The sequence below is a fragment of the Acinetobacter sp. DMC2 genome, assembly GCF_056314305.1.
Map to the genome: position 1 here is coordinate 1 of NZ_JBQUYP010000010.1, position 56750 is coordinate 56750.

The 56750-nt window shown below is 38.2% G+C and carries 60 protein-coding genes, 1 tRNA gene and 2 pseudogenes (1 of these 63 running past the window's edge); 31 read left to right on the forward strand and 32 right to left on the reverse strand.

Annotated features, from left to right (window positions below; genetic code table 11):
* Window positions 1-653, reverse strand: a 653-nt coding sequence (locus tag ACT53H_RS17865; RefSeq protein WP_476009801.1) for a thioredoxin family protein, incomplete at its 3' end; no start/stop codon positions are given.
* A 256-nt stretch (window positions 654-909) separates the two neighbouring features.
* Here ACT53H_RS17865 and ACT53H_RS17870 point away from each other — a divergent pair.
* Together ACT53H_RS17870 and ACT53H_RS17875 are read left to right on the forward strand one after the other, a co-directional pair.
* Window positions 910-1128 (forward strand): DUF1653 domain-containing protein, encoded by a 219-nt coding sequence (locus ACT53H_RS17870; RefSeq protein ID WP_004793632.1) that lies wholly within the window; start codon window positions 910-912, stop codon window positions 1126-1128.
* 45 nt (window positions 1129-1173) lie between these two features.
* Entirely contained in the window at window positions 1174-1761 is a 588-nt protein-coding gene (locus ACT53H_RS17875; RefSeq protein ID WP_174759401.1) for an O-methyltransferase, read from the forward strand.
* Here the strand turns inward: ACT53H_RS17875 and ACT53H_RS17880 are convergent.
* Window positions 1738-2787, reverse strand: a complete 1050-nt coding sequence (locus tag ACT53H_RS17880; RefSeq protein WP_174759400.1) for a helix-turn-helix domain-containing protein — start codon at window positions 2785-2787, stop codon at window positions 1738-1740. The two genes, ACT53H_RS17875 and ACT53H_RS17880, sit on opposite strands and share 24 nt — an antisense overlap.
* A gap of 120 nt (window positions 2788-2907) precedes the next feature.
* Here ACT53H_RS17880 and ACT53H_RS17885 point away from each other — a divergent pair, with 120 nt between their 5' ends.
* Window positions 2908-4101, forward strand: coding sequence for an alkane 1-monooxygenase (locus ACT53H_RS17885; protein ID WP_174732371.1), 1194 nt, complete (start codon window positions 2908-2910; stop codon window positions 4099-4101).
* Window positions 4102-4151: 50 nt separating this feature from the next.
* Here ACT53H_RS17885 and ACT53H_RS17890 read toward each other — a convergent pair whose 3' ends face one another.
* Window positions 4152-4361, reverse strand: coding sequence for a KTSC domain-containing protein (locus tag ACT53H_RS17890; RefSeq protein ID WP_004793625.1), 210 nt, complete (start codon window positions 4359-4361; stop codon window positions 4152-4154).
* Between the two features lie 253 nt (window positions 4362-4614).
* Entirely contained in the window at window positions 4615-5178 is a 564-nt protein-coding gene (gene ahpC, locus ACT53H_RS17895) for an alkyl hydroperoxide reductase subunit C (RefSeq protein ID WP_003652649.1), read from the reverse strand.
* A 352-nt stretch (window positions 5179-5530) separates the two neighbouring features.
* Between ahpC and hrpA the strand changes: the two genes are divergently transcribed.
* Window positions 5531-9388, forward strand: a complete 3858-nt coding sequence (hrpA, locus tag ACT53H_RS17900; RefSeq protein WP_476009802.1) for an ATP-dependent RNA helicase HrpA — start codon at window positions 5531-5533, stop codon at window positions 9386-9388.
* 95 nt (window positions 9389-9483) lie between these two features.
* A complete protein-coding gene (locus tag ACT53H_RS17905) occupies window positions 9484-10590 on the forward strand; it encodes a beta-ketoacyl-ACP synthase III (protein ID WP_353156915.1) in 1107 nt (368 codons plus the stop codon).
* A 101-nt stretch (window positions 10591-10691) separates the two neighbouring features.
* Here the strand turns inward: ACT53H_RS17905 and ACT53H_RS17910 are convergent, their stop codons facing one another.
* The 7 genes and pseudogenes from ACT53H_RS17910 to benA form a co-directional block, all read right to left on the reverse strand.
* The gene (locus tag ACT53H_RS17910; protein ID WP_353156912.1) at window positions 10692-11948 is read right to left on the reverse strand and encodes an OprD family outer membrane porin; all 1257 of its coding nucleotides are present in this window, start codon (window positions 11946-11948) and stop codon (window positions 10692-10694) included.
* Window positions 11949-11992: 44 nt separating this feature from the next.
* The gene (locus ACT53H_RS17915) at window positions 11993-13351 is read right to left on the reverse strand and encodes an aromatic acid/H+ symport family MFS transporter (protein WP_019457436.1); all 1359 of its coding nucleotides are present in this window, start codon (window positions 13349-13351) and stop codon (window positions 11993-11995) included.
* A gap of 476 nt (window positions 13352-13827) precedes the next feature.
* Window positions 13828-15021: a benzoate/H(+) symporter BenE gene (gene benE, locus ACT53H_RS17920; RefSeq protein ID WP_262456054.1), complete on the reverse strand. Its 1194-nt coding sequence runs from the start codon at window positions 15019-15021 to the stop codon at window positions 13828-13830.
* Window positions 15022-15079: 58 nt separating this feature from the next.
* A complete protein-coding gene (locus tag ACT53H_RS17925; RefSeq protein ID WP_174728973.1) occupies window positions 15080-15865 on the reverse strand; it encodes a 1,6-dihydroxycyclohexa-2,4-diene-1-carboxylate dehydrogenase in 786 nt (261 codons plus the stop codon).
* Between the two features lie 21 nt (window positions 15866-15886).
* Window positions 15887-16903: a benzoate 1,2-dioxygenase electron transfer component BenC gene (benC, locus tag ACT53H_RS17930; RefSeq protein WP_151963575.1), complete on the reverse strand. Its 1017-nt coding sequence runs from the start codon at window positions 16901-16903 to the stop codon at window positions 15887-15889.
* Between the two features lie 52 nt (window positions 16904-16955).
* Window positions 16956-17475, reverse strand: a pseudogene (gene benB, locus ACT53H_RS17935) (benzoate 1,2-dioxygenase small subunit).
* Window positions 17472-18854 (reverse strand): benzoate 1,2-dioxygenase large subunit, encoded by a 1383-nt coding sequence (benA, locus tag ACT53H_RS17940; RefSeq protein WP_476009803.1) that lies wholly within the window; start codon window positions 18852-18854, stop codon window positions 17472-17474. Before benA ends, benB begins: the two are co-directional and overlap by 4 nt.
* Window positions 18855-18960: 106 nt before the next feature.
* On the opposite strand from benA, the pseudogene ACT53H_RS17945 reads away from it, so the two are divergent.
* A pseudogene (locus ACT53H_RS17945) lies at window positions 18961-19091 on the forward strand (hypothetical protein).
* 44 nt (window positions 19092-19135) lie between these two features.
* Window positions 19136-20095 carry a LysR family transcriptional regulator gene (locus tag ACT53H_RS17950; RefSeq protein ID WP_004702719.1) on the forward strand — a complete coding sequence of 320 codons (960 nt, stop codon included), beginning with the start codon at window positions 19136-19138 and terminating at the stop codon, window positions 20093-20095.
* Window positions 20096-20143: 48 nt separating this feature from the next.
* Here the strand turns inward: ACT53H_RS17950 and ACT53H_RS17955 are convergent, their stop codons facing one another.
* The 7 genes from ACT53H_RS17955 to ACT53H_RS17985 all read right to left on the reverse strand — a co-directional run bounded on the left by ACT53H_RS17955 (window position 20144) and on the right by ACT53H_RS17985 (window position 25867).
* Entirely contained in the window at window positions 20144-21025 is an 882-nt protein-coding gene (locus tag ACT53H_RS17955; protein WP_476009804.1) for a SphA family protein, read from the reverse strand.
* Window positions 21026-21209: 184 nt separating this feature from the next.
* Window positions 21210-22271, reverse strand: coding sequence for a 2Fe-2S iron-sulfur cluster-binding protein (locus ACT53H_RS17960; RefSeq protein WP_476009805.1), 1062 nt, complete (start codon window positions 22269-22271; stop codon window positions 21210-21212).
* 14 nt (window positions 22272-22285) lie between these two features.
* Window positions 22286-22648: a phenol hydroxylase subunit P4 gene (locus ACT53H_RS17965; protein ID WP_004793601.1), complete on the reverse strand. Its 363-nt coding sequence runs from the start codon at window positions 22646-22648 to the stop codon at window positions 22286-22288.
* Window positions 22649-22707: 59 nt separating this feature from the next.
* Entirely contained in the window at window positions 22708-24234 is a 1527-nt protein-coding gene (locus tag ACT53H_RS17970) for an aromatic/alkene/methane monooxygenase hydroxylase/oxygenase subunit alpha (protein WP_151744609.1), read from the reverse strand.
* 45 nt (window positions 24235-24279) lie between these two features.
* Window positions 24280-24546, reverse strand: a complete 267-nt coding sequence (locus tag ACT53H_RS17975; RefSeq protein WP_000049448.1) for an MmoB/DmpM family protein — start codon at window positions 24544-24546, stop codon at window positions 24280-24282.
* A gap of 11 nt (window positions 24547-24557) precedes the next feature.
* A complete protein-coding gene (locus tag ACT53H_RS17980; RefSeq protein WP_353156897.1) occupies window positions 24558-25559 on the reverse strand; it encodes an aromatic/alkene monooxygenase hydroxylase subunit beta in 1002 nt (333 codons plus the stop codon).
* A gap of 20 nt (window positions 25560-25579) precedes the next feature.
* A complete protein-coding gene (locus ACT53H_RS17985) occupies window positions 25580-25867 on the reverse strand; it encodes a phenol hydroxylase subunit (RefSeq protein ID WP_000193471.1) in 288 nt (95 codons plus the stop codon).
* Window positions 25868-26236: 369 nt separating this feature from the next.
* Here ACT53H_RS17985 and mobR point away from each other — a divergent pair, with 369 nt between their 5' ends.
* Window positions 26237-27907 (forward strand): phenol degradation transcriptional regulator MobR, encoded by a 1671-nt coding sequence (gene mobR / locus ACT53H_RS17990; protein WP_353156894.1) that lies wholly within the window; start codon window positions 26237-26239, stop codon window positions 27905-27907.
* Window positions 27908-27964: 57 nt separating this feature from the next.
* Here mobR and ACT53H_RS17995 read toward each other — a convergent pair whose 3' ends face one another.
* Window positions 27965-28165: a heavy-metal-associated domain-containing protein gene (locus ACT53H_RS17995; protein WP_174728942.1), complete on the reverse strand. Its 201-nt coding sequence runs from the start codon at window positions 28163-28165 to the stop codon at window positions 27965-27967.
* A 166-nt stretch (window positions 28166-28331) separates the two neighbouring features.
* Here ACT53H_RS17995 and ACT53H_RS18000 point away from each other — a divergent pair, with 166 nt between their 5' ends.
* From ACT53H_RS18000 to ACT53H_RS18010, 3 genes are all read left to right on the forward strand, one after another.
* Complete coding sequence (locus tag ACT53H_RS18000; RefSeq protein WP_353156891.1) at window positions 28332-30803, forward strand: heavy metal translocating P-type ATPase; 2472 nt, start codon at window positions 28332-28334, stop codon at window positions 30801-30803.
* Between the two features lie 75 nt (window positions 30804-30878).
* Complete coding sequence (gene cueR / locus ACT53H_RS18005) at window positions 30879-31280, forward strand: Cu(I)-responsive transcriptional regulator (RefSeq protein WP_004642046.1); 402 nt, start codon at window positions 30879-30881, stop codon at window positions 31278-31280.
* A gap of 28 nt (window positions 31281-31308) precedes the next feature.
* Window positions 31309-31716, forward strand: a complete 408-nt coding sequence (locus ACT53H_RS18010) for a GFA family protein (RefSeq protein ID WP_353156887.1) — start codon at window positions 31309-31311, stop codon at window positions 31714-31716.
* 633 nt (window positions 31717-32349) lie between these two features.
* On the opposite strand, the gene ACT53H_RS18015 is transcribed toward ACT53H_RS18010, so the two are convergent.
* Together ACT53H_RS18015 and ACT53H_RS18020 are read right to left on the reverse strand one after the other, a co-directional pair.
* Window positions 32350-32706 carry a four-helix bundle copper-binding protein gene (locus ACT53H_RS18015; RefSeq protein ID WP_004793587.1) on the reverse strand — a complete coding sequence of 119 codons (357 nt, stop codon included), beginning with the start codon at window positions 32704-32706 and terminating at the stop codon, window positions 32350-32352.
* A 471-nt stretch (window positions 32707-33177) separates the two neighbouring features.
* Window positions 33178-33507, reverse strand: coding sequence for a hypothetical protein (locus tag ACT53H_RS18020; protein WP_004793585.1), 330 nt, complete (start codon window positions 33505-33507; stop codon window positions 33178-33180).
* A gap of 442 nt (window positions 33508-33949) precedes the next feature.
* Between ACT53H_RS18020 and ACT53H_RS18025 the strand changes: the two genes are divergently transcribed.
* Window positions 33950-34543 carry a LysE family translocator gene (locus ACT53H_RS18025; RefSeq protein ID WP_174766481.1) on the forward strand — a complete coding sequence of 198 codons (594 nt, stop codon included), beginning with the start codon at window positions 33950-33952 and terminating at the stop codon, window positions 34541-34543.
* Between the two features lie 48 nt (window positions 34544-34591).
* Window positions 34592-34810: a hypothetical protein gene (locus tag ACT53H_RS18030; RefSeq protein WP_353156882.1), complete on the forward strand. Its 219-nt coding sequence runs from the start codon at window positions 34592-34594 to the stop codon at window positions 34808-34810.
* A gap of 198 nt (window positions 34811-35008) precedes the next feature.
* Here the strand turns inward: ACT53H_RS18030 and xseB are convergent, their stop codons facing one another.
* Together xseB and xseA are read right to left on the reverse strand one after the other, a co-directional pair.
* Window positions 35009-35203, reverse strand: coding sequence for an exodeoxyribonuclease VII small subunit (gene xseB, locus ACT53H_RS18035; protein ID WP_004793582.1), 195 nt, complete (start codon window positions 35201-35203; stop codon window positions 35009-35011).
* A complete protein-coding gene (gene xseA, locus ACT53H_RS18040) occupies window positions 35193-36458 on the reverse strand; it encodes an exodeoxyribonuclease VII large subunit (protein WP_476009806.1) in 1266 nt (421 codons plus the stop codon). The genes xseB and xseA overlap by 11 nt, the downstream gene beginning before the upstream one ends.
* Before the next feature lie 257 nt (window positions 36459-36715).
* Between xseA and ACT53H_RS18045 the strand changes: the two genes are divergently transcribed.
* Together ACT53H_RS18045 and ACT53H_RS18050 are read left to right on the forward strand one after the other, a co-directional pair.
* Window positions 36716-36792: transfer RNA gene (locus tag ACT53H_RS18045), tRNA-Met, on the forward strand.
* A 174-nt stretch (window positions 36793-36966) separates the two neighbouring features.
* A complete protein-coding gene (locus ACT53H_RS18050) occupies window positions 36967-37200 on the forward strand; it encodes a hypothetical protein (RefSeq protein ID WP_004793577.1) in 234 nt (77 codons plus the stop codon).
* A 150-nt stretch (window positions 37201-37350) separates the two neighbouring features.
* On the opposite strand, the gene ACT53H_RS18055 is transcribed toward ACT53H_RS18050, so the two are convergent.
* Window positions 37351-38022, reverse strand: a complete 672-nt coding sequence (locus ACT53H_RS18055; protein ID WP_004793576.1) for an XRE family transcriptional regulator — start codon at window positions 38020-38022, stop codon at window positions 37351-37353.
* A 669-nt stretch (window positions 38023-38691) separates the two neighbouring features.
* Here ACT53H_RS18055 and ACT53H_RS18060 point away from each other — a divergent pair.
* The 3 genes from ACT53H_RS18060 to ACT53H_RS18070 all read left to right on the forward strand — a co-directional run bounded on the left by ACT53H_RS18060 (window position 38692) and on the right by ACT53H_RS18070 (window position 40126).
* Window positions 38692-38946: a hypothetical protein gene (locus ACT53H_RS18060; RefSeq protein ID WP_004793575.1), complete on the forward strand. Its 255-nt coding sequence runs from the start codon at window positions 38692-38694 to the stop codon at window positions 38944-38946.
* A 214-nt stretch (window positions 38947-39160) separates the two neighbouring features.
* Window positions 39161-39550 carry a hypothetical protein gene (locus ACT53H_RS18065; RefSeq protein ID WP_004793571.1) on the forward strand — a complete coding sequence of 130 codons (390 nt, stop codon included), beginning with the start codon at window positions 39161-39163 and terminating at the stop codon, window positions 39548-39550.
* 30 nt (window positions 39551-39580) lie between these two features.
* Window positions 39581-40126 (forward strand): glycoside hydrolase family 108 protein, encoded by a 546-nt coding sequence (locus tag ACT53H_RS18070; protein ID WP_476009807.1) that lies wholly within the window; start codon window positions 39581-39583, stop codon window positions 40124-40126.
* Window positions 40127-40223: 97 nt separating this feature from the next.
* On the opposite strand, the gene ACT53H_RS18075 is transcribed toward ACT53H_RS18070, so the two are convergent.
* Window positions 40224-40841 carry a LysE family translocator gene (locus tag ACT53H_RS18075; RefSeq protein WP_476009808.1) on the reverse strand — a complete coding sequence of 206 codons (618 nt, stop codon included), beginning with the start codon at window positions 40839-40841 and terminating at the stop codon, window positions 40224-40226.
* Between the two features lie 238 nt (window positions 40842-41079).
* Between ACT53H_RS18075 and ACT53H_RS18080 the strand changes: the two genes are divergently transcribed.
* The 4 genes from ACT53H_RS18080 (at window position 41080) to ACT53H_RS18095 (ending at window position 44209) form a co-directional block, all read left to right on the forward strand.
* Window positions 41080-42012, forward strand: coding sequence for an LpxL/LpxP family acyltransferase (locus ACT53H_RS18080; protein ID WP_476009809.1), 933 nt, complete (start codon window positions 41080-41082; stop codon window positions 42010-42012).
* A gap of 346 nt (window positions 42013-42358) precedes the next feature.
* A complete protein-coding gene (locus ACT53H_RS18085) occupies window positions 42359-42574 on the forward strand; it encodes a cold-shock protein (protein ID WP_004793563.1) in 216 nt (71 codons plus the stop codon).
* Between the two features lie 220 nt (window positions 42575-42794).
* Entirely contained in the window at window positions 42795-43019 is a 225-nt protein-coding gene (locus ACT53H_RS18090; RefSeq protein ID WP_476009810.1) for a hypothetical protein, read from the forward strand.
* Window positions 43020-43399: 380 nt separating this feature from the next.
* Window positions 43400-44209 (forward strand): pyrroline-5-carboxylate reductase family protein, encoded by an 810-nt coding sequence (locus ACT53H_RS18095; protein ID WP_238612447.1) that lies wholly within the window; start codon window positions 43400-43402, stop codon window positions 44207-44209.
* Between the two features lie 14 nt (window positions 44210-44223).
* On the opposite strand, the gene ACT53H_RS18100 is transcribed toward ACT53H_RS18095, so the two are convergent.
* The gene (locus ACT53H_RS18100; RefSeq protein ID WP_004793556.1) at window positions 44224-44340 is read right to left on the reverse strand and encodes a hypothetical protein; all 117 of its coding nucleotides are present in this window, start codon (window positions 44338-44340) and stop codon (window positions 44224-44226) included.
* Window positions 44341-44518: 178 nt separating this feature from the next.
* Window positions 44519-45004: an Lrp/AsnC family transcriptional regulator gene (locus ACT53H_RS18105; RefSeq protein WP_476009811.1), complete on the reverse strand. Its 486-nt coding sequence runs from the start codon at window positions 45002-45004 to the stop codon at window positions 44519-44521.
* A gap of 365 nt (window positions 45005-45369) precedes the next feature.
* Between ACT53H_RS18105 and ACT53H_RS18110 the strand changes: the two genes are divergently transcribed.
* The 3 genes from ACT53H_RS18110 to ACT53H_RS18120 all read left to right on the forward strand — a co-directional run bounded on the left by ACT53H_RS18110 (window position 45370) and on the right by ACT53H_RS18120 (window position 48180).
* The gene (locus ACT53H_RS18110; protein WP_476009812.1) at window positions 45370-46137 is read left to right on the forward strand and encodes a class I SAM-dependent methyltransferase; all 768 of its coding nucleotides are present in this window, start codon (window positions 45370-45372) and stop codon (window positions 46135-46137) included.
* Window positions 46138-46419: 282 nt separating this feature from the next.
* Window positions 46420-46758, forward strand: coding sequence for a hypothetical protein (locus tag ACT53H_RS18115; protein WP_174732801.1), 339 nt, complete (start codon window positions 46420-46422; stop codon window positions 46756-46758).
* Window positions 46759-47625: 867 nt separating this feature from the next.
* A complete protein-coding gene (locus ACT53H_RS18120; protein ID WP_034596645.1) occupies window positions 47626-48180 on the forward strand; it encodes a TetR/AcrR family transcriptional regulator in 555 nt (184 codons plus the stop codon).
* A gap of 68 nt (window positions 48181-48248) precedes the next feature.
* Here the strand turns inward: ACT53H_RS18120 and ACT53H_RS18125 are convergent, their stop codons facing one another.
* Both ACT53H_RS18125 and ACT53H_RS18130 read right to left on the reverse strand, forming a co-directional pair.
* Entirely contained in the window at window positions 48249-49193 is a 945-nt protein-coding gene (locus ACT53H_RS18125; RefSeq protein ID WP_238612443.1) for a metal-dependent hydrolase, read from the reverse strand.
* Window positions 49194-49478: 285 nt separating this feature from the next.
* On the reverse strand, window positions 49479-49712 hold the full coding sequence (locus ACT53H_RS18130; RefSeq protein WP_004793546.1) for a DUF2171 domain-containing protein: 234 nt from the start codon (window positions 49710-49712) through the stop codon (window positions 49479-49481).
* Between the two features lie 249 nt (window positions 49713-49961).
* Here ACT53H_RS18130 and ACT53H_RS18135 point away from each other — a divergent pair, with 249 nt between their 5' ends.
* The 4 genes from ACT53H_RS18135 to ACT53H_RS18150 are packed head-to-tail and all read left to right on the forward strand — an operon-like array spanning window position 49962 to window position 52972.
* Complete coding sequence (locus ACT53H_RS18135) at window positions 49962-50975, forward strand: acyl-CoA dehydrogenase (RefSeq protein ID WP_476009813.1); 1014 nt, start codon at window positions 49962-49964, stop codon at window positions 50973-50975.
* A complete protein-coding gene (locus ACT53H_RS18140) occupies window positions 50963-51757 on the forward strand; it encodes a PIG-L deacetylase family protein (RefSeq protein WP_476009814.1) in 795 nt (264 codons plus the stop codon). The genes ACT53H_RS18135 and ACT53H_RS18140 overlap by 13 nt, the downstream gene beginning before the upstream one ends.
* Window positions 51732-52331 carry a class I SAM-dependent methyltransferase gene (locus tag ACT53H_RS18145; protein WP_476009815.1) on the forward strand — a complete coding sequence of 200 codons (600 nt, stop codon included), beginning with the start codon at window positions 51732-51734 and terminating at the stop codon, window positions 52329-52331. The genes ACT53H_RS18140 and ACT53H_RS18145 overlap by 26 nt, the downstream gene beginning before the upstream one ends.
* The gene (locus ACT53H_RS18150; RefSeq protein WP_476009816.1) at window positions 52328-52972 is read left to right on the forward strand and encodes a glycosyltransferase family 2 protein; all 645 of its coding nucleotides are present in this window, start codon (window positions 52328-52330) and stop codon (window positions 52970-52972) included. Before ACT53H_RS18145 ends, ACT53H_RS18150 begins: the two co-directional genes overlap by 4 nt.
* Before the next feature lie 4 nt (window positions 52973-52976).
* Here the strand turns inward: ACT53H_RS18150 and ACT53H_RS18155 are convergent, their stop codons facing one another.
* Window positions 52977-53339, reverse strand: a complete 363-nt coding sequence (locus ACT53H_RS18155; protein WP_476009817.1) for a DUF3592 domain-containing protein — start codon at window positions 53337-53339, stop codon at window positions 52977-52979.
* Between the two features lie 244 nt (window positions 53340-53583).
* Between ACT53H_RS18155 and ACT53H_RS18160 the strand changes: the two genes are divergently transcribed.
* On the forward strand, window positions 53584-54831 hold the full coding sequence (locus ACT53H_RS18160; RefSeq protein WP_004793532.1) for a mechanosensitive ion channel family protein: 1248 nt from the start codon (window positions 53584-53586) through the stop codon (window positions 54829-54831).
* Between the two features lie 183 nt (window positions 54832-55014).
* On the opposite strand, the gene ACT53H_RS18165 is transcribed toward ACT53H_RS18160, so the two are convergent.
* Window positions 55015-55419 (reverse strand): hypothetical protein, encoded by a 405-nt coding sequence (locus tag ACT53H_RS18165; protein ID WP_353156854.1) that lies wholly within the window; start codon window positions 55417-55419, stop codon window positions 55015-55017.
* A 309-nt stretch (window positions 55420-55728) separates the two neighbouring features.
* Between ACT53H_RS18165 and ACT53H_RS18170 the strand changes: the two genes are divergently transcribed.
* A complete protein-coding gene (locus ACT53H_RS18170) occupies window positions 55729-56493 on the forward strand; it encodes a COG4705 family protein (protein WP_353156851.1) in 765 nt (254 codons plus the stop codon).
* Between the two features lie 77 nt (window positions 56494-56570).
* On the opposite strand, the gene ACT53H_RS18175 is transcribed toward ACT53H_RS18170, so the two are convergent.
* Window positions 56571-56750, reverse strand: partial view of an MFS transporter gene (locus tag ACT53H_RS18175; RefSeq protein WP_353156848.1) — the end only. 1038 nt of this gene lie beyond the right edge of the window; the window shows 180 of its 1218 coding nt (coding positions 1039-1218); the start codon falls outside the window, past its right edge; its stop codon occupies window positions 56571-56573.

A 56750-nucleotide genomic window follows, 5' to 3' on the forward strand; every position in this document is an offset into this window, starting at 1 on the left:
CCAATCACTAATACATCAAAAGCATCTTTGGCATTGAGTGCTGCTGCATCTTTTTCAGCTGAGTTGGTGTCAAGTTTCGCCACAATCTCTTCAAGGGTCATACGACCTTGACCAATGTGCTCATTGTCTTGGAACACCATCGGTACAGCCATGATTTTGCGTTGTTCAACTTCGTCTTGGAAGAATGAACCATCAATCATGGTTGCCGTGGTGTTCGGGTTATAAATTGCGATCAGGTTAAGCGCCTGTACTACATCAGGACAGTTATGACAGCTTAGCGATACAAACACATCAAAGTTCGCTTTGAGGTTTAAGCCTTTAATCTGGTTGAGCACTTCATCTGACACTTTAGGTGCATAGCCAGACACCTGTAACAGTGCCAAGATCAAAGACGTAAACTCATGGCCCATCGGTAAGCCTGCAAAGAACACACGAGGCTGTTCACCTGCTTTAGCCACACCAAAGCTTGGACGACGTGTATTGTTGCCATCAAAACGGGCAGTGACTTGGTCAGAAAGCTCGGCGATTTCACTCACCAGCTCTTTAATTTGAGCAGCTTTATCTGATTCATCTAAAGCAGCCACTAATTCGATTGGACTTTCTAAACGTTCTAAGTAAGCTTTTAATTGAGTTTTAATGTTTTGATCTAACATCTGTTTTTACTCCAATGCATCCAAATTCTTTCAATAGATGCATAGTACGTTAAAACATAAAATAGGTAAAACAGTATGTTTTTATATATTTGATCGGTTTTTTGAATTATTAAAAACATTCATAAATAAGATCAAGAATTTATCTTTAAAATCCACTTTTTTAGCTTTTGTAGCGTTTTAAAGTGAAAGTATTTAAAAATTTATATATGTTATATGGCTGTAAAGATTTTATGTCATAACATTAAAAGGTACTTTCATGTCATTGCAACGCGGCATTTATCAGCATTATAAAGGTAATCTCTATCAAGTTTTTTCTGTGGCAAAACACAGCGAGACTGAAGAAGAATTAGTCGTTTATCAGTGTCTTTATGGTGACTATTCAACTTGGGTACGTCCGCTAGATATGTTTACTGAAACGGTTCAAATAGCTGATGGAAGTATCGTGCCGCGCTTTAAGTTAATTCAAAGCACTTAACTCAAACGGCTTTCATATAAAATAACGATTTTAAAGGGTGAATATATGCCAAATACTTTTTTCTTACAAAGAGTTGCCGATTTATATGACACCTTTAAACAACACGATGCACAGCAGACAGATCGTTTGCTGCGTTATCGTAATATTGAGGCGGAGTCTGCAAAACTTCTGTCGCAATTTATTCGAATGCAGCAAGCCAAATCAATTTTAGAAATTGGGACTTCAACAGGTTATTCTACTTTATGGCTTGCTGAGGCGGCACAAGCCACTCACGGAAAAGTAACCACGCTTGAAATTGATGCCAATCGTAGTACCGAGGCGAAGCGCCATGTTACAGAACTGGCATTAGATGAATTAGTTGATTTTTGGGTAGGAGATGCAGCCGACTATTTAAAAGAAGCTCAGGAAACTTTTGATTTTATTTTGTTAGATGCTGAGCGTCCTGCTTATGAGAATTATTGGCCAGATTTAAAACGTTTAATGAAGCCAAAAGGTGGCGTGCTGATTATTGATAATGTTATTTCACATGCGGCCGAGGTCAGTTCATTCTTGTCTTTAATTAAAAAAGATGAAAATTTTATGAGCAGTATTTTACCCGTAGGTGCTGGTTTATGTATGGTGGTTCTGAAGTAGGTTCGCTTTTTTGAGATATTCTTGCCGATAAGCTTGTGGACTACAGCCCAGTACTTTATTAAATGCACGAGTGAAATTGGCAGGATTGGAGTAGCCCAGTTCATAGGCAATATGGGTAATGGTAAAAGTAGAATTCTCTAATAAATCAATGGCACGCTCAGTGCTGATTTGTTGCTTTAAATTTTGAAATTCGACGCCTTGCTGTTGTAAATAGCGTTGCAAAGTTTTAGTCGAAATATTTAATACTCTGGCACATTCCATTAGGGTTGGAACTTGATTGGCTTGCCGCAACATCATGCTAACCCATTCAACAATTTCACCTTGATGATAGATCTTCTGGATTTGTTCCTGACAGCGTTGTTCAACTATTTTTAAACTATGTGCATCAGCTAAAGGCAAGGGCAGTGCTAATTGTTGCTGATCAATCACCACGCGTATACCTGAAAACCACGTATAGTTAAAGTGGAAATGGGCTTTCACTAAGGATATGTAACGTTCTTGATAACTCGGCTCCGGAATACTCAAATACACTTGGTAGCGTTGTAATTGCTGACCTGCCAATTCTAACAAGCTGTAGTAAAAGGCCACGGCAATCGCTTCAATATGAAAGGCTAAACATTGCTTATTCATCTGCAAAATCGGTTCAAATAATAATTCAACCTTTTGCTGATTGGTCGGAAACTGAATGCTGAGCTTAAAACTCGGCATAATCAGTCTAAAATATTGTGCAATCAGCCTAAGTGCATGTTCCAAATTAGGACTGGTCATTAGCGCATAACCGACCAGACTATGTGAGCTGAGTTTGATATTTTTACCTAGTTCAAAGGCTAGGTCTTGCGTATTGGGCAGACTTAAACCCATCTCAATGAATTGTTCAATTTGCTGAATCGACAATAATTCTGTTTTTGCCAGTTCTTTTTGGAATGCTCTCAATAAATCATTATCGTATTGATGCGTGCCGATTAAAATTTCAATCAGTCGTAAATAATAACGTGATGGGATAACCGGAATCTGTTGCTTCTGCACAAGAAAAACTCAGCAAAGTCTTAAAATGATAATAGCAAGTCTTAAAATGATAATATAGAGAGGCTATGAACGAGCACAATCAATTCAAGCAAAACATTTTGTGTTTGATTGGAGTCTCTAATGAATATGCATACTCAACTGGATGTCGAGCAAGCGACAACAACATTTAAGGATAAGAAACGTCATTTATGGCTACTGGGTTTGGCTGTACCGACCATTGCAATGGGTGGGCTAGCAGGCTATCAATTTGGTCCTAAAAAAACTAAAAAATTCTTCGCTTCATTTGGGCCATTATTTATTCATGGCGTTATTCCAGCATTAGATAAACTGATTGGGGAAGACAAGGAGAATCCACCATTAGATGCAATTGCGGATTTAGAAGCGGATCCGTATTACGCTCGCATTGTTAAACTTTTTATTCCTTTGCAATACGCGACCAATATCTATGGAGCATATTTAGCCAGTCGTAAAAATACATCTCTTGCTGATCAGGTTTTACTTGGAACTTTGGTGGGAATGGTTAATGGGATTGCCATTAATACGGCACATGAACTTAGCCACAAAAATGGGCAGCTTGAACATTATTTATCGCATTTAGCCTTAGCGCCTTCGGGTTATAACCATTTTCGAATTGAACATCCTTATGGACACCACCGCCGAGTTGCGACACCTGAAGACCCAGCATCTTCACAATTTGGTGAAACCTTTTGGAAGTTTTTACCGCGTACAGTAATTGGCAGCTTTAAATCAGCGATTGAAATTGAAAAAAATCGTTTAGAACGTAAGAAATTACCTTTCTTCTGTAAGGAAAATGAGCTGATTCATGGCTGGGCAATGTCGGCTGTGTACCATGCAGCCATGTTTGCAGAATTTGGTGTGCGTTCGATTCCATTTCAAGTTACTCAAGCTGCGTATGCAATAACTTTGTTTGAATCGGTGAATTACATTGAACATTATGGTTTAAAGCGTGCAAAGAAAGAAAATGGCCAATATGAACGTACTATGCCAGAGCACAGCTGGAACAATAATAATGTGGTGACCAATTTGTTCTTGTATCAATTACAACGCCATTCAGATCATCATGCCAATCCAACTCGCAGCTTTCAGACTTTACGTCACTTTGAAGATGCGCCGCAATTACCAGCAGGTTATGGTGCAATGATTTTGCCTGCATTTATTCCATCTTGGTGGTCAAAAATTATGGATGATCGCGTTGTCGAGCACTATAAGGGTGACCTTAGTAAAATCAATATGCATGTTGATGTGAAGGAAAAAATGCTAGAGAAATATATTGAGCAAAATGACGCGGCTTAATAGCCAAAATATATAAAACAGATCAGCCCCAGCGGGCTGATTTTTTATGATTAAGCAGAAATACGGAGTCTGTTAAAATGCAGATCAAACTCAAGATATTTGTGAACAAATGCAGTTTTATCATTGGTGCGTAACAAATTATTGTAGATAAACTCTGGAACTGGATGGTAGAGCTCACCTGAGCCATTGCTATAGAAAATTTTTAAATAGCGTGAAGAAACATCGTATTTCCAAGAGGTTACAACAACAGATTTTTCCATATAACTACTCCTACTTTTGTTTTATCTTTTAATACATATATAAAGCTCTTTTGTTTCATAATTCGACAGTACTCTAAGTTAAGCAGGCTGACAATTCATAAATGAATATTGCTATAAATTTATAAGTATAAGAATTGTAAAAAATTAGCTATAAAATTTGAGTAGAAAGTAGGGCTTAGATTTATAAAAATAACCAATAAAAAAACCACCCTAAAAAGGGTGGTTTTCAGACGTAGTGGTCTAATCTAAAAAATTAGATTTTACCAACTAAGTCGATAGATGGAGCAAGAGTAGCTTCGCCTTCTTTCCATTTAGCTGGGCAAACTTCACCTGGGTGAGCGTGTACGTATTGAGCAGCTTTTACTTTACGAAGAAGTTCAGAAGCGTCACGGCCGATACCACCTGCGTTGAGTTCAACGATTTGGATTTTACCTTCTGGATCGATAACGAAAGTACCACGGTCAGCTAAACCTTCAGATTCAATAAGAACGTCGAAGTTTTTAGAAAGAGTCCAAGTTGGGTCACCAACTAATGGATATTGGATTTTTTTGATTTCTTCAGAAGTGTCGTGCCAAGCTTTGTGAGTGAAGTGTGTATCAGTAGATACAGCATAAATTTCAACACCAAGTTTTTGGAATTCAGCGTAGTTGTCAGCTAAGTCACCAAGTTCAGTTGGACAAACGAAAGTGAAGTCAGCTGGATAGAAGAATACAACAGACCACTTACCTTTAAGGTTAGTTTCGTTAACTTCAACAAATTGGCCGTTGTGGTAAGCAGTTGCTTGGAATGGTTTAACTTCAGTATTAATCAAGCTCATCATTGTCTCCATGATTGAGGTTTATATTTAAACTTGTTTACGAGATGTAGAATAAATAAAAATTCTTTATTGGGGAAATAGTATTTTTACATGACTAAAATCGGAAAATCGAATAAGTGATAAATTTACGATTTTTAAGTCCCCAAACACTGTATTCGATTTGACTGCAAAAACATGTAAATCAAATGACAGTTATCGTAAAAGAAACTTGCATAACAACATGAAGTCTAGTGAGTCAAAATTCAAGGGTAAAATTTTAAAAAATTAAAAATATATAAAAACCCAACTGTTTTACCTGAAGAGCATTAAAGCGTAAAATAGCGGATTGTTGAATTTTCAGGAAAATTTGTCTGTGCAGAATGATTTAAATATAGATCAATGGGTGATGGCGAGAGATCGTTACCGTTTAAATCGTTTGCGTAAAGATAAAAAAGCCAATACAGCAGAGATTGAAAAATTATTTGAACAATCGAATGCCAAAGTAAGACAGCGTTTTGAACGTCTACCTAAAATTAAACTGAATCAGGATTTACCTGTTTCTCAATATGCAGACCGATTAATTGATGCGATTCAAAAGCATCAGGTCATTATTGTGGCAGGTGAGACGGGTTCAGGTAAAACCACACAGCTTCCTCAGATTGCAATGTTAGCGGGACGTGGCTTAACCGGTATGATTGGGCATACCCAGCCACGTCGTTTAGCTGCGCGTAGTGTTTCTCAGCGTATTGCAGAAGAAGTCGGCGAAAAGCTTGGCGAATCGATTGGTTTTAAAATTCGTTTTAATGAACAAGGTTCGCAAGATTCAATTGTACGGTTAATGACCGATGGTATTTTGCTTGCCGAGTTAGGCAATGACCGCTTCTTGTCTAAATATGACACGATCATTATTGATGAAGCGCATGAACGCTCACTCAATATCGATTTTATTATGGGTTATTTAAAGCAATTACTGCCAAAACGCCCAGATCTAAAAGTGATTGTGACTTCGGCCACTTTAGATGTAAATCGCTTTAGTAATTATTTTAATGACGCACCTATTTTTGAAGTAGAAGGGCGTAGTTATCCTGTCGAAGTGCTTTACCGCCCAATTTCAGAAATGAATATTGGCGGCAGTGATGACGATGAGTTTGATGATTTCGAAGAAAACCTTCCTCGTGCAGTTGTACAAGCGGTAGAAGAATGCTTTGCGGATGCAGAAGCAAAAGGTCATCCAGAACATGCCGACATTTTAATTTTCTCAAGCACAGAGCAAGAAATTCGTGAGTTGCAGGAAACTTTGCAAAAGTACGGACCCAGACACACCGAAATTTTACCTTTGTATGCGCGCTTAGCTGTTTCTGAACAACAAAAGATTTTTAGTCCAGGTGGAAAAGGCCGTCGTATTATTATTGCGACGAACGTGGCTGAAACTGCACTGACTGTTCCAAATATTCGTTATGTGATTGATAGCGGTTTTGCCCGTATTTCTCGTTATAACTACCGTTCACGTGTGCAACGTTTACCCATTGAAGCAATTTCTCAGGCTGCTGCCAATCAACGTAAAGGGCGCTGTGGTCGTATTGCGGCGGGTGTGTGTATTCGTTTATATAGCGAAGAAGACTTTTTAAGCCGTCCTGAGTTTACCGAACCTGAAATTAAACGGACTAACTTAGCGTCTGTTATTTTACAAATGCACAGTTTAGGTTTGGGTGAGCTAGAAAACTTTGATTTTATTGAGCCACCAGATTTCCGACTTGTAAATGATGGCCGCAAGCTACTCATTGAGTTAGGGGCACTTAACGAGAAGAAAAATGAGCTGACTAAAGTCGGGCAAATGATGGCACGTATGCCAATTGACCCACGACTCGCTCGTATGATTGTTGGTGGTGCTCATTTTGGTGTACTCAAAGAAATTTTAGTGGTTGTCAGTGCGCTTGCAGTGCAAGACCCGCGTGAGCGTCCGGCAGACAAACAAATGCAGGCTGACCAAAAGCATGCTTTGTTCAAAGAAGCCGATTCGGATTTTCTGTTTTATTTGAAGCTTTGGGATACTTTAAATCCTAAAGGTGAAGCTGGAATGTCTGAAAATAAACGACGTCAGTTTGCTAAGCAGAATTTTTTAAGTTGGTTACGTTTACGTGAGTGGAAGCAGACACACCAGCAATTAGTTGAGTTAGCAGAAGGTTTAAAACTCAGCTTTAATGAAAAACCTGCAAACTACGAAAACTTGCATCGTGCATTATTGACGGGTTTATTATCTTTTATTGCTAATAAAACTGATGAACGTAATACCTTTATGGCAGTGCGTCAGCAAAAGGCTAAAGTTTTTCCAGCAAGTACGCTGCACAAAACCAATACCTCTTGGGTGATGGCTTTTGAGATGGTCGAAACCTCTCAAGTGTACTTACGTACTTTAGCCAAAATTGACCCTGAATGGATTTTGCTTGCTGCGCGTGACTTATTAAAATATCACTATTTTGAGCCGCATTGGTCTAAGAAAGCTGGGATCGTAAATGCATATGCGCAAATTTCGCTGTTTGGTTTAATTATTGAACCAAAACGTTTAATTAATTTTGAAAAAGTTGACCAGCCTGCTGCTCATGAGATTTTCTTACGTGATGCATTAACCACGGGTAATTTGGGTACGATCCCACCATTTTTAAAACACAACTTGCTTAAACTTGAAGAAGTGGAGCGAGTTGAAGATAAATTGCGTCGCCGTGATTTAGTGGTCGATGAAGAAACGATTTATCAGTTTTATGCCTCTAAGATTCCTGAAGAAATCGCAAGCCGCCGTAGTTTTGAAGACTGGCGTGCGACGGTAGAAGCGAATCATCCGCGTTATTTATTTATTGAAGATGATTCACTCTGGCTCAATGACCGACCAACAACGCAGCAATTCCCAGATCATTTGCACAATGGGCAGCTACGTTTAGCAACAACATATCATTTTGACCCGAGCCATGACGAAGATGGTGCAACTGTTCAAATTCCTGTACAGGCATTGCCTCAGGTTGATGAAAATATCTGGTCATGGGGAATTCCGGGGTGGCGACAAGATTTAATTGAGGCTTTACTTAAAGCTTTACCTAAAGATAAGCGTCGTAATGTGGTGCCTATTCCTGATACTGCTCGTAAGCTCATGCAAGGCATTGATGCTGTACATTTACGTGAACATATCTTTAGTTATTTAGCTTTTGCCTTACGTGGTGAGCAAATTACTGACAAGGATTTCTCATTTGAACGTATTGATCCATATTTGGTGCCTTTCATTAAGGTTATTGATGAAAAAGGTAAGTTGATTGCAAAAGGCCGTGATTTACCTGAATTAAAAGCGCGTTGCCGCGTAGAAACGCATCGCCCAGTGAAGCAGCAAAAAGGTGAGTTTAAAAACTTCCCTGAGAATTTTACTTTTGAGGTTTCACATAAAGTTACGGGTGTTGTTGTGAAACAATATCAGGCTTTGGTACCTACAAAAGCTTTTGCTGAAATTGAAGCTAAAGATGACTCAGGCGTTGTTATTCAGACTTTTAATGATCAGGCTGAAGCCATTAAGCAGCATCGGGAAGGGATTATCCGTCTGGTCCATATGCAGCTTGGCGACTTGGTTCGCCAGTTGAAAAAGCAGATTTCAAAACCGCTTGCTTTGGCATATTCACCTTTGGGTGATAAAGCTAAGCTTGAGCAGATATTGGTCTATGCAACGTTGCAAATGGCAATTACAACTTTGCCAATTAATGCAGATGAATTTAATAAACTACTCGAGCAAGTCAAAAAGCAATTTTTGAGTCATGGTCAGCAAGCACTTGAGCAACTAAGTGATATTTATATTCAATGGCAGCAAATTCGCCGTCAGCTTTTAGTGCTTGACCGAGACATATTTGGCCGTAGCGTTGATGATATTGAAGATCAGCTAGATTTAATGTCACTTAGCAATTTTGTTTACCGCCAACCGGTCGATCTTTGGCAGGAATATCCGCGATATTTAAAAGCGCTGCTATTGCGTTTAGATCGATTGCCAAATAATCTACAGCGAGATCATGCCGCTATTGATGATGTCGATCCATGGATGGACAAGGTATTTAAATTCAAAAACAATCCCAAAATCAAAGAATTGTATTTGATGTTGGAAGAATTCCGCATTTCTTTATTTTCTCAACCGATGAAAACTAAGATGCCTATTTCGCCAACTCGACTGCAAAAGTTATGGGATCGTTTGGGAATCAGTTAAGATAGATCGGGGTCTGTTTATGTTGTTGTTTAGCCTACAACGCAATTTATAAATGAAAGATTAACAGACCCTATTCATTTTTTTAGGAGTTTTACATGGGCATTCGTATCACAGGTACTGGGTTATTTCACCCAATAGAAATCATTTCTAATGAAGAACTGGCCGACAGTTTAAATGCTTATGTGGAACAATATAACCAAGAGAATGCAGAGAAAATTGCAGCAGGTGAGCTAGAAGAGTTACGTGGTTCTAGTGCTGAATTTATTGAAAAAGCGTCTGGTATTAAGCGCCGTTACGTGATTGAGAAATCAGGTATTCTCGATCCAAATCGTTTGCGTCCTCGTTTGTCTGAACGTTCAAATGATGAACTTTCACTTCAAGCAGAGTGGGGTGTTATTGCTGCGAAACAGGCAATGGAAAATGCAGGCGTAACTGCTGAAGATATCGATGTTGTAATTTTGGCATGTTCAAACATGCAGCGTGCTTATCCAGCTGTAGCGATTGAAATTCAGTCGGCACTCGGTATTCAAGGGTATGCCTATGACATGAACGTTGCATGTTCAGCTGCTACTTTTGGTTTGAAACAAGCAGCTGATGCAATTCGTTCTGGTGCTCGCCGTGTTTTATTGGTGAATGTCGAGATTACATCTGGTCACCTAGACTACCGTAACCGTGATTGTCACTTCATTTTTGGTGATGTTGCAACGGCTTCTATTATTGAAGAAACCACGACTAAAACTGGTTTTGAAATTTTAGATATTCATTTATTTACTCAATTTTCAAACAATATTCGCAATAACTTTGGTTTCTTAAACCGTAGTGAAGATGCAGTAGTTGATGACAAGTTATTCCGTCAAGATGGCCGCAAAGTCTTTAAAGATGTTTGTCCGCTCGTAGCAAAAATCATTAATGCACAGTTGGAAAAAATGCAGTTAACTGCAAACGATATTAAGCGCTTCTGGTTACATCAAGCCAATGCCAACATGAATGAACTAATCTTGAAATATGTGGCTGGTAAAGAGGCAGATCTAAGCCGTGCCCCAATTATTCTCGATGAGTTTGCCAATACCTCTTCAGCAGGTGTGATTATTGCTTTACATCGTACAGGCCATGAAGTAGATAATGGCGAGTATGGCGTGATTTCATCTTTCGGTGCCGGTTATTCAGTAGGTTCGATTGTTGTACAAAAGCATGTTGCTTAAGCTACAAGATTAATTAAAAAACGCTCGTAAGAGCGTTTTTTTATAGTTCGAAAATAATAAAACGGACTAAAATTAGCCCGCTTCAATTGAATCAAAAGTTATTAAAACTTTTTGGTGTAGTTTACAAACAGGCGATCTTCACCAAAGTCATTGCCATGTTTAACGTTGTAATCAATCCGAATGTATTGCAGAGCAACGCCTTTTAAGAATGGCTGTTGAAATGCATAGTTTAAAATCACATTCGACTCGGTTTCATGGTTTTTCTCACCATTGGCTGCTTTAAAGTCATGTCCGTAAACATATTTCACCATCGCATTTAGGCCCGGTACATAGTCTTTAAAGTCGTAGCCGTACATCACATGGTAAGACTTTTCATCTTCTTTAAAGAATCCAGTAGCATTCCAGTTGATGAAATAAGTTTCTGGTAAAAAACCGTCCGGTAAGGGGTAAGCCGATTCACCCATAATCTGTTGGTACCCCAAACCAAAGGTATGATTTTTTACTTTAAGCGTTTCCAACACTCCAATATTTTGTGCATCAATATTAAAAGTATTGCCGTCATCTTTTGCATTAAAGTATTTAAACTTAGAGGTCAGAGCGAAATTAGGTTGTTTCCAATTATGCTCAAGCCCCACATAGTGTTTATTGTAGAGGTCTTCTAAATTGCCAAAGTAGTATTCGCCCTTTAAAGACGGCGTAAATTGATATCGCAGGTCAATATAATTTAAGCCATCAGATTCTTTGGTAATTCCATTTGCCGTAAACGAAAACTTTTTAAAGTCTTCCTCATTTCGTGGCGACACTTTTTCAACTCGACCAATTTCAGCATAAAGCTGATCTGAAAGTTGCGACTTAAGATTAGTTCCCCAATAAGAGGCAAGCAATTGTCGGCTAGCATCGACAGCCGTTACAGGTAAGTCTAGCCAGAGTTCACCGACACTTAAAAGGGTTTTGTCATAGCCCAGTTTTAAAGTGGCGCCGTATTTTAAAAAGTCGGATGCTTGTGACTGAGTTTCTTTATTAAAAGGCAAAACTGTGTCAGCAACATGTTTGTCTGAACTTAAGCGCACGGCGTATTGAACAGAAGCATCTGCACCAATGGTAATCGGCTTGTCGGCAATTTGCAGTGGAGTGTCATGCATTTTTGATTTATAAAATAATGACGCTGCCTGAGACCAGCTGCCCGTATCTTTGAGCGCATCATTATCAAAATTACGGTTGATATAAGCATTTTTTAGCGTGAATTTCCATTCATCTTCGGGCTGCTGATTTGGATTTGCAGCGAATGAAGTGCCACACATCAACACTAAGGTCGCGAAAGTTAAAGCACGTGGCTTAAAGTGGTGTAATAATTCCATAATCCATTTCCAAAAAGATGCGCCAGTCCTCGGCGCATGTATTTTTACTGCTGGGTAAGCGTGTTTTGAGGGTTAAAAGTTGATGGCGTTTGTGCGGCAACAGAGGCTTTTAGATTGACCATAAATATTGCAAGTGCAGCAATCACACCCGGAATTGCAATCGCTAAGAAATTCATTTGGTGAGGAAGCTCAAGTGTGAGTAGGGCTCCTGTTAAAACTGGTCCGATAATCGCACCAATACGGCCAATTCCAGATGCCCAGCCCATGCCTGTTGAACGAAGTGCCGTCGGATAGAACTGCGCAACAAAAGTATAGAGTAAGATTTGCGAACCAATTGTGGCAGCACCAGCAATCGCAATCAGGCTATATAAAATAATTTGCGGACTATTAATACCAAGCAGAATTAAAGCTGCTGATCCCACAATAAACATGATCGTAATAACAGGTTTTAAATGAAATCTGTCTGCTAAAGCACCGCCACCAATTGCACCGACCATGCCACCAATATTAAGTGCAAAGAGGAATAACATGCTCGCACCTAATGAGTAGCCCGCTTGCAGCATGAGTTTAGGTAACCAGCTTCCTAAGGCATACACCATGAGTAAACACATAAAGAAAGCAATCCAGAACATAAATGTGCTGAAGGTACGGCCTTGTTGGAAAAGCGCACGGACAGGTGCATCTGTTGTGGTACTTTCGTTTAACACCAGTTGTGTATTGGCGTTTACCTGCGTTTGAGGCGCAATTTTACAAACAATACTTTTTGCCTGCTCGCTATGGTTCGATTTCACTAAAAAGGTGAGAGACTCAGGTAAGAATTTCCAAATGAGTGGGAGCAATAACAGGGGAATACCTGCAATTAAAAACATGATTTGCCAGCCCATATCTTTAACGAGCCATGCGCCGAGTAGAGCAGATGTCATGCCACCAATTGCGTAGCCACTAAACATAATTGCAACTAATGTACTGCGGATTTTTTTGGGTGCGTATTCGGTCATAAGCGCAACGACGTTTGGCATAACGCCACCAATTCCAAGACCTGCAATAAAGCGTAAAATAGCAAACTCAGTTGGTCCTTTGGCAAAGGCACCAATAAAGGTAAATCCACTAAATAAGGTGACACAAATCAGGATGGTTTTTTTACGCCCTAATTTGTCTGAAAGTGTGCCGAAAATCATGGCACCAAACATCATCCCGAATAGAGCAGCACTGGCGAGTAAACCAGCTTCTACCGCAGTTAATGACCATTGTTGCATTAACAGAGGAAGAGCAACCCCGTAAATAACTAAATCATATCCATCAAAAATAATAATAAGTAAGCACCAGATTAAAACTTTCCAATGAAAAGATGTGAAACTGGCTTTATCAATTAACTCATTAATATTAACCTTGCTCGTATCCATTTTCTTCACCTCCAATTTGTGAAGCATCGCGTTATTTTTTAATAAACTATTTTGTTATTGGATTAGAGTCAAAAACCTAATTGATATATCTTTATGTCTTTAAGGTATTGTGTTTTTATTGGTTTAATTGTTTGAAAAATATGTATTTATTTTTATTGGTTTAGCTTTCTTTATTGTGTCTTTAAAATAGGGTTAAATATTGTATTATGAGAATTTTAAGGATTTTCGAGATGTTTTTTAATAGATTTTATTGATGAAAATCACAGCTAAAAATATAGCTAAATTTATATTATGAGTTGAAGTGAAAATATAAAAACAAAATACTAAAGTCTATTATTTAATTATTTTTGAACTTGATCTAAAAATGAAATTTAATCTATATTAAATAAAAAACGCCAAATCAGAATTAGCAAATTATTTGCATTTTGATTTGGCGATTGAGGTTTTATTTTAGCTGGGGGATTTAGATAAAAAACTTAATTTGTGATGGGGGCTGATCGTGGTGTAAGAATGAAATGGGCGATTACACCAATACAAATACCCCAAAAAACTGAGCTTAATCCAAGGAAATGCATGCCTGATGCTGTCGCTAAAAAGGTAATAAGTGCGGCATCACGTTGATTGTCATTTTTCATGGCAACAGAAATATTGGTGGCAATGGCACCTAACAAAGCTAAACCAGCCAGTGCTGCAACCAACTCTTTAGGAAGTAAGCTAAATAGCATGACAATACTGCCAGCAAATAAGCCTCCTAAAATATAAAAAATTCCGTTGGCGATGCCCGCGATATATCGTTTTTCTTTCAGTTCATGTGCATCTTTGCCCATACATAAAGCAGCGGTAATTGAGGCAAGCACAATCGTAATACCACCGACGCAAGCAACAGCTAAAGAGGCAATACTGGTGACAGTAATAATGGGTTTAGCTGGAGTGTCGTAACCGCTGAGTTTCATAATTGCCATACCCGGTAAAAATTGGCCGGTTAGGCTGACTAAAATGAGAGGAACAGCGAGGTTGAGCGTTGAGTTCCATGTCCATTCTGGGCTAATCCATTGCGGGATCGCTAAACTAAAACTCACATCAACCGGATTCATTTTGCCTAAAATGAGGCTTAATAAAACTCCGGCAGCTAACACCCAAATCATGGTGTAGCGCGGCATTAAACGTTTGGCAATTAAAAAGACAATAAGCATGCTAAAGACAATAAAAGGCATGCTATCAGACGCAGTAAATAGACCAATACCAAATTGAAAAAGAATACCAGCCATCATGCCCGCAGCGACATCTTGCGGAATCCACTTCAGTAACTTGTCGAAGTAACCTGTAACGCCAATTAAAAAAATAACGATGGCAGAAGTAATATAGGCGGCTACCGCTTCATTCAACGAGACATTGGGAAATAGGGTAACTAATAGGGCAGTGCCTGGTGCAGACCATGCGGTTATGACAGGCGTTTTATATTTAATTGAAAGATAAATACCTGAAACGGCGGCACCAATTGAAATTCCCCAAATCCATGACACCATCATATCGGTTGAGACATGGGCACGCTGAGCAGCTTGGAAAAAAATAATCAGTGGGCCTGAGTAAGAAATTAAAACTGCAAGAAAGCCAGCAACTGTTGCTGATATGGACCAGTCATTTTTTAATGTCTTGAACAGGGTTGCCATTGTTTGATTGCCTCCATGCAAATCATATTATTTACCCAATCATGTAAAAAGATCAGGGTTAACCCTGATCTCCACCTCCGACCGAAATAACCGATCCAGTCATATAGGATGCGTCATCTGATGCAAGAAATAAAATTGCATTCACTTGTTCTTGAATTGTGCCATAACGGCCCATAAATGTTCGATCTATTGTTTGATCAACCACTTGCTGCATCCAGTCTTTTTCATTTTGACTTAACGGATTGGCGTTACGTGGCACTTTACGAGGTGGTGCTTCGGTTCCACCAGTCGCAACGGCATTGACTCGGATCCCATCTTTAGCATGTTCAAAAGCAAGTGATGCTGTTAGAGCATTTACACCGCCCTTAGATGCAGAATAGGGAATACGATTAATACCACGGGTTGCAATTGAAGATACATTTACAATAACCCCCGATTGTTGCTTAATCATGGCAGGTAACACAGCGCGGCAACACCATAACGTTGGAAATAACGAGCGATTCACTTCCTTAATGATCTCTTCTTCAGAAAACTCTTCAAAAGGTTTCATCCAGATTGCGCCACCTACGTTATTAATCAGGATATCTACCCGACCATAGTGTTCAATGGCTTTTGCAACAACCGCTTGCGCACCTGTATAGGTTTCAAGGTCAGCATTAATCGTAACAGCATCACCGCCTGCACTCTGAATTTCTTTAAGAACTTCATCAACATATTCAGAGCGGTCAGCCATGATGACTTGTCCGCCTTCAGCCGCGATTTGTAAAGCTACGCCACGACCAATGCCTTGAGCACTACCCGTAACAATCACGACTTTATTAGTAAATCTTTGACGGTTTGACATAGATAGCTTCTCCACCTTGAGTTAGTTTGCAGAGAATTTTTCAAACAAGAAACTAGCAGGTTTGATATTTTCAGTTTCTAACCAGCCACGAACAGCTTCTACCATTGGCACCGGTCCACATAGATAAACATCGACATCGCCATCGTTTAACCATTCACTTTCAATATGACCAGTGACATAGCCTTTGCGTTCATGCTGACTTTCAGGACTTGCAACCACAGTTCGGTATTCGAACCACGGGAATTTCGCCTGCAATTCATTAAGTTTTTCTAGAGCAACCAAATCAAAGTCATTGGTGACACCAAAGACTAAACGAACAGGCTGTTCTGAACCTTTTTCTTCAAGCACTTGTAACATCGACATAAATGGGGCAATGCCGGTACCGCCAGCGAGCATCAGCACTGGGCGAGCTACATTACGTAAATAGAAGCTACCGAATGGACCAGTAAAAGTCATTTTGTCGCCAGCTTGGGCATTCTTACTTAAAAACTCACTCATTTTGCCGTTCGGCACGTTGCGGACCACAAAGCCCGTTAAGCGATTGCCCGGTTTTGAGCTAAATGAATATGAACGTGTTTCGCCAGTTTCAGGAATTGCAACATTCACATATTGACCTGCAAGGAAATGAATATCCGGTTGACCTTCATCAAGTTGGATATCAAATGTGATGGTTGAATCTGATAATTTTTCAACGCGGGCTAATGTGCCTTGGAAGCTATGAATTGCAGTTTTGCAAACATCTGACGAGGCTTGAATTTGAAATACCGCATCTGAAGTTGGACGACATTGGCAAGCAAGAATATAGCCTTGCTCAGCTTCTTCAGGGGTTAACGCATCTTCAATATAGGTTTCTTCTGGCATGTCATAACTACCGGACTCGCAAAATGCGCGGCAAGTTCCACATGCTCCATCACGGCAATCCAAAGGAATATTAATTTTTTGGCGATAGGCTGCGTCAGATAGGGTTTCGCCCTGAGCTACGTTAATGAAACGTGTAACACCATCTTCAAATTGAAGTGCAACATTGTGGTTTGACATGGCATGTATCCTACAAAATATTTGAAACTTTTGCCCTCAGCCAACCATCCGTTTAACTGAGGGGGTATGTCTTAAAGGTGGTAAATATCAATAACCTGATTGATGTAGTCATTTTTCAAAACGACATACTTGCTCAAAATTTTTGGTTGATCACCTGAAAAATCGATCACATAACGTGACATACCGAAATAGCTGTAATTTGTCTTGTAACGGAAACTCAAAGTATTCCAGTTAAAGCGAACAGTGACTTTGTCTCCGTCGCGCTCAACAACTTCAACGTTGGCAATATTGTGGCTTGTGCGTGTGTCTGGCATGGTTGCAGATGAGCGCTCGGTTTTAATACGAAACACACGATCTTCTAAACCTTGACGGTCTGGATAATAAATAAGTGAAATTTCAGATTGCGGATCTTCAGTTAATCTATCGTCATCGTCCCAAGCTGGCATCCAGAAAGAAGCTTCGGGTGCATAGCATTCAAGCCAGTCTTCCCATTGTTCATCATCTAAAAAACGAGCTTCACGATAGAGAAATTGAGCAATATTTTCTAAAGTTGCTTTGTCTTGAGTGCTCATGCTGTTTCTCCCTGATCAGCAATTTCTTTCTCTGATGCAATCGCGTGTTTCATGGTCTGTAACCAATATTGATGTTGGGCAAGATAAAGACCTTCATCTTCAGTTTTAATCCCACTTAACATGGGTTTTAAACCAATTTCATTTGCTGCCTCGTCTGGTCCATAAATCCAGTGTTTTGAACCACGGCACATGTCATTCCATTCAAGGGCAATCCCTGCGTAGCCTGCCTGACAAGCACGGAATTCTTCTAAATCGTCTGGTGTTGCCATGCCTGATGCATTAAAGAAATCTTCATATTGACGGATACGACGTGCACGAGCTTCAGGTGCTTCACCTTTAGGTGCGATACAGTAAATGGTAACTTCGGTTCTATTGACAGAAAGTGGGCGAAGTACACGAATTTGCGAACCGAACTGATCCATCAAATAAACGTTTGGATAGAGACACAGGTTACGTGAACGCTCAATCATCCATTTCGACATCGCTTCACCGTATTTTTCGGTGTATTCGTCTGCTTTCGGGAAGTTTGGACGGTCTTCGGGGTTTGCCCATTGTGTCCAAAGCAACATGTGGCCATTTTCAAAGCCATATGAACCACCGCCTTGTTTGCCCCAAGAACCTGCACTCATCGCACGGATGTTATCGGCAGCTTGAGTTTCTTTACGGTGTTGAGTCGTTGCTGCGTAGTTCCAGTGCACAGCAGAAACATGGTAACCATCGGCACCATTTTCAGCGGTGAGTTTCCAGTTACCTTCATAGGTATAGGTAGATGAGCCGCGTAAAACTTCGAGACCATGTTCAGACTGGTCAACAATCATGTCGATGATTTTGCTGGTTTCACCTAAAAATTCTTCAAGTGAAGGAACATCTGGATTTAAGCTACCAAATAAGAAGCCTTTGTAGCTCTCAAAACGAGTCACTTTTTTAAGGTCGTGTGAACCTTCTTGGTTAAAGCAGTCCGAGTAACCAGCTTCGCTTGGATCTTTAACCTTGAGTAATTTACCTGAGTTGTTAAACGTCCAGCCGTGGAAAGGGCAGGTATATGTTGCTTTGTTACCACGCTTGTGACGGCAAAGTTGTGCTCCGCGGTGTGAACACGCATTGATCATGGCATTGAGTTCGCCGTTACGGTTGCGGGCAATAATGACCGGCTGACGACCAATGTGAGTGGTGTAGTAGTCATTATTGTTTGGAATTTGGCTTTCGTGCGCTAAGTAAACCCAATTACCTTCGAAGATATATTTCATTTCGAGGTCAAATAGGGCTTCGTCAGTAAACACTGAGCGATGAAGTTTAAATTCACCTGTATCGATATTATCTACAAGTAATTCATCAATACGGTCAAGATGGCTAGTATTGATTACAGGAATACGTGGCATGTCCGTTCTCCGACTTTCCAAAAGTGTGGAAGTCACCAAGGCCTTAGCTACGATCTACAAGGTCTTGATATCCTAATATTGTCAATGAAGCGCATGAGTGCGCTGGGTGTTTAACCGTGAATTGATGAAGATGAATAGCTTGAAGATGGGCAAGAGGGCTTTTTTCACAAAGCCATTCATCACTTCATCGGTTTGTTGCTTGTATATACCTTAAAAGAATGGTTAAACTGTGTCTAAGACTGAATTTGCATTTTTTTATATCTTAAAGGTATGGAAGCCTTATGGAACTAAGACATTTACGGTATTTTGTGGCTGTTGTTGAAGAACAGAGCTTTACAAAAGCCGCGGAAAAACTATTTATTGCTCAACCACCTTTGAGTCGACAGATTCAAAATTTGGAAAGTGAGCTTGGAATTCAACTGTTTGAGCGTGGAAGCCGTCCTTTACAGACAACACCAGCCGGACATTTCTTTTATCAGCATGCCCTTAAACTTTTGTCGAATGCTGAAGAAATAAAAAGTATGACCAAACGTATTGGTCTGATCGAACGTAGTGTGACGATTGGTTTTGTCGGGTCTTTACTCTATGGTTTACTGCCTCGAATCATTTATTTATTTCGGCAACAACAACCTCATTTGAATATTCAATTGATGGAGTTAAGTACGACCGAGCAACTACAGGCATTAAAAGAAGGACGTATTGATGTTGGTTTTGGACGTCTAAGAATTAGTGATCCTGCGGTGAGACGTATTTTGCTGCGTAAAGAACGCTTGGTGGTTGCTGCGCATACGAGTCATCCCATTGCTCAGCGTACCGAAGGGGTATATCTGGCCGATCTCATTGATGAAAAGATGTTTATGTATCCCACTTCGCCGAAACCTAATTTTTCGACTCAGCTTTTGAATATTTTTGCCGAGCATAGTTTGGTTCCAAAAAATATGCATGAAATACGGGAAATTCAACTGGCTTTGGGCTTGGTGGCAGCGGGTGAAGGTTTGTGTATTATTCCTGCCAGTGCCGATACCATTCGTTTTCCTCATTTAAATTACATTCCGATTTTAGATAACGGCGCAGTCAGTCCGATTTTCATTACGGCACGCGCAATGGACCGAAGTGAAGACTTACAGCTTTTATTTGATTGTATTTATCAGGTTTACGATTTAGAAGGTATTCCATATAAACGTACTGTTTTTACACTCGATCAGAATCCGATAGATGATTCAGACGGTATCGACTTTTAAATAAAGCAGGGCATAGCCTCAAAGGTTGAAGCTATGCGTTAAATGGTTCTAGAAAGCCCAAATCAGTTTTAGCCAGCTGGTGTGGCCTTCGGGACGATATTCGACTTCGGTTTCTTTTAAAAATTTGGCTTCAATAGACCAGTTTTTATCGGCATATTGAATGCCTGGACCAATTGCAAAAGCCTGTCCTTTAAAACCAATGTCACTTCCGTTTACTTTGTCATCTGTAGTTTGTTTAAAAGCATAGCCTTCAACTGCAACTTTGAGTTTTGGGTTAATGCGGTAACCTAAGCTATAGTCACCCGCAATGTATTGTCCAGACTGGTAGTCGGTTGCATCGTTACGTGTATTCCAGCTATAAGACAGTTTAGTTGAAAGATCTAAGCCTGCCGCGTTGGCATAACTATAGGCAATAATCGGTCGAATGGTGTGATAGTTTTTCCCAAGATTGGCTTCCACTGGATGTGTCGTACTTGGAGTGTCATATTCACCTGTCCCGAGCACGGTTTCAAGGGCTGCAATCCAGTGATGATTTCCTTGATGCCAGCCAAGCATACCACCCAAAATTAAGTCTCCGAGACCTTGGTTTGAGTCAGCCATTCCATTGACTTTAAGGCGTAGATCAACCAATGGTTGGGCTGCATAAAACCCGAGTTGTCCATCCATAATTTTTTGATCGGTCATCCAGACCAACCGCGGAACCATGGCGTTGACATCAACATGGAACTGGTCGGGACCATTTTGAAACTCTGATGCATGATAATTTTGATAATAACTGATTAAGTAGACACCAGCAGGTGGCAGAGCGCCTGCCATCATACCTTCTGCACCCAAAGCAAAAGAGTCTGAGCCATTTTCTGTCGCAAATGCAGATTGAACGTAAAGAGCAGTGAGCACACCACATATGATTGCAGAGATTTTGTTATTCATAGAATGTCCTATTCTGTGTTGTTTCGCATGTCACTAAAAAACGTTATTCCTTAACGATCTTTAAAAACTTGAGTCTGTTTAACCTCTAAATTTGAGATGCAGAACTCCTGTGAGCCTTGTATTTGCTTTCTAAATTACAAATACAAAGCTCATTTGAAAAAGCAGAGTGCTTAAAGGTTTATCTTCAAATATGTTTGAATAAAGCTGAACGTGACTGTCCAGTAGCACCATCGGCTGCACTTAAGAAACGTTCAGTATGAATGTCTCGTTCGAATAAGCGACTTTGCATGAGCGTTGAAATTGCCGAGTCAATCATGATTGGTGGGCCGCACAAATACGCTTTGTGTCCACCACATCGATTTTCAAAGTAATCGGCAACAGCCTCGTGCACAAATCCGGTAAATCCAGTCCATTGGTCTTCTGCTTTTGGTGCATTCAGGGCAGGGATATAACGGAAGTTTGGATAGTCTTTTACGAGTTGTTCAAACAATTCTCGGTTATATAGCTCTGCTAAGTCCCGTGCTCCTTGGAACAGGTAAATTGTGCGGGCATCTCCAGACTCAAGCAAATCTAAAATCATCGATTGTGGACTTGAAAGACCTGACCCACCTGCAATAAAAATGGCATTTTGATCATCTGACTTGCGTACAAAAAATTGACCATAAGGGCCTGAAATATCAAGCGAATCACCTGGGGCAAGCTGTTCATGTACATAAGTCGTCGCTGCACCGCCTTCAACTTTACGAATATGCAGCTCAACAATGCCCACTTCACTTGGTGAATTGGCAATTGAAAATGCCCGTGTTCCTTCAATATCTGGAAATTGGACATTGATATATTGGCCAGCTTGGAACTCGATTGGGCGATCTAGTTGTAGACGAATACCTTTAATGGTTGGTGATAGATCTTTTATTTCAATTACGGTCGCTTGATAGTCTTGAACTAAATGACCTAAGAAATCTGGGTCTTCATCGACATCGGCTTCAATAACCATGTCGGACTGTGGTTTGCAGCAGCAGGCAAGCACCTTATTTTCATCGCGTTCGATATCCATGAGCGCAAATGGTGAAGCTTCACCAACATCATAAAAACCGTCGGTGACTTGAACCTTGCATGTCCCACAAGTGCCATGACCACAGGCAAAGGGTAACCAAACGCCTTGGCGTAAAGCTGCATCTAAAATGGTCTGATCTTCTTCTACTTCAATCGTTGTTCCGATCGGTTCAATGGTGACTTGATAACTCATGACACACCTCCGAATTAAACGTAGCTATCGTTATAGCCATTTAATTCTGGCGTAACGAAACGAAGTAATGACTTATGACCAAAACCAAGCTCTGCCAAAGTTTTTGTACTCTCAGGACTGATTATTTGACCATCTAAGCTGTATTGCACTTTTGACCAATCAATTTTGGCAAAATCTGGATGTTGGGCAAAACCACCTGTAATTTGTTGCTCAATCAACTGTTCAAGAGTTTGTTGAGGCGAGGCAAGCATGGCATGTGCCGAGCAAAAAAGGGTGTGATGATCCCAACCCACATAAAGTAAGAATTGATCGCCATAATTTTTTTGTAGATCAAGCGGTTCAAATTGATAGTTGTTGTGTATCGCGCGAACAGTCATGTTCAATCTCCTTATTTCCGATCAGGCAGCTTGATGACTGCCTGAACAATTCCTTGTGCTTAAGCTGCGTTGCCTTTCCATTTTTTCCAGCGCTGTTGGTCTGGGGAACCTTCAATATCCAGATTGTCGGCACCGACATTCATGCGGTAATAATCGCGGAGCATAGTTTCGAGGTCACCGCCACCACAGTTGCCTTGCAAAATTTGATTTACAGGTAGCCATGCTTGTATATATTTCTCAGGCTCGCGCTCGAAAATGTCATGACAGCCATCTGAACAGGTGTGGTAGCGTTCGCCTTGGTAAATGCTATGGCGATAACTAAACTGAGTCGGGTCATCACCCATTTCAGTAAAGGTCATTGGAATCTGACAAACCTGACAAAGCTGTGGTAAACCTGCGCTGTAGAAGCGTTTACCTTCAGCTTCCATTTTGCGAGCCAACTCCCATTTTGGACGGTAGTATTTATCGAAAGTGTCTGGATATTTAGCAGATAACCAATCCATTTCTTCATCGGTTGGAATCCATGTATGGAAACCGGCCGCATGACCAAAGTTGTAAAAAATCCACCATGCTTGATGTGAAACATGCTCTTTTTCTTTCACAATCACATCGCTATATTTCGGCATACGAATGCCATAACGACTTAAATCTTTAAATAGCGCACCGCCTGCTTGTTCAAAATAAACTTCCCAAGCTTCTTTCCAAGACATCACTTTGTTTGGCAGCATGTAATCCATCATCATGCCCACAATTGAAAGCAAACGAGTTCCGCGCCAGAACCATTTATCAATCCATTCCTGCACAATCGGCACGTTGTCTTCATGTTGTTCGAGCAAGAATTTTACGATTTCCAGACCAAGCGTCATGTGGCGCGCTTCATCAGACTGTGCACTAAAACCAAAGGTTACGGTTGCCATATCGCCGTTATAAGCTGCACCCGACATAAACGGTACAAACAGCAAATTGGTAAGTACATATTCAAAAGCAAAACTAATCGCTAATAAAAACTCGAAAGGGCCAGCAGAACGGGCATCTTCAAAAAATGATTTAGGTACAGATAAATACCAAACGCGGTCATGCATATGCGCCCAGTCCTGAAAACCATCAAAGAACTTGTTGTAATGGCTCATGGCATGAATTTGAGTCTGTACATGACGCAGCTCATCAATCGACTGCATCTGAGAAGCAATACGTGCTCCAATACCACTAAACTGGCGGCCTACATGTGCATAGCCTTGATAAGCCTGATATTCAAGTGGAGTCACCGCCGTTAAAAAGAGTTTGATGGCATTTAAGTAACGTTCATTGCTGACATTCATCTGACCATTGTTTTGAGCAAAAGCATCAAAAATGGCATAAAGTTTTTTCTCTTTTTCTGCCTGATATTTCCAGTAAGAATCCATGGTTAAACGGAATGGATCTTCCCATTTAGACCAGTCAGTAATTTTGATACCTTCAAACTCTTCATAAGGGAATGCTTCTTTACGGTCTGCATAAGAAAAGTCCCAGTCCAGATCACGGGTTAATGCGCGGTAACGATCTTTAGCATTTAATTTTTTGCTGGTTTCTTTAGTTTGAGTTGTCATGATTGATCATCCTTAAATCTTTGTTAAACAACGTCTATGTTGTGATTAATTCCAATGAAGGCGGAAAGTATCGTCATCTTCTTCGACGTTGCCGCCCAGCGTAATCATGTTGAGTTGTAATGATTGGATGTCCCAATCTTGGCCTAGTTTCTCAGAGACGGTTTCAGCTTTAATCACCAAATCAGTTTCACTTTCAATTCGAATCATGGCGGGTAAATACTGAATTGAAGCTTCAGGGTTATCTTCTTCAATCGCTTCGATGATGTAGCGTGAAGTATCGTTGTCTTGTAATGCGAGATAGACTTTAGACATGTTGCTTCTCCTTAAGCATTTGCAAGTTCTGGTTGTAGGCCGAGTTTTTTTGCACGTTCAATAACGGCTTGTTCTGCTTGATCGACTGCATGTGCTGTTAAGGCTGCTGTTGCCCACGGTGTAAAAGCTGCTTTTACTTGAGCTAAAGATTGGGTGAACCATTCATTTAATAGCTGTTTGTTATGATCGGATTCTGCTGCGGCAGTTTTAATGACGGTGTCTGACCACTTACGTAAATCACCTAAAGTATCTTTCATAAACTCAGTCAGCATGGCTAAGTCGCGAGCATTTTGACTCACTAACCACTGATCAAACTGTTGATAGACAAGCTCTGTCACAAATCCGTCAATCACAAGGTTCTGTAATAAGAAAAGTTTGAAGTAGTCTTGCTCTATGAGGCTTTCTTCACACAGACGGCGTAAACCTTGCCATGCAGGATTCTGCATCCAAGCCTGTTTTGCCTGTTGTAATGAATCGCCGCTATTACCATCTAAAGCTAAACCAATCCGTGAGATGTACTGCGCAATTCCTAAATGATCCATCGCGGCATAAATACAAGCTTGGGTAAGCACGGTGCCATAACCATAGGCACTCCCAGACATCATGTGTAAGTTTGCAGTTTGTTCAACATGGCGAAATGGTAATAGGCATTCAATGACCTTGGCTTTGACTTCGTCAGACAAATGTTCTGCAAGCTGACGTTTTTCAAAAAAAGCAAAATTACTTTCGGCAGTGTCTTGTAAACGTGCACGGTGTTGAACGTAAGTTCCATAATAGAATTGACGTGGATCTTTAAATGCATACCAATCTTGCATTTGCAGGGCAGTATGGGTTTTGTCATTTAAAGTCTTTTCAGGTTTCCACAAAGGACGATAGTGGAAGTTAGTTTCTGCCTGTACATCGAAACTTACTTCTTGATATCGAGTTGCTGGCTTACTACCAAATCGTCTTTCGATATAGGCGTAGTTCTGGCGGATAGGTTCGACATTTGACGTTTTGATTTCTAAAGTCATGGCTTTATCTCCTTATATTTTTACATCTGATCATCGTGATCGTTGCTATTACGTTGCGTGCCGACTAAGGTTGCTTCAGTGCCATAGCGCCATTTTTCTTCCTGAGCATCATTAAAAGCTTGTTGCTCTTGGGTCATTTCAACCACTTGATTGGTCTTACAAAAATCATTAAATGCATGTTTAGGCAAAACCAGTTCCACAAATAGACTTGGGTCGTGAATGGCAAAATCGAATTCGATAAACTCTGCGTTTAAGTCGCCAGTCACCCGAATATATTTGGTTAGTGCTTCGACTTGAGGTTGCGTCATGCTGTACTCCATCAAGACATGGTCTTGAAATTGATGAATGCTCCTTGCTCTCGCTATAAGCTTTACAAAAGCTATGCCAACTTTATTTTTATAATTAAAAACAATTGCTTAGTATTTTTATTAAAAGTGCAGCATTTTTAAAATTCACCATTTCATGAATTTTTTTGAATGGTGAAATAGAGATATTCATGATTTGATGAAGAGGGCCGTAGAAATTTCTTTTTAGATTGTTTGAGGCTTTAAATGGAGAGATTTAGAAATACTTTTTTAGTATGAAGTTATGTCTTTAAGGTACTAGGACATTTATCTGGTTCTTCGATAAGATGAGATAAAACCCAAATGTGTTTAATGGATTAAAACAGATCACTCATGGCTCGAGTAAAATACGATACAACGGGACGATACGCAGATCATCCGCAAGAAATTCATGATCTGCTGTCTAAACTGCAGTTTGATACTGCCCACGGCCAAATCTGGTTTGATGAATATCGGATGCTGCTTTTACACACCAGTATTATGGGATATTTGCGTAAAGATTTAGCGCACATGATTGGACTTGAACGAACCAAGCGTTTTTTTATTCGATTGGGGTATCAAGCTGGATTAAAAGATGCAGAAGTTACAACAAAAATGCGTCCCGATTTAAATGAACACGATGCTTTTATGGCAGGTCCACAAATGCATGCCATTCGTGGAATGGTTCAAGTACAGGCTAACCAACTCAATTTAAGCCACGATAAAAAACAGTTTTATGCCGATTTAAATTGGCTCAATTCCTTTGAAGCCGATGTGCATTTAGAACATTTTGGTCCAAGTGAGGAACCTGCGTGTTGGATGCTACTTGGCTATGCATGCGGATACAGCAGTTTTGCGACGGGCATGACCATTATTTATCAAGAAATAGAGTGTAAAGCTTGCGGCGATGAGCATTGCCGTATTATCGGTAAGCCTTTAGAAGAGTGGGAAAATGCAGATGAGCTGATTCAGTTCATGTCACCAGAACCCATGGAAAAAGAACTGATCGCGTTGCAGGCTGAACTTTTTGAACTAAAAAAATCAATTTATAGCGACAGTGAGGCCGATTACCAATTATTTAGTTCTGTGGGTAAGTCAGCTTCTTATAAACAGGTCTGTGCATTACTAACCAAAGCAGCAGGCTCGAAAGTTTCTATTTTGCTACAAGGCGAAACTGGCGTTGGTAAAGAAGCTTTTGCACGAGGGGTTCATGAAAATAGTCAAAGAAAAGACCAGCCTTTTATCGCGGTAAACTGTGCAGCGATTCCACCAGAGTTAATTGAGTCTGAATTATTCGGGGTAGAAAAAGGTGCTTATACAGGAGCGCATCAATCTCGCTTGGGCAAGTTTGAACGAGCCAATGGCGGTACTATTTTTTTAGATGAAGTGATTGAGCTTTCTCCTCGTGCACAAGCAGCACTATTACGCATTTTGCAAGAAGGTGAATTTGAGCGAGTAGGAGATTCACAAACGCGTATATTAGATGTCCGTGTAATTACAGCAACCAATGAAGACCTTGAGCAGGCTGTGAAAACAGGACGCTTTCGGGCAGATTTGTATTATCGTTTAAATATTTTCCCAGTGCAGATTCCACCTTTGCGAGAGCGCCGTGAAGATATTCCTTTACTGGTTGAACACTTTCTTCATCGCTTTGAAAAAATGTATGGTAAAACCATTCAGGGTGTAAGTGAAAAGACCAAAGTTTTTATGCAGCAATATGAGTGGCCGGGCAATATTCGTGAGTTGGAAAACTTATTAGAAAGGGCGGTTTTATTAACGGACGATCAGCAGTTGATTAAATTAAATGCCATTTTTCCACAGATCAAGTATGACCCAGAGCAGACTGTAGCTATTAAAACTGACTTTGACCAATTATTACAGCCAGAGTTTAATTTAGAAGAACACGAGAAGCAGTTAATTTTAACGGCTTTAAAAAAGGCAAATCATAATGTGTCTGAAGCGGCACGTTTATTAGGGCTAACTCGGGCAGCACTGGATTATCGAATTAAAAAATTTCAGCTTTGAGTCGATATCAACAAGCTCAAAAATAAAGGCCTAACTTTAAACGTTAGGCCTTATTCATTATTGCACTTTCGCTGGGAAGCCATCTTCTTTAAGTGCTTCGGTAATTTTATCGACGCTTTCACTGCTTTCAACAGTCACGATTTTGGTCGCTAAATCTACATCTACTTTTGCATTTGGGTCGATATCTTGAATCGTCGCAGTCACGCCACGAGCGCAGCCACCACAAGTCATATTTTCAATAAGTAGTTTCATGTTCATACTCCATCAAGAATGAGATGTTTGTTTGGATAACTCTGAGTCTAAACCTTGTCATGATTGTAAGGTCAATACTAAATTTTTAAAAAAATATGCTTGACCTTCCCATGATGGGAATCTGTATGCTCAATACAGAATATTAAATTTTGCAGATTTGCAGAGGTGTTTGATGGACTCAAAAAACACAAAATTGCCAGCATATAGTGAAACACTTTCAATCGAAGGCATGACGTGTGCCTCGTGTGTAGGCCGTGTCGAAAAAGCACTTAAGAAAGTTGAAAATGTAGAAATTGCCAACGTTAATTTGGCAACAGAAAAAGCTGTTGTTTATTCAAATCAACCGATTCAGCGCGAAGCACTGGTTAAAGCAGTTGAACGAGCAGGTTATGATGTTCCAAAAGCTGCACCAGTAGAGTTATCTATTGAGGGCATGACCTGTGCATCTTGTGTTGCACGTGTTGAAAAAGCCCTTAAAAAAGTAGACGGCGTTCAAGAAGCCACAGTCAACTTAGCAACAGAGCAGGCTTGGGTGCAGGCAGATGCATCAGTCAATGTCGAAGACTTAATTCGCGCTGTTAAAAAAGCAGGCTATGACGCGAAAGCATCTGAAAAAAATCAAGATGAGCAACTCGACAAAAAAGCGTCAGAGTTAGATCAGCTTAAAAAAGATTTAATCATTTCGATTGTGTTGGCCTTACCTGTGTTTATTTTGGAAATGGGTTCACATTTAATTCCAGCTTTTCACATGTGGATCATGGATACGATTGGTCAATACAATAGCTGGCTTTTACAGTTTGTTTTGACCACCTTAGTACTCGTTTTTCCTGGTCGCCGTTTTTACCAAAAAGGTATTCCGGCCTTATGGCGTTTAGCACCCGATATGAACTCACTGGTCGCTGTGGGAACCTTAGCTGCCTATAGCTTCTCGGTCGTGGCAACCTTTATGCCATACGTATTACCCCAAGGCACGGTCAATGTTTACTTTGAAGCGGCTGCCGTTATTGTCAGTTTAATTTTGCTTGGACGATATTTTGAAGCCAAAGCCAAAGGAAGAACCTCACAAGCTATTCAACATTTAGTAGGAATGCAGCCCAAAACAGCTCGTATTCAGCGTAACGGTCAAGTGGTGGAAGTTGCTGTTGCCGAAGTGGTCAGTGGAACTATTGTAGAAATTCGCCCGGGTGAACGTGTGCCAGTCGATGGTGAAGTAGTCGAAGGACATAGCTACATTGATGAATCTATGATTACGGGTGAGCCTGTCCCAGTTGAAAAAATAATGGGACAGCAGGTGGTGGGTGGTACGGTCAACCAAAACGGTACTTTAAACATTCGGGCAACCGCAGTGGGTAGCTCGTCTGTACTTTCACAAATTATTCGCATGGTTGAACAAGCCCAAGGTTCTAAACTTCCGATTCAGGGTTTGGTCGATAAAGTCACCATGTGGTTTGTACCGGCTGTCATGCTAATTGCTGTAATTACTTTCTTGGTCTGGTTTATTTTTGGGCCAGAGCCTGCGCTGACTTTTGGTTTGGTGAATGCTGTTGCAGTACTGATTATTGCGTGTCCTTGCGCGATGGGGCTTGCAACGCCAACTTCTATTATGGTCGGTACTGGACGTGGTGCTGAGTTAGGTGTCTTATTCCGTAAAGGTGAAGCTTTGCAGCTTTTACAAGAAGCGAAGGTCGTTGCCGTTGATAAAACGGGCACACTTACCGAGGGTAAACCGACACTGACAGACTTTAATGTGCAATCAGGTTTTGAACGTGAACAAGTGCTAACTTTAGTTGCTTCGGTCGAAGCTAAGTCTGAACATCCAATTGCCCTCGCGATTGTTCAAGCAGCAGAAAGCGAAGACCTAAACTTATTACCCGTAACAGCATTTAACTCGATTACAGGTTCAGGTATTGAGGCTGAAGTATCAGGTCAAAAAGTACAAATTGGCGCAGACCGTTATATGCATCAACTTGGTTTAGACACCAGCTCATTCCAAGCGATTGCTGCTCAATTAGGTGAAGAGGGCAAAACACCGCTTTATGTTGCCATTGACCAGCAACTTGCAGCAATTATTGCCGTGGCGGATCCAATTAAAGAAACAACCTATGCTGCGATTGAGGCCTTGCATCAATTAGGTCTCAAGGTTGCCATGATTACAGGAGACAACCGTCATACAGCGCAAGCGATTGCTAAAAAGCTGAACATTGATGAAGTTGTGGCAGAGGTTTTACCCGAAGGCAAAGTGGACACAGTTCGCCAACTACAAAAACAATATGGTCGATTGGCCTTTGTTGGTGATGGCATTAACGATGCACCAGCCTTGGCGCAAGCAGATGTCGGTTTAGCCATTGGTACGGGCACAGATGTTGCCATTGAAGCAGCCGATGTTGTGTTGATGTCAGGTAGTTTAAAAGGCGTACCGAACGCAATTGCATTAAGTAAAGCAACCATGCGAAACATACGTCAAAACCTGTTCTGGGCATTTGTATATAACGTTGCTCTTATTCCAATTGCAGCAGGTGCGCTATATCCAGCATTTGGTGTATTACTTTCACCTATGTTTGCAGCAGGCGCGATGGCACTTTCTTCGGTTTTTGTGTTAGGCAATGCATTACGCTTAAAACGTTTTCATGCGCCAGTAGAGTAAACGTGCTGAAAATCAACTTTTGGTTTAAGATCATGACAGCAGGTCTTAAACCAAATTTAATATTTGAGGTGTGAGATGAATATCGGTCAGGCATCCAAACATTCGGGCATTTCAGCGAAAATGATTCGCTATTATGAAGAAATCGGTTTACTTGAAGCAGCTCAGCGTTCTGCTTCTGGCTATCGCATTTATTCAGAAACAGACCTTAAAACTTTAAACTTTTTAAAGCATGCACGAGAGTTAGGTTTTTCATCTGAACAGATGAAAGAGCTTATTTCGCTTTGGAAAAATACAGACCGGCAGAGTGCAGAGGTGAAAGCCTTAACCGTAAAACACATTGCCGAATTAAAACAGAAAATTGCCCATCTCCAAGAAATGGTTAATATCTTGCAGGCTTCAGCCGATGATTGCTGCGGCAACCAGCAAGCTTCTTGTGCGATCTTAGATCACATTGAAAAAGGTGTGGGTGTAAGCTAAGTTTCATTAAAATAAAAAAGGGAAAATCATGGCTTATACAGCTTCTTGTCTATGTAATGGTATCCAACTACAAATTAATAGCGAATTAGAACCCATTATGGTTTGTCATTGCACACAGTGTCAAAAAGCCCAAGGTGCTGCTTTTGCTGCCATTACTCAAGTACAAAAAAGTGGCTTAAATATTGTGCAGGGTGAAAACCTTTTGCAGGCTTATTTTGCATCGCCTAATAAAAAGAGAGTGTTCTGTAAAACTTGTGGTTCACCGATCTGGAGTGAACGTCTAGATAAGCCTGAAGTAGTGCGTTTGAGGGTAGGACTCATTAATGAAGAAATATCGACATCTGTCATTTCTCATGCTTTTGTGTCTTCAAAAGTGAAATGGTATCCAATTTGCGATAGTGCTCGCCAATATCAAAATGGGGTAGAAAACCCTTAAATATTAAGGTTTGATCATGTTTTATTCATTTGTAAAAAAACGTGAACAAGACTAGCCATGAATAAATAATGTGCTATAACTGTACCTAAGGTAATCGTAATATCTCCTCGATCTACAGGGAAACTTGGGACAGGGCAAAAGATACGATAAGACCTTACTTATAGCTAGCAAAGAGCATGTAAGAGATGGATAGACACAAATCTTAGATTGCTCACCGTTGCAGAAAAGCCCGTGAAACGGGCTTTTTTAATGCCTGTAAAAAGCTATTTATTGGATGACCAAAATATAAATAAAATTTTTTATGAAGCCATTTTTTACCATTTGTTCTTAAGCAAATAAAAAGATGTAAAAATAATAAAAAATTTTAAACATACAGACTATTCTGTATTGCAATTTAATTTATTTATAGGTACATTTACTTAACGGTTTAAAGTTCAAGTTTAATAATGGACTCATGGTCGTTGTGGGAGATCTAAGAGCCTGCATTCTTCCCCAAGATGCGGGTTTTTTTTATGCCTATAGAAAAGTAATTATTAACTCGACTTAAATAAAAAACATATAACTTTCTGTTACTTATTATATTTTAATAAGCCTACGATCTAAAGATTGCGTAGGCTTTACACGTTTAAAAATTTAGGCGCGATAGGCCAAACAAGCTTTAGCACACGCTAAACATGCTTTAGCACAGATCTGACAGTGCTCATGTTCATGTTTACTGCATTCCGCTGCACAAAGTTGACAGGCATTAGCGCACAATTGCATGGCTTGTTCAGCAAGCTCAGAATTTCTTAACTCTAAAGATGTACACAGTTGGCAGGTTTCTACACATGTCATGCAATGCTTAATACACTCTCGCATCATATGGACATGTTCCTCTTGCAAACATGCAGCTGCGCACGTTTTACAAGCGATCATACATTCAATACAGGCTTGAACTGAGGTGGAGGTATCACAAAATAAAGCTGAGTTTGTTTCTTGTTGAATTTCCATAAGAGTTCTCCTAGCGAAGACTATTATTAAAAAATGGAATATCGTTATATTTTCTATTTTAGAAGATCATTTTTAAGGCATGGGTGTTTGATATGAAAGGGCTACAAATCGCTAATACATGATTAACCTCGTAGTAGAATGTTACATCCAGCTTTTAGCTTAAACGCTAGTAATTTTTGATATTGATAGGGGATTTAAATTTAAGGATTGTGTTAAATTTAATTGCATATAATACTTTTGGCTAATTTCTTATTGTGTGAATATTAGGCAAATTAGGAATGTGAACTTTGAAGGACACGAAATGGAAAACGTTAATCAATACGCTCACGGAGCTGAGCATGAAGTCCACATCCATTGCAAACGATCATTGAGCACATTAATACTGAGTATGTTCGTATTAATTACAACTGGTCGTTAAAAGAAAAAGCACCCAAGGGTGCTTTTTCTATATGCGTACTATAAAGATAAGTTTTAAGAGTCTATAAAGCCACGACGTTTTTTGTAGGCTTTACGGTCATAAGAAGGGATATTTGATTGCTGGAGATCAATCGCCAGTTGTTTCTTGCGTTGAAACTGAACTTCATTAAGAAGAGCAGCATAAATTTTGGGTCGGTCAGTTTTAAACTTATCTACATCCAATGGAATCTTATCTTCATTCTTGACAATGTATAGAACAGAGCCATTGCCATTTGTTTCATACACCGTCCAACCAAGCCGTACAGCATAGAGTCCGGTTTTCTGATTTTTACCTAAATAAGATTTAAAACCATCTGGATGAGGGCGAACATAAGCATTCATCATGCATCCTCCATCATCTGATTTATGTGATGAAAGCGGCGATCAATGAATTGATGGGGAGCAAGACATCATATTCAGTAAAATCACGATTTCTAGTTGTTTATATATTGTTCAATTTTCAAATTTCAAGTGAGGCGGGAAACTGTTATTTCTTGAGTTATATAAGCTCAAAAATAGTAAAAAAAGCTTATTTTTTTGAGGAATAAATTTTCAAGTTAATTCAGTGTAGGCAAGAAAGAATAGCTCACTATTTCGTATTTGTGTGATCGGTTTTGCATATTTAAAAATGATAAAATCTTAAGTGAATTTAAGGTCAGTTTGATTTAATTGTTTGTTTTAAAAGTAAATAATTAAGTTTTAATATTTCTTGTTACAACCATTTTGTCGACAATAGATGCACCTTTTTGACATATTTCGCCTAGCATAATTAAAGAGTTCGTTGCCTATGGTGTCATTTATGTTCATTGGACTTGTGGTCACCATTTTGTTGACTCCAGGCCCAACAAATACATTGTTAGCCTCTGCTGGAATACAGGCAGGAGTGAAGCAGTCTCTTAAACTTATTCCTGCTGAAGTGATGGGTTATCTCATTGCAATTACTTCATGGGGTGTTTTACTTGAGTCCGTTTCACATTTTATTCCGTGGCTTCCACCTGTATTAAAGTTAATAAGTGCAACTTTTATTCTCTACCTTGCATTTAAACTTTGGACAACATCGACAAATGACATCAAATTAGACAATCCACTGATTACGCCTAAGGCTTTATTTGTCGCGACACTTTTAAATCCTAAAGCTTTACTCTTTGCTTCTGCTATTTTTCCACATGCAGCATGGGAAGTGTTTCACGTATATTTTATTCATATTGCTGTTTTTTTATCATTAATTACACCCATTGCTTTTTTATGGATTGCTTTTGGAACCGTATTAATTTCAAACAAAGTAACTTGGTTAAACCAACGTAATTTACAACGTACGGCTGCATTTATTTTAACTTTTTTTGCTATGCCAATCGGCTATTCAGCGATTAGCTCATTTTAAACTTAACTCGTTATTTATATTAAAAAATTTAATTTTCAGGAGATTTTTATGAAAAGATTAAAAGTAATTATTAAGGATCAGTTTAACCAAGAAACGATTGCTTTGGCAAAAGTTCGACCTATGAATGACCATGCCCTTGAACTTCACAAAAGCGTTGAACATATTGAAATTGACGATGATATTATTTTGCCGAACATGGATTTACTTTATGAGAACCTTAAAGACGGCAAAATTTATCAATTGATTGGAGCATTCAGCGAGGAATAGCTTTTAGCTAAGAAGCGCTGAAAATAGAGCCAAACTACGTAATAGACACAATTAAAATATTGAAGATGCCCAATACTTGTGGGACTATGCTTTTGCAAAAATGTGACCTAATCCACATTTTTGCATTTCAGGACTAAGTGGTTTTCACTAAGCCCATTCCTTCAATGAGAAGTAGGAATGGGCTTTTTTTATTGCCCATTATTCTTTAAATGTTTCATCTAAAGCTTGTTGAACAGCTTCTATACGTGATTTACACGCTTTATAAGCAGTAATCGATTCTTCAACAATCTTCATTAAATTATCAATATCTGGGCTTTCTTGAGACTCAAGTAGTTCGGCATTTTTTTTCAAAATGTCGTGGCCGTCTTTAAACGTTAACTCTTCATTGTTCATTTGGAATTACCTGTGTAATGTTGGCTTCAATCACACCATCTTGCATTTCAATGGCAATGGCAGAGTTTGAAATTTCATGTATAGACCGAATCGCTTTTCCTTCGGATCTGACAATTGCATAGCCTTTGGCTTGAACTTGTTTGGGGTTTTGTAAAAGGATTTCTTTCATTAATGATTCGATTTGAGTTAATGAAAATTTAACCTGTTGTTGTGAACTAAACTGAATACGCTCTTTCATTTGGTCAAGCAGGCGATGTGCCGAGTTAAGTTGACCTTGGGCCGAAGATTTAATCTGATGAAGTAGCTGATCATTCTTACTTTGATACGTTGTGATTTGATGCTGCGAAAGAAGCTTAATGGTTTGCAGACTATCAACGGCTTCTTGTACGCGTTCAACAATATGGTTACGGATGCCAGCAATCACTTTACTTGGCGTGTCGAATGAACGATGGGCAATTTCATCAAGAATGGTTCGGTCTTTTTCATGACCAATACCAACCCAAATCGGTACAGTACGTTTGCAGAGCAGGGCTGCAAGTTCATAATCATTTAAATAAGCCAAATCATTCACAGATCCGCCACCGCGAATAATTACAATAAGGTCTGGTGGAAATTTAAATGTGCTGGCCCATTGTCTTAAACCTGAACCTAAAGACTCAATCAAACTAGTTGCAGCGGTGTTCCCTTGAAAAGTAGCGGTGTGATACACAAAATGGCAAACACCATTTCTCTCTAGAGCATCGGCATCTTTTTTAAAGTCACCTAGGCCCGCAGCATTTTGAGGAGCAATGACTAAAACATTTTGAATGTCAAAAGGAGTAGGCAGGAGTTTGTTTTTGTGAATTAACCCTTCTTGTGTGAGGCGTTCAATAATTTGCAGATAACGTTTAGCAATTTCACCTAAGGTAAAGCTTGAGTCAATCTCTTCAATATTGACCGAAAATCCATATTGAGGATCAAAACGTGCTCTAATTTTGATGAGCACATTTAAGTCGCTTGAAATCTCAATGCCAGTTTCGCGTTCAAACTTTAAAACAATTTTACTGGCTGAAAATTTCCAGATCGTAGCTTTACAACTGGCAATAACTTTATCAGTCTCTGCATCTTTTTCTGCAAGCTCTAAATAGTAATGGCCGCCTTTAATATTTAAATTTCGAATCTCTGCTTTTACCCAGACTGGCTCATCAAAAGCCAAACGTATGACTTCCTGAACTGTGCCGAGATATTCACTAAGGGAAAACTGAGGTTCAGACATACAAACTAAACATTAAAGGACTAACCTAGATAGTATAAAAGCCATCCAACCAAGGCAATTGCTGTCTATGAATATCGGGTTCTATTTAAAATAAATACAACAATTTAAAGAATTAACAATTGGAAATTGATAGGGTTATTTAGACCGAGCGGTTAAAAATGAAAAATTAATAAAAAGATAATTCTTAATAATTACAACCGATTAAAAAATAAAGTTTGCTTTATGAAATATATGAGCGTATAAAGCTTACTTCCAATTGCGGGGTGGAGCAGTCTGGTAGCTCGTCGGGCTCATAACCCGAAGGTCGTTGGTTCAAATCCGGCCCCCGCAACCAAAATATTATGCTCTGTGATGTACCACTTTTCATAATGCGAAAATTATGAAAAGCAATTAGCTTATAAATAACCCAATATAAAGCTAAATATTAAATTCTAGACTGACTGTCCATACCTTAAATCTAGCGTTCTAATTAAATACCGTTAAATCACATGAGCTCAGTGATGAGTGAATGATTGTGAATATAGTAAATGAGTGGCAAATTGCCACATCCGTAAATGGCAATGAGATTAATGTGAGGATCGTTCCTCATGTGCGTAAGCAAAACTCTCAAGATGGTTATCGTTGGGTCGAAGTTGGTAAGAAAATTCAACTTCAATCTGGTGAAGAAATCGAATTAAACCAAGATGGTAAAAGCTTTTATGCTGGATTTAATCAACTTTATCGTTTAACAACGTATTGTTGATAAAATCATGGTAATAAAGCTAAAAAACCTATCTCCTTTAAAAGAGATAGGTTTTTTTATATCTATATGAATCATAAATAATTAAAGTTATAAAAAGCAAAAACGAATTAAATTGATAGAATTATTATTTTAATTATATTTATAACGACCTTAACCCGCTCGCCAGAATTGACGTCCCATAACCTTAAAATTCTTTCCATTTTCTTCGGTTACACGGCGGTCTCTAAATTTTTCATTCAAACTATGCAAAATTAAAGAGCCATCAGCTTCTTTAAAAATTTGCTTAATCATTCCTTCCCCTGCAAAGTAAACCGCATAAATCTCGCCATCAATTACTTCAGTTTGAGAGATATCAATACCGACCAGATCTCCATCTTTAATGTAGTCTGTCATACTATCGCCTTTAGCTTTGATAATACGCATGCACTCTTGGGCAACCCGTTTTTCTTTAAAGAATGAAGCAGGAAAAGGAATTTTCCCATTAATTGCATCGAAGTGGAACTCGATCGACTCACCTGTACCACACGAAAAACTAGCTTCTACCACTTCAATCCAGACATATTGATCGGTGGATTCTGCACTCACGACTGTAGGGCTAAATACATCACTTTCTCTAAAAGCATCTTCTGTATTTCCAGTCGTTAACCAATATCCATCTACACCTAAAAACTGGGCAATAAGTGGAAGAAACGCAGATTTTAAATTTTTCCCAGACTCTAAAGCTTGATAGGCTGGCTGAGACATTTTTACTGCCTCTGCAACTTCAGCCTGAGTTTTTTTGGCTTTAATTCTAGAATCTTTTAAACGGTCTTTAAGAGCCATAACGGTTACACCAGCAAACTTATAACAAATATATAACTAAAGTTATATCGAGTAAAACAACTATAGTTATTGACTAATAATAACTATAGTTATAATATCAGTTATATCTTCAGATGAATAGATAAAGTTTAAATCGTATTTGAACCATTATTTATTGAATTATCAAAATGTTGAGATGAAAGCTAAATTTATTTTGTTTCTAGAGGAGGCAAAATAGAAGGGAGATAGCTCAATTATTATTTACAGATAGGCTATCAAAACAAAAAATGGAATAAAAAAAAGCCCGATTCCGTGGATCAGGCTTAATGTTCGTCGATAAAGGGTATCAAGAACATGAAGAATTTAACAAAGATTGTGAGTCGTAACAAAAGTTTCCGATATACGGCAAAGCCTTATTTGAACTTTTTGGTCAAAAAATTAAAGTTCGAAAAAGGCGTAAACATACGAGCTTTCATACTTTTTTACAATTTTAGAAAAAGGAATATCTACTTTTAAATTAATGCGTTAAATGCATACCGTTTAGTTCTTTAGGTTTGTTGTACCAGATGAAACGTTTTGAAAACACATTTGTAGTCATAGCTTAGCTATATTGCTCAAAGAATGGATCAAAACTTCAAGAATAACAAACGATAAAGATGCCTTATTAAACGTGTGAGTTGGAGATAGTGAATGACTACAGCAATGCAGAACAGAGCTAAACAACTTAAAAATGCAAAACGTGGAGGATATGTTCCGACAATTGCAAAAGACGTAAACAAATACAAGGTACAAAAAATAAAAAGGGCGCTTGAAGAGGCAAAGCAAATTGCAAGTGAGCTTGAAGATGATGCATTCGAATTCGATGATCAAGTCTCAATGCAAAAAGCGATAGGTGCAATCACCGTGATTGAGTTGATTGAACAAGCCTTAAACAGTGCACACTAACAGGCTTTAGCATACAAACATTCTTTCTTGGACCCCTGAAGAAATATGGGGTCAAGGATAAGTTCGTCTTGCGATTTAGCGCGGTTAAAAAAACGTTAGTGTTTTTTTATTGACTGTAATAAAGAAAACTAAGGGTATTTATAAAACCTGAAAAACAACAAGCGAGTAAGAATAGCGAGTTTTCAAGTTTTACCCTTTAAAGCAGGACAAGATGATGAAAACAGTTCAAACGAGTGGTTTAGCCACATTTTTAGATTTTTATAGCATTGCAATTATGGTGGCTTTAGCAGTCAGCTTAGTTGTGGCAGTCGTGTTGATGATGCGTTTCCCTCGCTCACCACAAGAATGGATTGTTGGACTGATATGCACGGTCGTTTCAAGCTTAACAGGCGGTTCATTTATTATCATGAAATGGAATTTACATGAATGGGTATCGGATATTTGGGGAATGATCACACTATGTGGATTCTTCTTTATTTGCGGTTTGCCGGGCTGGGCGATTGTGAGATGGATATTTAACTTCATCAATAAACAAGAAGGTAAAACGATTGTGGAAGTTATCAAAGACTTAAAAAAAGCGAAAGATGATCTGCAAAATAGCTAAAAACAGTTTCAATAATATAGGGAAAATAAAATGAATATCGACCAGTACTTAGAAGCAATCATAGACAGGGAAGGTGGATATATTAATCATCCATCAGACCATGGGCATGCCACCAAATTTGGCATTACAGAGGCAGTCGCTCGATCAAACGGATATCAAAGTGATATGCGAGATTTACCTTTAGCTGTGGCCAAGTCTATTTATAAAAAACAATATTGGTTTGAACCCCAATTTGACCAGATCAATAAAATTAGCCCTGCTATTGCAGAAGAGTTACTTGATACGGCTATAAATTGTGGAGTCAGCTTTGCAAAGCCTTTGTTACAACGTGCTTTAAATCTGCTAAATAAGCAAGGTGAAGAGGGTTGGCCAAATCTTGCTTTAGATGGTCAATATGGGCCTTTAACTTTTCAAGCACTGAGTACGTATTTGAATAGGCGTAATAAAGACGGAGAAACGGTATTACTACGCGTTTTAAATATTATGCAAGGGCAGCACTATATTGAAATTACAGAGAAGAACCCAAACTACGAAGACTTCTTTTATGGATGGATCTTAAACAGGGTGGCCTTGTAAAAATTGTAGTTAGATAAAAATATGTTGATAGGCAAAAGACTTGAAAAGCCTAACCATGAGTTGAGGCTTTTCAAATCATCATATGTCGAGTAATGATTTATTGTGCAATGAGTAAAACTGCAAGAAGAAAGAAAATAGCGCCACTAATTTTATTGAGTATAGAAAAATTATTTCCAGCCAACATCTTTTCTTTAAAAATTGAAGAGAAATTTGCATAGACCAAATGAATTAAAAATCCAATAAAACAAAAGGTTAAAGAGAGAACTAAAAACTGAGTTAAAATTTCTTTCTTTATATCAATAAATTGAGGGAATAGAGCAATAAAAAATACGATTGTTTTGGGGTTAAGCAAAGATGCAAGTAGGCCTTGATAAAAGAGTCTAGATTTACTTACATTTTTATCGCTTTGCTGATCAGTGATTAAATCTTGCGATGGCGATTTTTTGCTGAAGTTTTTATATCCAAGATACATTAAATAAAATGCACCAATAAATTTTAAAACCGTAAAAATAGTAGGGTTGTTGGTAATAATAAGACCTACACCACTAGCGGAAATTACAGCAATTACAAACATACCAATGATTAAGCCGCTAATACCAAATAAAGCAGTTTTAACACCATAGTTGATTGAATTTGTGACAGTAAATAAAACGCCAGGTCCGGGGCTTAGGAGAGTAAGAAATGCAATTGTTATAAAGACTAAAAGACCGCTCACGCTGATATATCCTATTTATCAATGAGACAAGATTATGCGATTACTTTAAATGAGAAAATAAGTTGTGTATACAGACAGTTATGTATATTTAAGAGTGAAATAGATTAAGTGTTTAAAATATGCATTTCTATAAGTAAGTTGGATAATAAAAAGCTTAATACCCAAAGCAACATAAACATACACCCCTAATAACAGGGGATGTTAGTATGCTAAATCTATACCTCAAGAAATATACAGCATGACGAAAAAAGAACGGCAGTTTAAATCTGGCGAATTTCGATTTTCCTTTTTATCGTTTAAATATTGGGGGGTATGGTTTTTAGCTTTTATTTTGATGTTATTCGCGATGTTACCTTGGGCTATTCAATGGCGTCTTGCCGATTTTCTATCAAAAATAGCTTGGAAATCTTTAAGTTCAAGAAGAAAAACAACACTACGTAATTTAGAAGCATGCTTTCCTGAAAAAACACCTATGCAAATTGAGGTGAAAGCCAAACAGGTTTTTGTTGATACTTTAACGGGAGTATTTGAAGCATTAAATGCTTGGTACAGCCCAAATTGGTTTAAAAGTCGTGTACATATAGAGGGACTAGAAAATTTAACCAATAATCAAGAAAATGGCATACTTTTATTAGGCACTCATAGTACGCTTTTAGATGCTGGTGGAGCTGCGTGTACCTTATTTTTTAATATGGACGTAGTTTACCGACCTCAAAACAATCCCTGTTTAGATTTTCTGATTCATCGGAGTCGTGCAAGAGTATATAAAAACCAGATTGCTCGAGACAACATGCGTGGACTTATACAAAACCTTAAACATGGTCACGCAATATGGTATAGCCCAGATCAGGACTTTGGTTTAAAACAAGGTGTAATGGCATCATTTTTTGGTATACAAGCGGCGACTGTAACAGCACACCGCAGACTGATGGATATTTCAAAAGCAGCAGCAGTGCCTTTGTATTTTTACAGAAGTGGCGATATCAGAAATCCTCAATATCATGTACTCGTAGAACCTAAATTAGAGAATTTTCCGAGTGGGTGCGAAGTGAGTGATGCTGAAAGAGTCAATAAAATTATTGAGAATCAAATTCGCATAGCCCCTACACAATACATGTGGTTTCATCGCCGTTTTAAGACCCGTCCTGCGGGTGAACAGAAATTCTATTGAGGGACTTATGGGGAGTAGCAAAGTGACTTCTTTCCATTAAAATGAAACAAAATTTGATTTTTAAATCAAAGAAATTTTAATGAAATCAATGTGAAATAGGAGCGTTCCTAAGCATTTAAGTTTTCTTATCTGAATTATTTTGAATATCGATTGCAAATGCTTCTGAAGCGTGTATTATCGAGAATAACTAACAAAATATTCATGTCATTATAAATTTCTATTTGCGCAGTTTTATATTTATAATCCTTCGGTTTTTTCAGATATTTAAGTTTTGACGTCTATTTTTTAGTTAAATTGGTTTTCTCCAATAATAAGTTATAATATTTTAAGATTCAGGATATAACATATGTCTACTACTACTGGTACAGTAAAATGGTTCAATGAGACTAAAGGGTTTGGTTTTATTGTGACTCAAGATGGTAAAGATATTTTTGCTCATTTTACTGATATTCAAACACAAGGTTTTAAAGTTTTGTTGGAAGGTCAACGTGTTGAGTTTACCGTAGTACAAGGTAAAAAAGGCCCTCAAGCTTCAAATATTGTGATTCTTCAAAACTCATAAATAAATAGAGCTTTTAATTGATTTAAATATATTATTTAAATAAAATATGTTTAAGTCTAAAGCATTTTATTAGAGTTTAAAAAAACCCACTTTATCTTTTGTGGGTTTTTTATAAGTTTTAATTCAACTTATATTCAAAAAACAACTACAAACATACTCTTATAAACATGTTTCTAAGTTTTTCTGTTAAAATATAATGAATTAGGTGTGTGGTATTAAAATGGATATTTGTATTGGCGGTATTTTTGACGGTCAGAAAATAGAACACAATAATGATTTCTTAAAGATTGAAGAGCATTATTCTGATAATAGTTCTAAATATATTAAGCAACACTTCCACTTGTTTGGGCAAATTTTTAGCTTCTGGGTGTGTGAAGATGTTGATTTAAGTCAAGCAATAAGAAAAGCTGAAAGTATTTTAAAGAAGAAAAATGAAAATATTTAGCTAATTAATAAAAATATATTTACTACCACCTTCTACTTTAAAGATTTACTTATTAAATTAATTCAAATAGATTTAATAAGTAAAATTTAATTTTTGAAAATCAATGATTTTATTTTGCAGCTTTAAATGTTGCTTACAATATTTTAGCATTGGTTACAGACTTTTACAATTTATGTGTGGAATTTGATGGATATAGTTATACATTAGGCTTAAGCAAAAGTTGTTTTATTTATTGCGCAAATAAAACAAAGCCCACTTTAATAATATATTTTATTAAAGTGGGTTCTTTATTCAGACGGTCATCTTTAATTCAATATTCATAATTAAACTATAGATAATATTTATTGTTATAGCCTCCCTTAGAAAGGAAAACATTTTAAATGTTAAGTGAAGTACAACCTAATATTTGCTTTATTGGCAGTAGTAATTTAGCTTTGGCTTTAATCGGAGGAATGGTTTTAAAAGGATTTAAAAAAGAAAAAATACACTTAATTGAAGAGAAAAAAATTAACGATACACAGGCATTGAAGCAAAAAGAAAATGGTTTAAAAAAAGCTGACATTGTTGTGTTGTTACTCGACCCAAAACTATTAAAAGAGACACTTGCGCCGTTTAAGAAATGGTTAGCAAATAAGATTATTGTTTCTATGATGGCAGGGATTGATATTGCACACCTATCCAGTTTTACAGGTTCAAAGAAAATCGTTCGTGTGATTTCAAATCCGCCAGTGCTTATGCATACGGGGACTCACGTGCTTATTGCTTCAGAGCAAATGGACCAGCTTGATAAAGACTTAATTGAAACTTTGTATTCTGCAACGGGCCAGACTTTTTGGGCGCCGTCTGAAACACAAAGTGATGCCATTATTGCATTATCTGGTTCAGGGCCAGCTTACTTTTTCTATATTTTAGATAGTATGATTAAGACGGGTGTTTCATTAGGGCTAGATAAACAATTCGCCTTGGATCTTGCGCTTCAAGCGGCTACTGGCGCGGTCGAAATGATTCGTAAAAGTAATGTTCCACCAGCGGAGTTATGTGGAAAGGTCACTTTAGCCAACGGGATTACCGAATCTGCTTTACGAATGTTTGAATTAGGCAATGTGTCTGATGATATACGTTTAGCCATGAGGGCCGCATATCATCGTAGTAAAGAAATTACTTCAGAAATTATTTCTGAGGCTCGTTAACTCTTTTTAGTAAACTAGGCCTTTAAAAAGTATTCCCAAATAATGAAACCTAAGCCAAACCCAATAAAAGAGTAGAGAGTAATAATAAAGAATACAAAACTGGCCTTATTTTTTTTCTTCAAAATGTTCATGGCGATGCCTCCAATTCAGATTAATTTTATTATGGAGATGAGGAGGCTGTAATCATAGATACAGAATTTTTTAAAAAAAATATAACAGAGCCTAAATCTGTTATGGTCTAAGCCGCTTAACTCAATAAGAATTTTCGAATCAATACTTTAAGTCGATGCACTAAAGGCATTCCACCTTTTATTCAATTAACATTAAATCGGCGGTATTGGCAGATTTAAGAGGGCGTAGGGCAAAAGTCGAACGGGTGTGGCGAATTCCCTTAATTGAATAGAGTTTTTTTCGTAAAAAACGTTCGTAATGGTCCGCATCTTTTACAGCTACTTTCACCAAATAATCATAATCACCTGTCACCAGATGAGCTTCTACAACCTCAGGTATATCGGCTAATGCTTCGCTGAAATTTTCCAGCATTTCATCGTCATGGCGTTCTAAAGTAATTTCTATAAAGAATACTTCATGAATACCAATCGCTTTTGGGTTTACGTTTACTGTATAGCCTTCAATAATTTTTAGAGTTTCCAGACGTTTCAGCCGTGTCCAGCATGGTGAAGATGAAAGACCTACTTCTTCTGCTAATTGGGCAACAGTTAAACGGCCATTGCCACGTAATGCAGATAAAATTTTCCGGTCTATGCGATCTAGTGGGTATTCTGTTCTGTTCAAAATATAAACCAAAGAAGAATCTTCTGATAAAATTAAATATACTTCATTTTTATACTGCGAACATTTAAAAATATTAAAAAATACAGGAAACATTTTGAGTTAAAGGTACATACACTAGTTCTATGCATCGAACCTCTCTGGATAAGGGTTGTGATGGAGCAAAGAGCACTGTTTTAGTAAGGGTGACTAAACAGTGCTCTTTGCGGATCTCTTATAAGCTTTTAAATTTATTTTTATTCATTGTCGTTGTGTATTAAAACAAATTAAATAATAACTTTTATTTATCAATTGAAGAAAAACTAATCATTATTTTTTATCTAAATTTTCCTTTATGGTGATTTCATTGCAAAGTAGGAAGCAAGGTTATGATCACCCAGCACGATATAAACCAAAAACAATATCAAAATAAATCTTTAGACTATTTAAATAGCCAAGCTCATTCTGAAGGAGTTGAATTTAATAAATTTATTCATGAAATTCAGAAATATGAAAAGGCTGTCGTTCTAGATTTAGGCTGTGGTGGTGGTCATGTTTCTTATAATGTTGCTCCACATGCTGACCTAGTCTTTGCCTACGATTTATCTCATGAAATGTTAGATACAGTCTCTAAGGCTGCTAGCCAGCGCAAATTAAAAAACATCTTTGTGCAGCAGGGCATTGCTGAAGACATGCCTTTTAGTGATCAACAGTTTGATGTCGTGATTAGTCGATATTCAGCTCATCACTGGCAGCATGTTCCGACTGCAATGAAAGAAGTAAACCGCGTTCTTAAGCCAGATGGCATTGTTATTTTTGTTGATATTATTAGTTCTAGCTCGCCGATATTAGATACGTTTTTACAGACGATCGAAACGATTCGAGACCCAAGTCACGTAAGAAACTATAGTGTGAAAGAGTGGGTCTATTTTATAGAAGATGCAGGCTTTGACTTAGTCGCTTTAGACAAGCAAACGCTTTCATTAGACTTTGATAGTTGGGTAAAGCGTATGAAAACTCCTGAAGATCAAATTAAAACTTTACGCTATTTGCAGGAAGGTTCATCTGACCTCGTGAAGAAGTATTTCAAAATTCAAAATGACGGTAGCTTTGAAAGCCATGTGGGTTATTTTGTCTTTAAGAAGTTAGGGTTTTAAAGTGCTAATGAGTAAGAGTTTTTGTCGATAAGAAATGAATTAAATATCACAAAAACTCTTTTCTTGATTCGCTTGGATTATATTAAAGAAGATTAGAAAACAAATTTAATATCATTTATTTGATAAAACTTAATCACACATTTTTTTTAAGGTGATTAAGTATTCAAAAGGAAAGGTGATTTATTTAATTTTCTTTCTATTAATAGACACTTATAAATAATTATTATTTAATACGCCCGCAATATTATCACTAATACTTTTAATAACTTTGTCGGGGAAATAATGCGTAATATTTTAGTAACGGTTTTTACTTTATTGGTAGGAACATCAATTTATGCTGCTCAAGAATCTAAAAGCCTTGTAGGGCAAACACACTGCGAGAAAACGGTTGAGCTACATGGCTTTTTAAGCCGTGCTCAACTTGATTGTAATTATCACTATTCTTCTGAAGAATTAATTCATGAAGCTGAAAAATGCACTAAACATGAGCTAGGTGATAAATACGGTAAAGAAGTCATGAGATTCGGCATGAACCAATTTGAAGAGCGCAAGAAAGGAGATTCAAAAGGTCAATTATGTAGCCGTGTTTTAAAAGACTTTCCAAACTATATTAAAAAATAAAATAAGGTTTTAAAGACCTCTTCTAGCAAGCCGATAAAATGGATTTAATTATTCATTTTATCGGTGTATCACCACATATAATTCGCCAATTAAACCAGATAATAAACTTTAAGAATTCACCTAATATCACATTGACACTTAAAACCTCTCTTATTATTCTTCGTTTCAGGATGAGAGAGGGACGCTTAATGCGTGCTGATTCTTGTGTGTCAGTCTGTCAACCCTTTCTCGTTCTATTATTATTTTTACTAAATAATGAATTTCTAATGAAGTAATTAAATATTCTAATCCAATGAAAAATAATATTTATTCAATTATTTTCTAGCCAATATCACATTGACACCTAAAACCCCTCCGATTATGCTTTGCCTGCTGGCCTACATTGCCAGCCGGTTTTAGCAGACCGAGAGCGTATAGCGCATCAAAAAAGCAATTTTTTGGTGGCGAACTCGTTCGTCCCCCCTTCGTAGCGGTAGGACGGAAGGGGGACGCCTTGTGCGTGCTGGTTCTATATGCCCAGTCTGCTAACCCCCTTTCGTTCTGCCACCATAATCATTTAGCAGTGATTGGCAGAAATTTTATGCATATAGGAGTCCGCTCATGCGTACTATTTCTTCTCATTTATTGGTCTTTACCAAACTCTCTCTATCTATACCGCCCAACTGGTCTTTAAAACGGTTTAACCGACTCTAGGTTTTTAAAACCTTGGCTCGTTACGACTAAAAAATCATAGCAACAATAAAACCTGAGATAGCTTAGGCACATTTTTGTGCTGCTTTTGCATGCCTGTTTTTAGCACTCATTTTAAGAGTGACGGCATTTCTATCTCTTTTAGATACAACAAAAAATTATTTAAACGGTATTCCTATGCCAAATTTAGAATCTTCATTTAGAGCACTCAGAGTGCTTCACACCGCAAAAGACTTATTTAATCAATATGGGTTTCATAAGGTCGGGGTCGACCAAATTATTGCAGAAGCCAAAGTTGCCAAAGCTACTTTTTACAACGACTTTCACTCAAAAGCACGACTCATTGAGATGTGTCTCACTTTTCAAAAAGAAGCGCTCAAAGTAAAAGTGTTTTCCATTGTTAATTCTTACCGTGAGCAAATGGTGCTCGATAAACTTAGGCAGATTTACCTTTTACATGCCGATTTAAATGGCTTTTACCATTTACCCTTTAAAGCAATTTTTGAAATTGAAAAGCTCTATCCAGTTGCCTATAAAGTTGTGGTTGATTATAGAAACTGGTTTGTTAACGAAATCTATAAGTTGCTTTTAACCTTGAAAGCTACGGCCTCCATCCAAGATGCTTACATGTTTTTATTTATGATTGATGGCGCAATGGTCCAGCTTTTAGATAAAAATGCGGTAGATGAAAGAGGTCGGCTGTTGGATTATTTCTTTTTAAATTTTGCTTAAGCGACAAAACTCACTAAAGAAAAAGCCTCCAAACAAGGAGGCTTTTCAATTTAAATAAAAATAGTTGCTTAGCTTAATGCCGCAGGTTTTGCAGCCTGTGCCATTCCTTCAAAATATTGCACGGCAGGCGAACGAGCCATATAAGCTAAAGCTTGCTCGGTGTCACCTTCATGAAGTGGGTTAAATTTTGGAGAAACCCATCTTAATGTCGCTTTCCATAAATATTTAATGGTTGGTAGGTTGTCTGAGCGAGTCGCAGTTTTTTCAAATTCACGAATAATTTTGAAGTAGCCACGGCGCATTAATTTTTGAATGTCTTCGTGTTCTAAATCTTGTTGGCCTAAACTACGCGCAAAGTCAGCAAGGAAATAAATAAACAGTGGGAAAACAGCCGCCATAATCACTTGGCGCGACACATAAAAACCAAACTTGTTTGTTAAGAGGTGCTCAAATAAGTCGTAGGCAACACAGCGATGTTCAACTTCTTCAGCCAAATGCCAACGGAACAAGTCTGCCATGGCAGGGTCGGCTTTGTCCCACGTCTTACTGTCGAGTGTCCACTGACCAATGGTTCCGGTAAAGTGCTCAATTGCAGCAATTACACCTACTCTAAAAAGTAACCAATATTCATCGAGTTTTTCGCCTTTTAAGAAAGGCATACCTAAAGGTTTGTCACCTAATAAGATATTAAACACAAAATGGGCACGGTTAAGTGTTTCTTGAATGTCGTAGCCATTTTCACGTAAGAAGTCCTGAGCCTTTTCATGGGCGCGTGCATGAGCTGCTTCTTGACGAACAAAGCCAATCACTTCTTGTTTTAATGTTTCATCGGTAATCAAGGGAAGGGTTTTATTAAACACGCGGCAAAACCAAAATTCACCAGCCGGCAAGAGCATATTAATACCATTTGCTACGTGTGAGCATAGCGGATCATTCGGCATCCAGCAGACAGATGACTCGGCAAAATCAAAATGTACTTTTCTTGCTTTAAGTTGATGATTCCCTGTGATCATATACGTCACCCTATTCATAATTGTTCATTTAATGCGAATGAACAATTTTTAGCATTAAGTAAAATCGATCACCATGTGAGTAAAGGACAAAAACATCTAACAAAAGGCTTCTAGAGATAAAAACGGTCTAAGCTAGAGATTTCATAAATAAAAAAAGGCTCCTTATCAAAAGGAGCCTTCAGTTTGGGGAGAGTTAGGCTTTAAAGTTTTTAAGCCTAGTTATTTTTATAAGCAGAAACGCTTTATTATAAATTTCACGTTAAGTGACGTATCGTGCTTAAAAGTCTAGATCGCTTGCCACTGATCTTTAACTTCTTCTGAGTTTTTATTCAGAATGACTTGGTTTTCTTTCACTTCACCAATCCATCCCGTAGGAATAAGGTGATGTTGACCGCTTTCATCTCGGGTGAGTTTAAGTTGGTTCTCACCATCTAGATGGTCGACTGTACCTACTTTAGTACCACAAGAAGCAATAACGTCTGCGTGTTTTTTAATATCATTAATATTTAAAGTACTCATTTTAGACCTCTTCTTTAGAAATAGAAAAACGGTAAGACCTAAATTACTTTAAATAATTGGATAAATCAGGGGTTTTTAATAAACCTTACAGGATGGGTTTATAAGTTCACTTAATAAATATATTTGAGTAACAATGAAATAATTAGATATAAAACTAATAATATTTATCTTTTTATTACAATTTATATGTTTATTTAAACAGAAGTATTTAGATAAGGTTAAACCAAGTCTTATAAATAATTATTTGCAATGAATATTAAAATACCTATAAATGTGACGATATTAAGTGTCTTGAGTGAATTTGAATCTGCCTTGGCTGAAGATAAAAGCAAGCTTCGTATAAATTTACTCTCTCAATTGGTAAATTTAGCCAAAAACTTGCCTCATCCAGCTTCGGGTCAGACCTATCAACGTTGGCAGCTTTTTGCTCAGATTGCTGGAGTCGATTTAAGTTTAGCGAAGCTTTTTGAATCGCATTGCGATGCCATAAGCATTTTAAGTGAATTGGGTTATCACCCAGAAATAGATGACCAGCTTTGGGCTGTTTGGGCAGCAGACGGTGGACCAGCTCCATTGCAGGTAAAAGATAACCTGTGTAATGGCATAAAGCCTTGGTGCTCTGGTGCAGAGTTTATTGAAAAAGTTTTGATGAGTTATAAAAACCAACAAGGGCAGGCGCAGCTTTGTATTGTCGACTTAAGTCATTCCTCTATTAGCACTGACTCAAGCCACTGGCATGCAGTCGGGATGAATGCGACACAGACTGCAAGAGTAAGTTTTGAAAATACACCTGTTAAATTGATAGGACACCCAAATAGTTATTTAAAACGTCCAGGCTTTTGGCATGGTGCAGCAGGTGTTGCGGCTTGTTGGTATGGTGCCGCCGTTGGTTTAGCTGGTTTTTTACAAGAAAGTTGTCAGGTCAGTCCGAATCCTTTTAAAAAATTGTACCTAGGAGAGGTCGCTCATCAATTAGAAATTACTAAGCAATATTTTCAATATGTTGCTGAACTGATTGACAGCAAACCCATGCTAAATCATGAGCGGGAAATACGAATTTTACGTGCCCAAACAGAACAATGCTGTCTGAGTGTGGTTGAGCGAGTAGGCAAAGCGTTAGGTGCTCGTCCTTTTTGTGAAGAGGCTACTTTTGCACAGCTCATGGCTGATTTGCCTGTGTTTATCAGACAAAGTCATGCAGCTTTTGACTACCAGCAAATTACAGAACTTTGTTTATCGGACCAAAGCCTATGGGAACTTTAAAACATCCTTTGGTCGAAGACCGCATTATTTTTGGTGAGGGTACGTCCAAAGAACAATGGTTAAATGCATTTCAACAACACCCTTTAGAGGCTTTAGATCTTGAGTTGTTTCGCTCTAAAAGGGTGGTGATTGTTGCTCCACATCCTGATGATGAAGTGCTTGGTTGTGGTGGCCTAATGCAGCAACTTATTGCACTGAATTGTAAGATCCTCATTTTAGCGGTAAGTAACGGCACCCAAAGCCATCCTAACTCTACAAAATATCCTCCAGATCAGCTCAACATTCTGCGCCCGCAAGAAAGCCTAGCAGCCTTAAAGTGTTTAGGGGTAGCAGATTCAACCGAGCATGTAGAACTTCATTTGTTAGATGGTCAGATTCATTTACAAACCGATCAACTGTGGCAGAGTTTAGAACAGATCGTTCAAGCCGACGATATTCTAATTTGTAGCTATGCCTTTGATGGTCACCCAGACCATGAAGCAGTAGGCAAAACCGTACAAGCCTATGCAACCGCTAAGCAACTTCTATGTTTACACGTATTAATTTGGGCTTGGCATTGGGCAAGGCCTTTAGACTCTCGAATTGATTGGTACCGAGCAAAAGCCTACTGCTTAACCCAAGAACAACTAACTAAAAAGCATCAAGCAATTTTGCAGTTTAAAACCCAACTTGAAGCAGATGAAACCACGGGTAATGCTGCGGTTCTTTCTTCAAGTGCAATTAAACGTCTTTTAATGCCTTATGAGGTTTATTTGAGTGATTCATTCTCGCATGTACTTTGAAGATTTATATCGTCATAACAGTGATCCGTGGGGCTATGACTCTCATTGGTATGAAGCTCGTAAAAGACAAATTTGTCTCGCGCTGCTGACAAGACCTCGCTATTCAAAAGTGTTAGAAGTAGGCTGTTCAAATGGACATTTAAGTTTTCATTTAGCGCAAAGAGCCGAGCAATTGCTGTGTATAGATGTCTCTGAGTGTGCTGTTCGCTTAGCGTCCGAGCGTTTAAAAGAATTTGAGCATGTGGTTGTTGAAAATAGAAAAATACCTGAAGACTACTCAATTCAAAAATTTGATCTCATTTTAATTAGTGAGATGGCCTATTACTTATCCAAGGATGAATTGCAGCAGTTTATTGAAAAATTAAAACATAGTTTAAATGACAACGGCGAGATTCTTTGTTGCCATTGGCGTCATGAAATTCAAGATTTTGAACTAAATGCAGAACAAGTCCATCAAGGCTTTCAGCAACATTTTCCATTTCATCACTATCTCAGCTTAAACGATCCAGATTTTATGATTGATCTATGGACGGCAAAAACTTCCTCTTTAGCACAGCAGGAAAAACTAAGATGAAAATAGGTATCGTCATTCCAGCGCATAACGAAGAGCACTATCTATCTGCCTGTCTGCAATCTATTCAGGTCGCTATAGATAACATTAGCGGTTATGACGTAGAAGTGATTGTGGTACTCGATAACTGTACAGATCAGTCGCGGTTGATTGTACAAAGCCATCAGATTAATTGGATTGAATGTAATTACGCATGTGTTGGGCAAGCACGAGATTTGGGAATTCGTCATTTAATTGGCCGTGGCGTGACATGGATTGCATGTACGGATGCCGACACGGTGGTTAGTCCTGATTGGCTGCGCTATCAAATCCAGCACCAACCCACAGATGCAATTTGCGGCACTGTAACGCTAGATGATTTTAGTCATCTATCTATAATTAAACGGCAAAAATATTTAGCGCATTATAAAGATCAGATGGATCACGCGCATATTCATGGGGCGAATTTAAGTTTTAGTGCAGAGGTCTATCTTTTGGTAGGTGGCTTTGAGCCTATTTCATGCCATGAAGATGTATCTCTAATCAAAAAACTGATCAAGCATTGTTGCAATATTACTTGGAGTAATCTGGTTCGAGTGACAACGAGTAGTCGCTTGAACGGAAGGGCACCTCAGGGATTATCGTACTTTTTAAATAATCTCTAATCACTTAAACCATGACCTCTCCCAATATCGAAATATTCTTTAAATTTTTAGGGTCATACTTAATTTTGATGAGGCTACCAACTTTATATTGATCATGATTTTTTTTAGCAATAAGCACCTTCAGGTTTTGAGTCATGATTTCGCCTTGCTCAGTTTGAAATTTTAATTTTATATAACATAAAGGGCGATATTGCACCTTAGCTAATGAGTCCTGAAAATACACAACCTCAGCAGAAGTCATCTTTCCTCGTTTATAAATTAAAAACTTATGAACCAGACTTTTAAGAAAAAAGGTCCAAGCAATATAGACAAAGAATAAGCTAAACCAAACCACTCCAATAAAAGTCAAAAAATCAGAAAATTTCACTCACTCAAACCAAAATTATTCGTTTAACGCATTATTCTAAATGAACAGATTTGTTCGATCTAGTTTATGTGTGATGTAAAACATAAACTGATAAAACCTTATAGTTAAGCGTCAAAAATAATGAGATAAATAGCAGGGTATATAACTTAGTTGTTGTATTTATGCCTACATATGTAAACAAGTCTTATTAACACATGCTTTAACCCTTAAAATTCTAGAAAAGAAAGTTTTAAGGTGTATAGGTTTGGATTTTTTAAGTTTTTTTCGCGATATTCGGGTTCAGTTAAGCCATTATCCTTGGCTAGAAATGTTTGTTTCTCTCACCATTTTGATTTTATTTGCAGCAATCGCAAATTTTATTGCTAAACGCATTATCGTTCGGGGCGTCCGTCACTTGGTGACCAAGCTAAAATCACCCAATCAATCTATTTTTGCCCAGCATAGCGTCATAAAGAAATTTGCAAATATTGTTCCTGCTGTTGTGATTATGAACGGCATTGCAACAGTTCCTCATCTAACTCCAAAGTTCATTTCTTTTATAGAAATGGGGGCGCAAGCATTTATTTTTCTTACACTCGCGCTTACGGTCAGTGAAATATTAAACATATTTAATCTTATCTATCAGCGTAATCCAAAATCTAGAAATAAGCCGATTAAGGGCTACTTACAACTGGTTAAGTTAATCTTATTTGTTGTGTGTGGCCTGATGATTTTGGGAACATTCCTTAAAAAGGATGTGTTCACTTTACTGGCAGGTTTTGGTGCGATGGCTGCGGTATTAATGTTAGTTTTCCAAAACACTATTTTGTCTTTAGTGGCGAGTGTACAAATTGCTTCTTATGACATGGTGCGGATTGGAGACTGGATTGAGATGCCGTCGCTTAATGCGGATGGTGATGTAATTGATATTTCGCTTCATACAGTAACTGTGCAAAATTTTGATAAAACCTATACCACCATTCCAACCAATAAACTCGTTACCGATACGTTTAAAAACTGGCGAGGTATGAGTAATTCGGGTTGCCGTCGAATGAAGCGCTCACTCTTTTTAGATCAAAGCAGTGTTCATTTCATGAGTGACGAAGAGCAACAAAAGCTCAAAGAGTTTTTATTATTAGACCAATATCTTGATGCAAAACAATCTGAAATTGACGAGTTTAATAAGCATTTAGGAAATCAATCCCGTTATAACAAGCGCCGTTTAACCAATATTGGAACATTTAGAGCCTATGTTGAGTTCTATTTGCGCCAGCACAAAGGCATTGCTCAAAATCAAACCATTATGGTTCGTCAATTACAGCCAACTAGCCAAGGTTTGCCTTTAGAAATTTATGCATTTTCAAATACCACTGCATGGGTTGCCTATGAAGCAATTCAGTCAGATATTTTTGACCACTTAATTGCGATTCTTCCTGAATTTGGTTTACGTGTTTACCAAGCGCCTTCGGGTCATGATTTGCAAAGATTAACCACAGAGATTAATCCAAGCTAACTTTTAAGCTGTTAATAGCAGGTCCTCAACTATTTTAAAAAGCTCCTAGATGGGGGCTTTTTTAATGTTTCATTTGTAGTGACCTGCTAGAAAAATATATAAATCTGATAATCAATTGAATCATTCCATTTAAGACCTAGAGGTTGAGGAGGCGAAAATTGAATTCGAACCCTTTTCTCTAGATTATCCAGCAAACCAAATATTTTGATGATCACACATTGGACTTAAATGTTTAATGCGTAGATTATCTTGCTCAAAATTACCACTCCCTCCAGCAATATCTAATTCGCTACCTAAGCGGATATGCCTACCTTTATAGCTTAAAGCTTCTTTTTCAGAATCCCACTGAGCGGTGTGTTCGGGAAAGATAATGAGGATATCATTTATATAGAGACATTCTTGTTTTAGCTGCAAAATTCCCGTTAGGCGTCCTGAAGTAGAAATACCATTAGATTGATAAACAGGGAGTTTTACCGCACTGGTATTTTCGTTCGCTTCTTGCTGCTGACAGCCTGTAAGAACGGCAAATACAACTGCGCAAATTAATTTATTATTAATACCCAATTTTGTTCCTATAGGGATTTCCATATAATTTTGATAGTAATGGACTAATGTTTCATATCAATCTTTAGATTGTTAGATAAGATTTCATCCCACTACGGTTTAAACTTAAGCATTTTAGCCAAATGAACTCATTCACTGGCATAATTAATTATTTGTTATTATATTTTATTTATTTGTATATTGTTATCTTTTTCATTTGAGTTTTTAGGTTATATGCATCGTGTAATTTTCTTCGAAAAAAAGTATTTGTAATTTATTTTTAACCTTAATTTTATCTTAAGCCATAAATATTTAGATAAGAGCTAATAAGTACGTATGTTTGGAGAACATACATTGATAAATCATGAAAGTTTGTCTAAAAGTTTAAGTAAGGTTCCAGAAGTCACCTTATTATTCTGGATCATTAAAATTGCAGCTACAACGCTAGGTGAAACTGCTGGAGACGCGCTATCTATGTCCCTAAATTTGGGATATATCATTAGTACGGCAATTTTTGCTGTGATCTTTGCAGTATTTGTCGGACTACAAATTAAATCTAAAAACTATAATTCATTTTTTTACTGGGCGACAATCATTGCCACTACTACGTTAGGTACGACAATTGCTGATTTCGTTGATCGAACTTTAGGTGTGGGCTATGCAGGAGGGAGTTTAATATTACTTATTTTATTAGGCTTATCTCTGTTTGTTTGGTATTTAAGTTGCGGCACAATTTCAGTAAAAAGTGTTCGATCTGCAAAAAGTGAAGCTTTCTATTGGTTAACCATCATGTTTTCTCAAACATTAGGGACAGCTTTAGGAGATTGGACTGCTGATACTCAAGGCCTAGGGTACACCAGCGCCGCTTTAATTTTCGGTACTTTATTATTGGTGCTAGCAATCTGCTATTTTTATACCAAAATCTCAAGAACTTTATTATTTTGGTTGGCCTTTGTTCTGACCAGACCTCTAGGTGCGGTATTAGGTGATTTTCTTGATAAACCTATCGCGCATGGTGGATTAGAGTTAAGCAGATTTAGTGCATCTTTTATTTTATTAGCTTTCATTGTTGTCTGTTTAGTGGTCTTTAAACCTAAAGCAGCTCAGTCATCTCATTAAACTAACTGTTTATTAAAAACCACATGATTCTCTTGGGTGATGTGGTTTTTTTATTTGAGAATGGGCGTTATTACTATTTAAGAGACTTTACGGGTTATCCACCAAAATAATAATGCCAGAAGGCTAACACCTGCACCGAGTGCACATACGCCAAACCATCCAGCATAGGCGTAAGTCACTGTGGTACTGATTGCACCCAATCCACTACCGATTGCATAAAACAGCATGTATAGACCAACAAGCCGGCTATGCGCTTC

What these genes read in the sequence shown, in the direction of transcription:
- ACT53H_RS18060 (WP_004793575.1), top strand. Translation starts at nt 38,692, where the DNA reads ATGACTACAGCAATGCAGAACAGAGCTAAACAACTTAAAAATGCAAAA.
- ACT53H_RS17960 (WP_476009805.1), bottom strand. Translation starts at nt 22,271, where the DNA reads ATGAGTTATCAAGTCACCATTGAACCGATCGGAACAACGATTGAAGTA.
- ACT53H_RS18055 (WP_004793576.1), bottom strand. Translation starts at nt 38,022, where the DNA reads ATGGCTCTTAAAGACCGTTTAAAAGATTCTAGAATTAAAGCCAAAAAA.
- ACT53H_RS18020 (WP_004793585.1), bottom strand. Translation starts at nt 33,507, where the DNA reads ATGATGAATGCTTATGTTCGCCCTCATCCAGATGGTTTTAAATCTTAT.
- ACT53H_RS18090 (WP_476009810.1), top strand. Translation starts at nt 42,795, where the DNA reads ATGGATATTTGTATTGGCGGTATTTTTGACGGTCAGAAAATAGAACAC.
- ACT53H_RS18135 (WP_476009813.1), top strand. Translation starts at nt 49,962, where the DNA reads ATGAATATTAAAATACCTATAAATGTGACGATATTAAGTGTCTTGAGT.
- ACT53H_RS18010 (WP_353156887.1), top strand. Translation starts at nt 31,309, where the DNA reads ATGGCTTATACAGCTTCTTGTCTATGTAATGGTATCCAACTACAAATT.
- ACT53H_RS17910 (WP_353156912.1), bottom strand. Translation starts at nt 11,948, where the DNA reads ATGGAATTATTACACCACTTTAAGCCACGTGCTTTAACTTTCGCGACC.
- ACT53H_RS17875 (WP_174759401.1), top strand. Translation starts at nt 1,174, where the DNA reads ATGCCAAATACTTTTTTCTTACAAAGAGTTGCCGATTTATATGACACC.
- ACT53H_RS18080 (WP_476009809.1), top strand. Translation starts at nt 41,080, where the DNA reads ATGACGAAAAAAGAACGGCAGTTTAAATCTGGCGAATTTCGATTTTCC.
- ACT53H_RS18050 (WP_004793577.1), top strand. Translation starts at nt 36,967, where the DNA reads ATGATTGTGAATATAGTAAATGAGTGGCAAATTGCCACATCCGTAAAT.
- ACT53H_RS18100 (WP_004793556.1), bottom strand. Translation starts at nt 44,340, where the DNA reads ATGAACATTTTGAAGAAAAAAAATAAGGCCAGTTTTGTATTCTTTATT.
- ACT53H_RS18115 (WP_174732801.1), top strand. Translation starts at nt 46,420, where the DNA reads ATGCGTAATATTTTAGTAACGGTTTTTACTTTATTGGTAGGAACATCA.
- ACT53H_RS17870 (WP_004793632.1), top strand. Translation starts at nt 910, where the DNA reads ATGTCATTGCAACGCGGCATTTATCAGCATTATAAAGGTAATCTCTAT.
- ACT53H_RS18085 (WP_004793563.1), top strand. Translation starts at nt 42,359, where the DNA reads ATGTCTACTACTACTGGTACAGTAAAATGGTTCAATGAGACTAAAGGG.
- ACT53H_RS18095 (WP_238612447.1), top strand. Translation starts at nt 43,400, where the DNA reads ATGTTAAGTGAAGTACAACCTAATATTTGCTTTATTGGCAGTAGTAAT.
- ACT53H_RS17975 (WP_000049448.1), bottom strand. Translation starts at nt 24,546, where the DNA reads ATGTCTAAAGTCTATCTCGCATTACAAGACAACGATACTTCACGCTAC.
- ACT53H_RS18125 (WP_238612443.1), bottom strand. Translation starts at nt 49,193, where the DNA reads ATGATCACAGGGAATCATCAACTTAAAGCAAGAAAAGTACATTTTGAT.
- ACT53H_RS18000 (WP_353156891.1), top strand. Translation starts at nt 28,332, where the DNA reads ATGGACTCAAAAAACACAAAATTGCCAGCATATAGTGAAACACTTTCA.
- mobR (WP_353156894.1), top strand. Translation starts at nt 26,237, where the DNA reads ATGGCTCGAGTAAAATACGATACAACGGGACGATACGCAGATCATCCG.
- ACT53H_RS17995 (WP_174728942.1), bottom strand. Translation starts at nt 28,165, where the DNA reads ATGAACATGAAACTACTTATTGAAAATATGACTTGTGGTGGCTGCGCT.
- ACT53H_RS18015 (WP_004793587.1), bottom strand. Translation starts at nt 32,706, where the DNA reads ATGGAAATTCAACAAGAAACAAACTCAGCTTTATTTTGTGATACCTCC.
- ACT53H_RS17905 (WP_353156915.1), top strand. Translation starts at nt 9,484, where the DNA reads ATGGGCATTCGTATCACAGGTACTGGGTTATTTCACCCAATAGAAATC.
- ahpC (WP_003652649.1), bottom strand. Translation starts at nt 5,178, where the DNA reads ATGAGCTTGATTAATACTGAAGTTAAACCATTCCAAGCAACTGCTTAC.
- ACT53H_RS17980 (WP_353156897.1), bottom strand. Translation starts at nt 25,559, where the DNA reads ATGACTTTAGAAATCAAAACGTCAAATGTCGAACCTATCCGCCAGAAC.
- ACT53H_RS17915 (WP_019457436.1), bottom strand. Translation starts at nt 13,351, where the DNA reads ATGGATACGAGCAAGGTTAATATTAATGAGTTAATTGATAAAGCCAGT.
- ACT53H_RS18025 (WP_174766481.1), top strand. Translation starts at nt 33,950, where the DNA reads ATGGTGTCATTTATGTTCATTGGACTTGTGGTCACCATTTTGTTGACT.
- xseB (WP_004793582.1), bottom strand. Translation starts at nt 35,203, where the DNA reads ATGAACAATGAAGAGTTAACGTTTAAAGACGGCCACGACATTTTGAAA.
- ACT53H_RS18070 (WP_476009807.1), top strand. Translation starts at nt 39,581, where the DNA reads ATGAATATCGACCAGTACTTAGAAGCAATCATAGACAGGGAAGGTGGA.
- ACT53H_RS18065 (WP_004793571.1), top strand. Translation starts at nt 39,161, where the DNA reads ATGAAAACAGTTCAAACGAGTGGTTTAGCCACATTTTTAGATTTTTAT.
- ACT53H_RS18130 (WP_004793546.1), bottom strand. Translation starts at nt 49,712, where the DNA reads ATGAGTACTTTAAATATTAATGATATTAAAAAACACGCAGACGTTATT.
- benC (WP_151963575.1), bottom strand. Translation starts at nt 16,903, where the DNA reads ATGTCAAACCACAATGTTGCACTTCAATTTGAAGATGGTGTTACACGT.
- xseA (WP_476009806.1), bottom strand. Translation starts at nt 36,458, where the DNA reads ATGTCTGAACCTCAGTTTTCCCTTAGTGAATATCTCGGCACAGTTCAG.
- ACT53H_RS17890 (WP_004793625.1), bottom strand. Translation starts at nt 4,361, where the DNA reads ATGGAAAAATCTGTTGTTGTAACCTCTTGGAAATACGATGTTTCTTCA.
- ACT53H_RS18165 (WP_353156854.1), bottom strand. Translation starts at nt 55,419, where the DNA reads ATGGAAATCCCTATAGGAACAAAATTGGGTATTAATAATAAATTAATT.
- ACT53H_RS18120 (WP_034596645.1), top strand. Translation starts at nt 47,626, where the DNA reads ATGCCAAATTTAGAATCTTCATTTAGAGCACTCAGAGTGCTTCACACC.
- ACT53H_RS18110 (WP_476009812.1), top strand. Translation starts at nt 45,370, where the DNA reads ATGATCACCCAGCACGATATAAACCAAAAACAATATCAAAATAAATCT.
- ACT53H_RS18140 (WP_476009814.1), top strand. Translation starts at nt 50,963, where the DNA reads ATGGGAACTTTAAAACATCCTTTGGTCGAAGACCGCATTATTTTTGGT.
- ACT53H_RS18030 (WP_353156882.1), top strand. Translation starts at nt 34,592, where the DNA reads ATGAAAAGATTAAAAGTAATTATTAAGGATCAGTTTAACCAAGAAACG.
- benA (WP_476009803.1), bottom strand. Translation starts at nt 18,854, where the DNA reads ATGCCACGTATTCCTGTAATCAATACTAGCCATCTTGACCGTATTGAT.
- ACT53H_RS17970 (WP_151744609.1), bottom strand. Translation starts at nt 24,234, where the DNA reads ATGACAACTCAAACTAAAGAAACCAGCAAAAAATTAAATGCTAAAGAT.
- benE (WP_262456054.1), bottom strand. Translation starts at nt 15,021, where the DNA reads ATGGCAACCCTGTTCAAGACATTAAAAAATGACTGGTCCATATCAGCA.
- ACT53H_RS17885 (WP_174732371.1), top strand. Translation starts at nt 2,908, where the DNA reads ATGAATATGCATACTCAACTGGATGTCGAGCAAGCGACAACAACATTT.
- ACT53H_RS17925 (WP_174728973.1), bottom strand. Translation starts at nt 15,865, where the DNA reads ATGTCAAACCGTCAAAGATTTACTAATAAAGTCGTGATTGTTACGGGT.
- ACT53H_RS17985 (WP_000193471.1), bottom strand. Translation starts at nt 25,867, where the DNA reads ATGACGCAACCTCAAGTCGAAGCACTAACCAAATATATTCGGGTGACT.
- ACT53H_RS18150 (WP_476009816.1), top strand. Translation starts at nt 52,328, where the DNA reads ATGAAAATAGGTATCGTCATTCCAGCGCATAACGAAGAGCACTATCTA.
- ACT53H_RS17955 (WP_476009804.1), bottom strand. Translation starts at nt 21,025, where the DNA reads ATGAATAACAAAATCTCTGCAATCATATGTGGTGTGCTCACTGCTCTT.
- cueR (WP_004642046.1), top strand. Translation starts at nt 30,879, where the DNA reads ATGAATATCGGTCAGGCATCCAAACATTCGGGCATTTCAGCGAAAATG.
- ACT53H_RS17965 (WP_004793601.1), bottom strand. Translation starts at nt 22,648, where the DNA reads ATGACTGTTCGCGCGATACACAACAACTATCAATTTGAACCGCTTGAT.
- ACT53H_RS17950 (WP_004702719.1), top strand. Translation starts at nt 19,136, where the DNA reads ATGGAACTAAGACATTTACGGTATTTTGTGGCTGTTGTTGAAGAACAG.